At 46.3% G+C, this 57,671-nt stretch carries 37 protein-coding genes (1 of these 37 running past the window's edge); 20 read left to right on the top strand and 17 right to left on the bottom strand.

The features are described 5' to 3' along the window. The 5 genes from A4R26_RS20885 to A4R26_RS35680 all read left to right on the top strand — a co-directional run. A protein-coding gene (locus tag A4R26_RS20885) for a SusC/RagA family TonB-linked outer membrane protein (RefSeq protein WP_081167981.1) crosses the window boundary here: on the top strand, positions 1-1,622 show its 3' end. Its footprint begins 1,930 nt before the window's first position; the window shows 1,622 of its 3,552 coding nt (coding positions 1,931-3,552); its start codon lies beyond the left edge, outside the window; the stop codon is at positions 1,620-1,622. Between the two features lie 80 nt (positions 1,623-1,702). After that, entirely contained in the window at positions 1,703-3,109 is a 1,407-nt protein-coding gene (locus A4R26_RS20880; RefSeq protein WP_081167899.1) for a RagB/SusD family nutrient uptake outer membrane protein, read from the top strand. Positions 3,110-3,120: 11 nt separating this feature from the next. Beyond that, entirely contained in the window at positions 3,121-4,296 is a 1,176-nt protein-coding gene (locus tag A4R26_RS20875; RefSeq protein WP_081167893.1) for a TlpA disulfide reductase family protein, read from the top strand. Between the two features lie 108 nt (positions 4,297-4,404). Continuing rightward, positions 4,405-6,201, top strand: coding sequence for an ABC transporter ATP-binding protein (locus tag A4R26_RS20870; protein WP_242674973.1), 1,797 nt, complete (start codon positions 4,405-4,407; stop codon positions 6,199-6,201). Positions 6,202-6,287: 86 nt separating this feature from the next. After that, positions 6,288-6,530, top strand: coding sequence for an NAD(P)/FAD-dependent oxidoreductase (locus A4R26_RS35680; protein WP_242674972.1), 243 nt, complete (start codon positions 6,288-6,290; stop codon positions 6,528-6,530). 287 nt (positions 6,531-6,817) lie between these two features. Here A4R26_RS35680 and A4R26_RS20860 read toward each other — a convergent pair whose 3' ends face one another. The 6 genes from A4R26_RS20860 to A4R26_RS20835 all read right to left on the bottom strand — a co-directional run bounded on the left by A4R26_RS20860 (position 6,818) and on the right by A4R26_RS20835 (position 12,373). Continuing rightward, positions 6,818-7,123 carry a hypothetical protein gene (locus A4R26_RS20860; RefSeq protein WP_081167891.1) on the bottom strand — a complete coding sequence of 102 codons (306 nt, stop codon included), beginning with the start codon at positions 7,121-7,123 and terminating at the stop codon, positions 6,818-6,820. An 18-nt stretch (positions 7,124-7,141) separates the two neighbouring features. Continuing rightward, the gene (locus A4R26_RS20855; protein WP_081167890.1) at positions 7,142-8,185 is read right to left on the bottom strand and encodes an ABC transporter permease; all 1,044 of its coding nucleotides are present in this window, start codon (positions 8,183-8,185) and stop codon (positions 7,142-7,144) included. Beyond that, positions 8,130-9,146, bottom strand: a complete 1,017-nt coding sequence (locus A4R26_RS20850) for an ABC transporter ATP-binding protein (protein WP_081167887.1) — start codon at positions 9,144-9,146, stop codon at positions 8,130-8,132. Before A4R26_RS20850 ends, A4R26_RS20855 begins: the two co-directional genes overlap by 56 nt. Before the next feature lie 12 nt (positions 9,147-9,158). Next, positions 9,159-10,022: a COG1470 family protein gene (locus tag A4R26_RS20845; protein WP_081167884.1), complete on the bottom strand. Its 864-nt coding sequence runs from the start codon at positions 10,020-10,022 to the stop codon at positions 9,159-9,161. A gap of 155 nt (positions 10,023-10,177) precedes the next feature. Continuing rightward, the gene (locus A4R26_RS20840; RefSeq protein ID WP_081167881.1) at positions 10,178-11,791 is read right to left on the bottom strand and encodes a PAS domain-containing sensor histidine kinase; all 1,614 of its coding nucleotides are present in this window, start codon (positions 11,789-11,791) and stop codon (positions 10,178-10,180) included. A gap of 132 nt (positions 11,792-11,923) precedes the next feature. Then, positions 11,924-12,373 carry a response regulator gene (locus tag A4R26_RS20835; RefSeq protein WP_081167878.1) on the bottom strand — a complete coding sequence of 150 codons (450 nt, stop codon included), beginning with the start codon at positions 12,371-12,373 and terminating at the stop codon, positions 11,924-11,926. A gap of 125 nt (positions 12,374-12,498) precedes the next feature. On the opposite strand from A4R26_RS20835, the gene A4R26_RS20830 reads away from it, so the two are divergent. After that, positions 12,499-13,515 carry an aldo/keto reductase gene (locus tag A4R26_RS20830; RefSeq protein ID WP_081167874.1) on the top strand — a complete coding sequence of 339 codons (1,017 nt, stop codon included), beginning with the start codon at positions 12,499-12,501 and terminating at the stop codon, positions 13,513-13,515. Positions 13,516-13,635: 120 nt separating this feature from the next. Here A4R26_RS20830 and A4R26_RS20825 read toward each other — a convergent pair whose 3' ends face one another. Further along, positions 13,636-14,445 (bottom strand): helix-turn-helix domain-containing protein, encoded by an 810-nt coding sequence (locus A4R26_RS20825; protein WP_081167870.1) that lies wholly within the window; start codon positions 14,443-14,445, stop codon positions 13,636-13,638. Between the two features lie 105 nt (positions 14,446-14,550). Then, positions 14,551-15,573, bottom strand: a complete 1,023-nt coding sequence (locus tag A4R26_RS20820) for an SDR family NAD(P)-dependent oxidoreductase (protein ID WP_081167867.1) — start codon at positions 15,571-15,573, stop codon at positions 14,551-14,553. 384 nt (positions 15,574-15,957) lie between these two features. Here A4R26_RS20820 and A4R26_RS20810 point away from each other — a divergent pair, with 384 nt between their 5' ends. Then, complete coding sequence (locus tag A4R26_RS20810; protein ID WP_081167858.1) at positions 15,958-17,412, top strand: RICIN domain-containing protein; 1,455 nt, start codon at positions 15,958-15,960, stop codon at positions 17,410-17,412. A 144-nt stretch (positions 17,413-17,556) separates the two neighbouring features. Here the strand turns inward: A4R26_RS20810 and A4R26_RS20805 are convergent, their stop codons facing one another. Both A4R26_RS20805 and A4R26_RS20800 read right to left on the bottom strand, forming a co-directional pair. Further along, the gene (locus tag A4R26_RS20805) at positions 17,557-18,573 is read right to left on the bottom strand and encodes a pectate lyase family protein (RefSeq protein WP_081167854.1); all 1,017 of its coding nucleotides are present in this window, start codon (positions 18,571-18,573) and stop codon (positions 17,557-17,559) included. Positions 18,574-18,797: 224 nt separating this feature from the next. Continuing rightward, complete coding sequence (locus tag A4R26_RS20800; protein WP_081167852.1) at positions 18,798-19,790, bottom strand: GlxA family transcriptional regulator; 993 nt, start codon at positions 19,788-19,790, stop codon at positions 18,798-18,800. Positions 19,791-19,911: 121 nt separating this feature from the next. Between A4R26_RS20800 and A4R26_RS20795 the strand changes: the two genes are divergently transcribed. Beyond that, positions 19,912-20,400, top strand: a complete 489-nt coding sequence (locus A4R26_RS20795) for an SRPBCC family protein (RefSeq protein ID WP_081167848.1) — start codon at positions 19,912-19,914, stop codon at positions 20,398-20,400. Between the two features lie 225 nt (positions 20,401-20,625). Here A4R26_RS20795 and A4R26_RS35470 read toward each other — a convergent pair whose 3' ends face one another. Beyond that, positions 20,626-20,742, bottom strand: coding sequence for a DUF4982 domain-containing protein (locus A4R26_RS35470; protein WP_278248438.1), 117 nt, complete (start codon positions 20,740-20,742; stop codon positions 20,626-20,628). 692 nt (positions 20,743-21,434) lie between these two features. Here A4R26_RS35470 and A4R26_RS20785 point away from each other — a divergent pair. Together A4R26_RS20785 and A4R26_RS20780 are read left to right on the top strand one after the other, a co-directional pair. Continuing rightward, entirely contained in the window at positions 21,435-22,523 is a 1,089-nt protein-coding gene (locus A4R26_RS20785) for a glycoside hydrolase family 43 protein (protein WP_081167845.1), read from the top strand. Positions 22,524-22,820: 297 nt separating this feature from the next. After that, a complete protein-coding gene (locus tag A4R26_RS20780) occupies positions 22,821-23,912 on the top strand; it encodes an RICIN domain-containing protein (RefSeq protein WP_081167842.1) in 1,092 nt (363 codons plus the stop codon). Positions 23,913-24,082: 170 nt separating this feature from the next. Here A4R26_RS20780 and bla read toward each other — a convergent pair whose 3' ends face one another. The 5 genes from bla to A4R26_RS20755 all read right to left on the bottom strand — a co-directional run bounded on the left by bla (position 24,083) and on the right by A4R26_RS20755 (position 36,831). After that, on the bottom strand, positions 24,083-24,952 hold the full coding sequence (gene bla, locus A4R26_RS20775) for a subclass B3 metallo-beta-lactamase (RefSeq protein ID WP_081167839.1): 870 nt from the start codon (positions 24,950-24,952) through the stop codon (positions 24,083-24,085). 166 nt (positions 24,953-25,118) lie between these two features. Further along, on the bottom strand, positions 25,119-27,539 hold the full coding sequence (locus tag A4R26_RS20770) for a glycoside hydrolase family 2 TIM barrel-domain containing protein (protein WP_081167834.1): 2,421 nt from the start codon (positions 27,537-27,539) through the stop codon (positions 25,119-25,121). A gap of 109 nt (positions 27,540-27,648) precedes the next feature. Further along, positions 27,649-29,346 carry a RagB/SusD family nutrient uptake outer membrane protein gene (locus A4R26_RS20765; protein ID WP_081167828.1) on the bottom strand — a complete coding sequence of 566 codons (1,698 nt, stop codon included), beginning with the start codon at positions 29,344-29,346 and terminating at the stop codon, positions 27,649-27,651. An 18-nt stretch (positions 29,347-29,364) separates the two neighbouring features. Next, positions 29,365-32,475, bottom strand: a complete 3,111-nt coding sequence (locus A4R26_RS20760; protein WP_081167824.1) for a SusC/RagA family TonB-linked outer membrane protein — start codon at positions 32,473-32,475, stop codon at positions 29,365-29,367. 294 nt (positions 32,476-32,769) lie between these two features. Beyond that, positions 32,770-36,831, bottom strand: a complete 4,062-nt coding sequence (locus A4R26_RS20755; protein WP_081167820.1) for a two-component regulator propeller domain-containing protein — start codon at positions 36,829-36,831, stop codon at positions 32,770-32,772. A gap of 1,341 nt (positions 36,832-38,172) precedes the next feature. Here A4R26_RS20755 and A4R26_RS20750 point away from each other — a divergent pair. The 5 genes from A4R26_RS20750 (at position 38,173) to A4R26_RS20730 (ending at position 47,161) form a co-directional block, all read left to right on the top strand. After that, positions 38,173-38,865 carry a hypothetical protein gene (locus A4R26_RS20750; protein ID WP_081167817.1) on the top strand — a complete coding sequence of 231 codons (693 nt, stop codon included), beginning with the start codon at positions 38,173-38,175 and terminating at the stop codon, positions 38,863-38,865. A 371-nt stretch (positions 38,866-39,236) separates the two neighbouring features. Next, positions 39,237-39,797, top strand: a complete 561-nt coding sequence (locus A4R26_RS20745; RefSeq protein WP_081167814.1) for a hypothetical protein — start codon at positions 39,237-39,239, stop codon at positions 39,795-39,797. A gap of 432 nt (positions 39,798-40,229) precedes the next feature. Then, positions 40,230-43,355, top strand: coding sequence for a SusC/RagA family TonB-linked outer membrane protein (locus A4R26_RS20740; protein WP_081167810.1), 3,126 nt, complete (start codon positions 40,230-40,232; stop codon positions 43,353-43,355). Positions 43,356-43,475: 120 nt separating this feature from the next. Continuing rightward, positions 43,476-45,293 (top strand): RagB/SusD family nutrient uptake outer membrane protein, encoded by a 1,818-nt coding sequence (locus A4R26_RS20735; RefSeq protein ID WP_165760352.1) that lies wholly within the window; start codon positions 43,476-43,478, stop codon positions 45,291-45,293. A 194-nt stretch (positions 45,294-45,487) separates the two neighbouring features. After that, positions 45,488-47,161, top strand: coding sequence for a sialidase family protein (locus A4R26_RS20730; RefSeq protein ID WP_081167798.1), 1,674 nt, complete (start codon positions 45,488-45,490; stop codon positions 47,159-47,161). Positions 47,162-47,436: 275 nt separating this feature from the next. Here A4R26_RS20730 and A4R26_RS20725 read toward each other — a convergent pair whose 3' ends face one another. After that, positions 47,437-48,780: an alkaline phosphatase family protein gene (locus A4R26_RS20725; RefSeq protein WP_081167795.1), complete on the bottom strand. Its 1,344-nt coding sequence runs from the start codon at positions 48,778-48,780 to the stop codon at positions 47,437-47,439. A gap of 545 nt (positions 48,781-49,325) precedes the next feature. Between A4R26_RS20725 and A4R26_RS20720 the strand changes: the two genes are divergently transcribed. From A4R26_RS20720 to A4R26_RS20700, 5 genes are all read left to right on the top strand, one after another. Next, positions 49,326-51,035, top strand: coding sequence for a tetratricopeptide repeat protein (locus tag A4R26_RS20720; protein ID WP_081167791.1), 1,710 nt, complete (start codon positions 49,326-49,328; stop codon positions 51,033-51,035). A gap of 797 nt (positions 51,036-51,832) precedes the next feature. Further along, a complete protein-coding gene (locus A4R26_RS20715; protein ID WP_081167786.1) occupies positions 51,833-54,067 on the top strand; it encodes a peptide-N-glycosidase F-related protein in 2,235 nt (744 codons plus the stop codon). A gap of 87 nt (positions 54,068-54,154) precedes the next feature. Next, positions 54,155-54,718 carry an RNA polymerase sigma factor gene (locus A4R26_RS20710; protein WP_081167782.1) on the top strand — a complete coding sequence of 188 codons (564 nt, stop codon included), beginning with the start codon at positions 54,155-54,157 and terminating at the stop codon, positions 54,716-54,718. Between the two features lie 202 nt (positions 54,719-54,920). Next, positions 54,921-55,934 carry a FecR family protein gene (locus A4R26_RS20705; protein ID WP_081167779.1) on the top strand — a complete coding sequence of 338 codons (1,014 nt, stop codon included), beginning with the start codon at positions 54,921-54,923 and terminating at the stop codon, positions 55,932-55,934. A gap of 221 nt (positions 55,935-56,155) precedes the next feature. Then, positions 56,156-57,671 (top strand): carboxypeptidase-like regulatory domain-containing protein (locus A4R26_RS20700; RefSeq protein WP_165760351.1); only part of this gene is annotated, 1,516 nt, incomplete at its 3' end.

Raw genomic sequence — 57,671 nt, 5'->3', positions numbered from 1 at the left:
CTTACGGAAATATTTACAACCGGCAAACACAACAGGGCCACTCTTACAACTTCCGCCAGCAGTTGAACTTCGATAAGAACTTTGGCGGGCATCACAATATTACCGCCATCGTTGGTTCAGAAACGAAGAACATGAAGCTGGAGCTCAATAACCAAACGGATTATAACTACGATCCCAATGTGCTCTCGTATACAATGGTGAATGGCGCTGCGCTGGCCAGCGCTACCGGTTTATTACTGGGCGGCACATTCGCTGCCAGCGACCTCGGTTACGACCGCGAAGTGGTGAACCGTTTTGTTTCTTTCTATGGAAATGTTGGCTATTCTTTCGACGATAAATACCTGCTCACCGGCAGCCTTCGCTGGGACCGCAGTAACCTGTGGGGAACCGATTCAAAATACCAGAACAAACCCCTGTGGTCTGTTGGCGCGGGCTGGAATATTTATAAAGAAGGTTTCTTTACACCAGGTTTTGTAACGCTCCTGAAACTACGCAGCTCTTATGGTATTGGCGGTAATATTGCCAAGAACTCGGCGCCTTACATGACCGCTTATTACAGTGCCAACCTGTTGCTTGGTGGCATCCAGGGTTCCATTAGTTCAAGGCCCAATCCGCTGTTGTCGTGGGAACGCACGTTTACCGGCAATATCGGGGTTGATTTTGCGATGTACAATAACCGCATCACCGGATCGGTAGATTATTATAACAAACGCGGCAAGGACCTGCTGGCCAGTACGCAGGGAGTGCCAACCGAAGGGTGGGGGTACTCTACCTATACCATCAACAATGGCGAAATGACCAACCATGGCATCGAGACCACCATCAGCGCCGATATCGTTCGCTCAAAAGACTGGCGGTGGAACCTTACCGGGTTGATCGCATTCAATAAGAACAAAGTGACCTATGTGAACGTTGAGGCGCCTGTTTACTTTCTGCAGCTGGATTATCCGAATGCGTTCCCGCGGGTAGGCGAGGCGTTCAATTCCATTTATAGTTTTCAGTGGGCCGGTTTAAGCGACCAGGGACTGCCACAGGTGTTTAACGAAAAGGGCGACAAAACAACCGCTACGCCGTCTACACTGGCATCGGTGGTATTCAGCGGACAAAAAGCGCCCAAATACAGCGGTTCATTCAGCAGCACGCTCGATTATAAGAACTTCACGTTTGCTTTTCTTGTGACCTATGAGGGTGGACATGTAATTAGAAATACCGATCTGCCTATGCTGGGCAGCCAGTACAACGGCCTGGTGGGCGGTTATATGACGGCGTTCAAACCTGTTAACAAACGCATCACCGAACGCTGGCGCCAACCCGGCGATGAAGCCTTCACCGACGTGCCAAAAGTTGCATTTGCCGAATCGCCTGGCTTTAGCTCTAACCTGGCAACAATTTACTCATACGCATCTGTGAATGTGCTGAATGCCGGTAATATCCGTTTGCGGAACATTTCACTGGCATACAACCTGCCATCGCGGATCACCAAAAGAGCATTTGTTGAAAGCGCCCGCCTGCAGTTCAATGTGGAGAACGCATTGACCATTGCAGCCGATAAGAATGCAAAATATTTGCTGGGTGGTTATAACAGACCGAATTATGTATGGGGACTGTACCTCGGTTTTTAATCTGTCAATAATAGAGGTGTGCCACACACTCAAGGTGTGGCACACCTGAAAATCTGTCAATAATTTATAAAAGAACGGCTATGACTATCAAGATCACTATAAATTTTGTGCTGCTGCTGGTGGTGGTTGGATTGGGTTCCTGCAAAAAGTATCTCGACGTATTACCCAAAGGCTCAAAGATCCCCACCACGCTGGCCGATTTTGAAGCCCTGATGAGAGATGAATATGGCAACCACAGGGCGCCCGTAACGCAGGCGGTATTGCTGTTGAACGATCGCTGGGAAAGCCAGGGTAACCTGAACTATTACCCGCTGTGGAAAGCCAATTATTATTGGGATGAAAGCGTGAACCGGATCAATTTGAACCTCACCGATGAAAGCGCTTATTATACCGCGTATGCTGCTATTTCTACTTTCAACCTGATATTACAGTATGCGCCAACCGCAACTGAGGCAACCGAAGCAGATAAAAATATGCTGATAGCGCAGGCCAAACTGGCCCGCGCCATGCATTATTTCATTCTGGTGAATTATTATGCCGATACCTACGAGGCGTCGACCGCAGCATCAAAATTAGCGGTACCCCTCATCGAAAGCGCCGAAGTGGATGCGCCGCACCGGCAGGTGACCATTCAGGAAATGTACGATCATATCATCAGCAACGTAACGTCGGCCATTCCCGATCTGCCGGTACAGGGCGCTACCATAGTGCATGGCACCAAAGGCGCAGCTTATGCTTTCCTGGCCCGCGTATACCTGCAGATGAGCGATTATGATAAAGCCCTCTCATATGCCAACCAGGCACTGGCGCAGAACGACAAACTGTTTGATTATACCGCTTACTATCAGCAATACAAAACGCAGATAGAGCAGGCGGGTATGTATCCCAGTTTGCCCACACCCCGTGGATACGATTATATAGAGAACTATATCATGATGCATGGCGAGGTTATTTACAGTAAAAGGGAATGGTATTTACGGGTTGACAGGGCCAGCCGTTTTGAAACCGGTGATGCCATGCTGGCATCGCGCTGGAAGATCAGGACCGTAGGCGCAGATACCTATTACTACGCCATCACCACCGGCCGCTTCAATGAGGGCGGAATCACCACAACCGAAATGTACCTGATAAAAGCGGAATGCCTGGCGCGGAAGAATGACTATACCGGCGCTATGGATGCATTGAATGCGGTGCGGGTTAAACGCATTTTCGCGGCCGATTATACGGCATTGACTGCTGCCAGCACCAAAGAGGCACTGGATCATATCCGCCGCACCAAAGAAAATGAAACGCTGTTTGGCATAGTTGCCTTCGGCGATATGCGCAGGTTCAACAAAGACCCCCTGTATGCAACAACATTGACGAAAACAGAGAATGGCACAACGCTAAGCCTGAAACCCGGTTCGCACATGTGGACAATGCCCATTCCGCTCGGCGCTATCAAAAACCCCGGAAACGGAACTATTCAACAGAACGTAAACCAATAAAACAGGTATCGATGAGGCAAACCTTAATTAGGAAAACATTGTATGCCATCGCCGCACTGGCGATAACCGGATCGCTGTACGCGTTTCAGCGGGCGCCAAAGTATACGCTCACCGGTGAATTCGCAGCGCTGGCAGACGGTACCAAAATGGAACTGGTGCCAACAGGAACACATAAGAATGAAAAGCCCGTAGCTGAAGCAGTTGTGAAAAATGGTAAGTTCGTTTTCACCGGCAGCGTAAGCGGTCCGCGCATTTTTTTCGTAAAGCTGGCTGGTGAAACTTACAGCGGATTTCGGGTAATGGTAGAAAATGCAAAAATTCATGTAACCGGTAAAGTGGAAGAGAAGGAAGTGAGAGGCGAGAGCGCGCATCAGTTCACCGACCTGAAAGTTACCGGCAGCAAAGCGCATGATGAATTTTTGCGCAAGACCTCCCTGCGTGAACGGTTAGGCGTATTGTATGATGCTTACCATATTAATAATAAAGAGGTACTTGACCAATTGAAATCGGCAAATGAAAAGAAAGACTCGGTTTTGGCAAAGCAACTGATAGCATCTGATGCATATAAGAAATTTGCAAAGGAAGAAAAGGAGTTCTTTACAAGGGTTGAAGATTCTATAAAGGGATTGATCCTCGCCCACAAAGACAGCTGGTGGGGGCCCTTCCTGATGCTTGACCAGTTGAGCTATTTTACGCCAAAAGACAAAACACTGTTTGAACAGTTCTCCAGGGAAGCGAAGGAAAGTTATTATGGGAAAATAGTTCAGGCCGACCTGTACCCCAAAAGTTATGTGGGTATGAAAGCGCCCTCGCTGGCGTTTGTAGATTCATTGCAAAAGCCGGTATCATTTGCGAACCTGGCCAAAGGAAAGAAATACGTGGTGATCGATTTCTGGGCTTCCTGGTGCGGGCCCTGCCGTAAGGCCATACCTGCCCTGAAACAGTTTTACCAGGAAATGAGTGACAGGGGCGTGGAGATTATCAGCGTTTCCACCGACAAAAAAGAAGCCGACTGGATAAAAGCCAATACGCAGGAAGCATTTCCCTGGCATAGTTTCCTCGACCGTGCCGGTTTGGCAGATGCCTATAATGTAAAAGCGATCCCCGCCATGTTCCTGCTCACTGGGGAAGGGAAAGTAGTAGCCGAAAACGTTTCGCTGGAAGAGATCAAAGCGAAGATCAGGTAAGATCATTTATTCATGTTAAGAGGCCGTTCCGTTGTGGAGCGGCCTTTTTTGTTAAAGGCAGAAAGGCAAAAGGCAGCGAGGCGGGAAATGAGATATAAATAATTAGGAATGAGAACTACCTTTGCGTCTCATATGCCCAATCCATACATCTCATTATTACGAACCGCCTGGCATTATGCGCGCCAGGAAAGAAAGAAGTATGTACTGATCTATTCATTGTTTATTATCGCCAACGTGATCTATTCACTGAACCCCATTCTGTTTGGCTGGTTCATAGGTAAAATACAACAGGATACGAAACAGGTTTTCTATTATGCAATGATCTACGCCGTTCTGTATTTTACAATGAAACTCGTTGAATGGAGCTTTCACGGTCCGGCCCGCATTATGGAGCGCAACCTCGCCTTTAACCTAAGCCGCAACTTCCTGATGGAACGGTATCACCAGGCCCTGCATTTGCCTGTAAAATGGCACCAGGACCATCACAGCGGGTCTACCATTAACCGCATCAGGAAGGCGTATGAAGCGTTGAAAGAATTTTTCGACAAAGGGTTTATGTATATCCATGCCCTGGCCAAGCTGGTGTTCTCTGTGGCCGCCATGTTGTATTTTTCGCCGGTGTTTGGCGGCATTGGCATTCTGCTCGGTATCTGCACCATCTGGATCATCATGAAATTCGACAAACCCTTTATAAAAACGCTCGATGAAGTGAACGAACGCGAGCACGTTGTTTCTTCCACGCTTTTCGACAGCATCTCCAATATCATGACGGTCATTACGCTTAGGCTTGAGAAAAGTATGGAAAGCGGTTTGCTGAGCAAGATCCAGCTTATAGCCAGACCGTTCAGAAAGAACGCCGCCATCAATGAATGGAAATGGTTTGTGGCCGATATGATGGTGTCGCTTATTTATGTAGTGATTGCTGCTGGTTTTGTATGGCAGAACTGGGAAACAGGTGCCATGTTCCCCGTGGCCGGACTGGTGACCCTGCTTGGTTTTGTAAACCAGTTCACCACCGTGTTTCATGATGTGGCCTGGCAGTACACCGAAATAGTGCAATACAATACGCATGTGGAAACGGCCCGTAATATTGAGAAAACATATGATGAACAGCACCGGCCCGATCAAATGACCGATCTGCCCGATAGCTGGCAAACCATCGAGATCAAAAATCTGCACTTCTCACACCGTACCCAATACGATAGCCAACATGCGCCGCAGAGTTTACATAACCTTAATATTACTATTGGCAAAGGAAAGCGAATAGCGTTGATAGGCGAGAGCGGCAGTGGTAAAAGCACCCTGCTGGCGTTATTAAGAGGTTTATACAATCCTGAAGAAGGGATGCAGTTAACGGTTGATGGCAAGCCTTACCCATTGGCCACCATCAATGAAACCGTTACTTTATTTCCGCAGGAGCCGGAGATCTTCGAGAACACCATTGCTTATAATATTACACTTGGTCTTCCATTTGCCGACGACGACATTATGAGTGTTAGTGAAAGCGCGCACTTCACCGATGTGATACGGCAACTACCCAAAGGCCTTGAGTCGGATATCAGGGAAAAAGGGGTTAACCTCTCGGGCGGACAAAAACAACGGCTTGCCCTTGCCCGTGGCATTTTGGCGGCGCGGGAAAGCGAACTGGTATTGCTCGATGAACCAACAAGCAGTGTTGATCCCAAAACGGAAGCCATGATCTATCAGAAAATGTTCACGGCGTTTAAAAATAAAGCCATCATTTCATCGATGCACCGTTTGCATTTATTGTATCAGTTCGATTATGTGTATGTGCTGAAACAGGGCAGGGTTGCGGCAGAAGGAACGTTTGCGTTCCTGCGTGAGCATAGCGCTGTGTTCCAGGAGTTATGGAAGCACCAGGAGGAAACGGTAAGTAAGCATTAGTGGATTCCTTACTATTGTGAGTAAGGTAAATTTAAAATACTTATCTTTCGCGCCGGTCACGGCGAACGATCTCCGGCGAACGGTATATGCTTACAGGCGATGCGGCCTATTTAATAGATCCGTTTACCGGTGAAGGTATTGGCAATGCCCTGTATTCGGGCCGTATTGCGGCGCAACAGGCCGCTGCGAGTTTGAAGACAAATGATTTTTCTGCTGCCGCCATGAAAGCATATGACGATGAAGTATACCGCGTACTTGGCCCTGAACTGCGTTTAAGCACCGGCTGCAACGGCTGGCAAACAAAACATGGCTGTTCAATTTTCTTATGAAAACAGCCAACTGCGCGAACTGATGTCGTGCATGTTCTACGAAATTGATCTTCGCAAAAAGCTAGCGCAGCCTTCGTTTTATGTAAAGATGTTGCTGAACAGGTAAGGCAATAGGCAATAGGCAAGGGTTCGCGAATCGCGGAATACCCGCCTGCAGGCAGTTGCCGGGAATACCTTACCAAACTATTAAATAATGCTTGCTTAGCGAGATAGCATTTTATCAGAGATCATCAAGCGCGGCAGTAACAATAAACTATAAACCATAAACTATAAACCCCTGGATATTGCTAATTGCCAATTGAACTCTCCCCGCTCAGGTTGCGATGGTTAAATACTTCTTTAGTTATTATACGGCAGTTCTCCGTTAACTGGTCGAGCGTGCAGCTAAGCATATTGATATTTACCGGTAGCTCATTTTCAGTTTCCATCAACTCCATACATAACATATTCCGCTCATTCACTTCCTTATCGCCTTTCAGCCGCTCGAAAAGCTGATACGCGGCCACGCGGTCATTGCCTATTTCAAAACGGCCGTATGCCTCGGGGCCCGCCGGCGTTGTAAGGTGGCAAATAATATAGAATTTTGTTTGCATGGTGTTGTTCAGTTTTTGCTATGACCTGATCTCTCTTCTCATAAACCAGTAATACGAAAGGGCAAAACACACAGTGGTTGCTGCGAACAAACCCGATAATTGCGGCCATACGATCAACACGCTTTCCCTGAAAGACAACGGCGTTGGAATAGCGCCTGCCATTTGTTCCATCGTAAGCGGACCAAGGCTTCGTACTGCCGGCATCAGTAAAACGGTGGTGGCGTCTGCATACAACTGTCCCGGCGAAACCCTGAGCAGATCGAGGATCAGGTTGTTATAATACAGGATGTCTTCCTGCAAAAGAAATGCCGGGTCGGGCAGGAAAGCCTTTACGATCATATTGACCACGATCTTGTAGAAGATGGTAAAGAAAAGCCAGATACCAATGGCGGTAAGTGCCGAAGTGGTGGCCTGTTTGAATTTTACTGAAAGCATTATCGACAGGCTTAACCAGAACGCTACATACAACACTGTCAGCAGGATGAACGAAATAATGCGCAGGATCTCCACCAGTTCGATCATAACGCCGGTAATAAGTAAACCACCCCCGATCATTAGCAGGCCCAGGGAAAGAAATAAAGTGGTAATGACAATGAGCGGACTAATAAATTTCGCCAGCAGGAAATTGTCGCGGTAGATGGGCTGCGCCAGCAACCTGATCAATGTTCCGTTCTGTTGCTCGCTGTTTACCGCATCGAATCCCAGGCCGATCCCTAAAATGGCGCCCAGAAAGCTCATAAAGATATGGAACGAGGGGAGGGAGCCGTCTGTTGTCGTGAGTATTTTTAAATACAACAGGAAACGTTCGGGTTCTGCCCCTGGTTTTATGTTGGTCAGCGATACATAGATGGATGCCAGGAATGTGAGCGCTATCAACGCCAACAGCACAATAAAACGCCAGCTGCGTACCAGGTCGCCAATTTCTTTTTTTACAATTATGGCAAAGGGCGAAGCCGGTTTGCTGTAGTGAACTGTTTTTTCATGAACACCGGCAGCCACCGGTTCGCTAGTTCTTAATACCCTTGAAAAAAGACCTTTGAAATATATTGCCGGATTTTCCATTGGTTTCTTTTTCAGTTGAAATGTTTTCAAAATATCGTTGATATACATCTTCGAGGTTGTACTCTTTCTGATGTACGCCGGTTATATCGAACCCATGTGCAACAAAAAAGCGTACATAGGACGGAGTGAGGCCGGGAGCGCCGGTTATTTCGATACTGTTACCGGATAGCTCCACCGCTTTAACGCCTTCCGTATTCATCAATGCCTGTGTATGAACTTCTGAAAGCTGGGGGGCGCCGCCAAATGATACGGTCACTACCTGCGATTCACGGGATGCTACTTCGGTTGATAACCTGGAAATATGATCATTGGCAAGCAGCCTGCCTTCCACAAAAATGCCTACCCGGTCGCAAACCTGTTGTACCTGGTTCAGGTGGTGCGATGACAACAGAACGGTGATGTGCTGTTGCCGGCTCAGCTGCCTGATGAGTGTAAGGAACTCTTTTACGCCGCCGGGGTCGATGCCATTCGTAGGTTCATCAAGTATAATAACCTCGGGTTGTTTTATAAGCACTTCAGCAAGGCCCAGCCGTTGCTTCATACCACGGGAATAGGTGCCTGCTTTTTTGTGCATGGCATTTTCAAGGCCTACCATTTCCATCAATTCCCTGGCGCGGTCACGCACTTTTGATTCGGGAATGCCATTCAGTCGCGCAATGTACACAAGATTGTCGAGCGCATTCAGGCCGTCATAAAAACCCATGTTATCGGGCATGTAGCCGACCTTGCGTTTAACCGCTACGGGGTTGCTGGTTGCGTTGAAACCACAAACTGTAACAGAACCGGCAGATGGCTCTGTAAGCCCAAGCATCATCAGGATGGTGGTTGTTTTGCCGGCGCCGTTTGGTCCCAGCAGGCCATAGATCTCGCCCCTGCCAATCGAAAGATCGAGGTTGTCTACCGCCTTTAAAGAACCATACAATTTGGTCAACCCTATTAATTCAATGACAGGATTTTCCATACCGATATATTCTTATCTTCTACCATATTTTTTAATAAGGAAATAAACCATACCGATGGCGGCAAGGATAACGGTTACACCCAGCCATCCTGCCAGCCAGCCGGTTGTTACGGTTAACCGGTGCGATGATTCGGCGGTAGCATTGTTGTTTTTGACCGTGAAAGTGGTAAGGTAATCGCCGGCTATGGTTTTTTCGGGCACATTCAGGTTGGCAATCACGTTCACAGAGCTGCCCGGATCGAGCCTGTCGATTTTCGCAGGTTCAAATGTTACATTCCATTTGGTGGGGGTTTGTGCCGAAAGTTCGAGGTTGTCGAGCGGCAATGTACCGTCATTTTTCAGCGAGAGGTAAATAGGTTTGCGGCTGCCTTCGGTGACCTCCCCGCTAAGCAGGCCTGTTGGTGTCGTAAGCTCGATCCCATAAGAGCCTTTTACAACCGCTTCCAGGTTCAGTTCAATGGAGCCCTGTTCAGCTACGGCTGCCACCGGAATGGCATATTTGCCCGGTTTTACCGTAGGGGAAGGCGTTAATTCAATACTAATGTCCTGCGTTCTGTTCGAATCGAGCTTGAAGGACGTAACCAGCATACCGTCAACGCGAAAACTGCTGTTCCAGCCGGGTGGTACTTTGGCCTGTAATTCATAAATGACCGGCCGGTTGGCGCCATTGTGAAGGGAAGCATTGAAACGGAATGTTTCTTTTGCCGTAGCCTCGAGGTTCATGAGGCGGGTGGTGAAACTTGAGTTTTTGTCAGGGCCCGATTTTCCCGGTGCAGCATGGGATAGTAAGGAAAGGGCTGAAAGAAAAACTACAAACAGACTGGGGTAAAGGCCACGGCCTTTGTTCCGCCGTGGTTGACGATGTAGCGCTAGCATAAGATTAACAAACAGGTTTAGTTATTTATTAATAGAATAAAAGCGTCATGAAAAAAGGCAGGCTAAATTAATAAAGGCAAACTATTTCTTCCAAATGAAATTGAGAAAAAATTTCAGAAGAAATTCAATTGAATACTATCTGCCTGTATTTCAAATTAAATTGCCGGGAAAAATACATTGAAACTGGCGCCCTCCCCGGGTTGTGATTCGGCGGTGACATAGCCGTAGTGATTGATGGCCACTTTTTTTACGATGGATAAACCGATGCCGGTACCTGAAGTGTCTTTCTTTTGTTTCAGCCTTTTGAACACATCGAATATTTTTTCACGCTGGCTTTGCTCGAAACCTATGCCATTGTCGGTAACGGTGATGTGGTGATAAGCCTGATTTCTACCGGCAAGTTCTTTAGGCAGGCTGTTTGCCGCCGCCGGTTGGGAAGTGATCGAGATCTCCGGAATTATTCCGGGTTTTGAAAATTTGATGGCATTGGTGAGTAAGTTAAGGAAGAGCTGGTGTAGCTGGAACCGGATGCCTTTGATGGCGGGCAGCTCATTTGACGTAATGCGCGCCTGGTATTCCTGAATGGGAAATTCAAGATCGCTGATGACCGAACGGATGGTGTCGTTCAGATCGACCGTTTCCTGTTCAACATTTTCATTCGAGATGCGGGAAAATACCAGTACCGATTCCATCAGCGCCTGCATATGCGCCGCCGATGCCATGATCTTCTTTGAAAAATTTCTCATCTCTTCTATCGACAGGTCGGGTTCCATCTGGCGGTCGGCGAAAATGCGCATTTTTCTTACCGGTTCTTTCAGGTCGTGGCTAACCACGTACGCAAAGGAGGAAAGCTCTGCGTTCAGGTTTTCGAGTTCCTGATTTTTAAAGGCCAGTTCTACTGTGTTATTGAGAATCCGGTCTTCATATTTTTTTCGTTCGGTGAGGTCGCGGGTAACTTTTGAAAAACCTATCAGCGTTCCGTTTTCATCGTGTAAAGCCGTTATAACAACACTGGCCCAGAAAATGGTGCCGTCTTTTCTTTGTCGCCAGCCTTCATTGGAAGCTCTTCCGTGTTCTTCCGCAGCCTTCAATAACTTATCCGGCAGGCCATCGCGGATATCACCGGGTGTATAAAATGATTTAAAGCTTTTGCCGATGATCTCTTCTGCATTATATCCTTTGATGATCTCTGCACCGGCATTCCAGTTTTGTATATAGCCCTGGGGGTCCAGCAACAGGATCGCATAGTCCTGCACTTCCGCTATCATTTTGTGATAACGTTCTTCACTTCTGCGCAATTCTTCCAGTATCTTTTTGTAACGGTCTTCGGCAAGCTTCTTTTCTGTAAGGTCTTTCGTCATTTTCAGAAATCCGGTCACATTTCCCTGCTCATCGTGTATGGCCGTTATGGTGATGTTGCCCCAGAAGCGGTGGCCGTCTTTTTTAACGCGCCAGCCTTCATGTACAACCTTACCGTTCTTACGGGCTTCCTCGAGTAATGTGTGCGGAAGTTTGTTCTCGAGGTCTGTTGCGGGATAAAAAAGCTGATAACTTTTACCGATGATCTCCGACGCTTTGTACCCTTTTATTTTCTCGGCGCCTTTGTTCCAGGAGAGAATGGTGCCCTGGGGATCGAGAAGGAAAATGGCGTAGTCCTCCACTTCGGAGATCATTTTCTCGAACTTCTCTTCAGCGAGGCCATTATTATCGGGGCCAATCACACGGCTCCTGAACAGATCGGCACGCAATCTTTCATTATTAAAATCCATGGTTCGTCCTGGTTTGGTTCTAAATATAGCGCAGGAGGTAAATCAACTTCTGGAATGTAACGACCCATTTGGGCAAAATACTATTATGGAAAAACGTAATGATCATTAGTATAAAAAATCATGCCAGCCGGCTCAGGCAACAACAATGTTGTGTTTTTTCGAGGCTTCGATCAATTTAAGTGTTTCAATCAATTCGTCTTTGGAGGAATGGGTAAGCTCCTGCAGGAAATCTTTCAATTTAACAAAGCTGAATGGCTTTTCAAGATAACAAACGGCCCCTTCTTTAATGGCCCTGTTGCCATCGATGAAAGCGGCCGAGGTAGAATACATCACAACGGGAATTTCCCGCAAATTTTCATTTCTTTTTAATGTCTTCAGGCTTTCCCAACCGTCAAGTTCGGGCATGTTGATGTCAAGAAAAATGATCTCGGGCTTTTCTTTCGCAGTGTGTAGTTGTTCGATAAGCTCCTTGCCATTTGCAGCGGAACGGAAAACAATGCGATTGTCAATCTTTCTCAGCGCCTCACCGAAGAGGTCTGTGTCATCCCGGTCATCGTCTGCTAAAAAGAAGTTTTTGATCAAGCGGCTCTCGTGATTTTAATGACGCAATTTAGTTAAAATCTTACATAGTATAAGTATGTTGTCTGTTTGCCATTACAGGCAAAGATGATATCTTGTACGCCCATTGGGAAAATAAAATCTATCTGATGAGTGAAATTACATTGCCAAAAGTCGTATTTGGCACCAGCGGTTTGGGAAACCTGTATGTTGCCCTGCCCGAGGCCGATAAATGTGCTATCGTTAGTGAATGTATAAAACATAGCGCCAAACCCGCCGTATTCGACAGCGCCGGAAAATATGGCGCCGGCCAGTCGCTCGAGTCATTGGGTAATTGTTTACGCCAGCTGCAGGTAAAGCCCGGCGATGTGCTGATCAGCAACAAACTGGGCTGGTATCGTATTCCGCTCACCGGCGCTGAGCCAACGTTTGAGCCCGGCGTATGGAAAGATATTAAATACGACGCGGAGCAGCGCATCAGCTATGAAGGTATTTTGCAATGTTATGAGCAGGGCAACGAATTGTTGAACGGGTACCATGCACACCTGGTATCGGTGCACGACCCCGATGAATACCTGGCAGCTGCAGGGGATCGTTCCGACCGCGCAAAACGGTTTGAAAATATTAAAGATGCATATCGCGCTTTGTTCGAACTGAAAGCAAATGGGAAAGTAAAGGCGGTTGGTGTTGGCGCCAAAAGCTGGACCGTAATAAAAGAGATCACCGATGTAGTTCCGCTCGACTGGGTAATGATCGCCAATAGCATGACGCTGCATTCGCACCCGGCCGATCTGTTACAATACATGCAGCAGTTAAAGGAAAAGGGCACGCTTATCATCAACTCCGCGGTGTTCAACGGCGGCTTTTTAACCGGCGGCGATTTTTACAATTATAAACCGGTACAGGCCGGTAATCCCCAGCACGACGCCCTGCTGCAATGGCGGAAAGATTTTAATGCCATTTGCGCGCAGTTTGGTGTAGAACCGGCTCATGCATGTATTCAATTTGGAATTAATGCACCCGGTGTTACCAGTATCGCATTGAGCACCAGCCGACCGCAAAAAGTAAAAGGAAATGTTGATATGGCTACCATTCCCATGCCTGCCGGTTTTTGGGCGGAACTCCAAAAGCGCGGAATGATCACTGCTATGGTAACTACTGTATAATATGGCAGCATAATGCCAAAAGCAGAAGGCAAATACACCTGAAGCGAAGCCGCAAATATTTATGAGTTTCGATCGAAGGAACTATAAACAGTGAACTATGAACTTTGAACTGAAAAACGATCATTTACCCAACAACGCATTGGGCGGATACCCGAAAAAACTTTTAAAGGCGTACGAAAAGTGCGAAAGGTTCTCGAAACCTGTTTCTATATAAACATCATTTGGTTTTCGTTGCTTTTCCTTGATCTGGTAATGCGCCAGATTCAGCCTTTTTTCGGTAAGCCATTTCTGAGGGGTGGTATTATAGATCTTTTTAAAATCCCTTCTGAAAGTGGCCAGACTGCGGCCGGTGAGATAACTGAACCTGTCGAGCGTCATATTGAACATAAAGTGACGTTCCATAAAATCGGAGAGGTCCAGTTTACCCGGCTCTTCAAAATTGGCCAGTAATCCGTCCATAGTGTTATCGATGGCGCGTAAGATACTGATGGCTTCATCTATTTTGATACCGGCCAGATCGGATGGCAGGTCATGCCCGAGATCGAAATAAGGGATCAGCGAGGCCATACAACTTTCCAGTAATGGATGGTTGCTGAAAATGCGGATCGTTTCCAGTGGTTTCGTTCTGCCAATGGCTTTGTGCCGTGAATAGAAATCCTTTAATTTCTCCGTAGTAAGATGCATTGCCACGGCCTTATGCGGCAATCCGTTTGACGGCTGACTGATAACGGTTGTGATCTTATTGCGGGGAATAAGAAAGATATCGCCTGCCGTAAAGATATGAGAGTCGTCGGCCTGAACGATCTTTGTTTCGCCGGAAATAAACCAGATAAGCATGTGATGTTCAAACACCACTTCTGTTTTGAAGCTTTTTCCTTTGAATTCACTCAGTTTAATATGCGCACTGATATATTTGGTTTCGAATTCCATTTGTGATGGGTAAATGTACAAAATAAGATAAAGCCGAAAAGGTTTCGGCTTGTTCCGGCATCGAACGCTTAACGCAGGACGCTGAAAGCTTTGTATTCCCCGGTTTTAATTGACCGGGAATGATACGCCTGTCATTTCTTCGCTTAAAGTCCACAACCGCGCTGCATTTGCAGCATCGATAGAGTAGGGCTGTACGCCGTGCAGCGTTGAAGGGTCGTCGTAGTTGTGCGCTATATTCCCTGCATCCACATCGGCTATGTCGGCATTTTCGCAATAAACGCCGCCGATATTTTGTAATTGCACACTGGTTGCACACCATACGGTTGTTGCTGCGCCCTGTTCTACATTTTTAAGTGTAGCGGCTACCTCTGGTTTAAGATTCCCGTTTTCATCATGGGTGCCCATTTGCTGAAATAAAGCGATAGGCGCTACACGGCCAAGATCGGTACCGATCACTGAACCCGGATGAACGGCATAAGCACGAACCCCGAATGCTTTTCCTCGTTTGTCGAGCTCAACCGTGAACAGGTTATTGGCTGTTTTCGATTGTCCGTATCCTTGCAGGGTTTCATATGGGCGGTTAACGAAATTTGGATCTTCGAAATTGAATGGCGCCATCTGGTGCCCGAAGGACGATACATTGATGACCCTGGCGCTGCCGGCTTTCTTTAATGCCGGCCAAAGCTGGGCGGTTAACTGAAAATGCCCGAGGTGATTGGTAGCAAGCTGCGATTCATAACCCCGTTTATCGCGCTGCAGGGGCACCCACATGATACCGGCGTTATTTACCAGTATATGTAATTCGTCATGTAACGCAAGGAATTTTTGTGCAAACTGATCGATGGAGACCGGGTCCATCAGGTCCATTTTTTCAATAGTTACATGGGGCAGGCCCTGTAAATTGGCTGCCGCCTTTTTCGTATCACGGGCAGGCACAATCACTATAGCGCCTGCGGCAACGAAAGTCTTTACTGTTTCCAAACCGATACCGGCATAACCGCCGGTAACGATGGCCGTTTTACCGCTGAGGTCGGTTCCTTTTATAACATCATGAACTGTTGAAGTTGCATTAAATCCTGATGGAAGGGGATGCTGCAGGGTGCCGTTGTTGTTGTTTGTATTTTTCATTGTTTAAAATTTACAATACAAAGCTACCCGCTATGGCAAAACGGTATTTTGTTTAAAACGTCAAATTGCTTTGTTCAGAACGTCAATATAACTGGCAATGTGCAATTGGCAGGGATTGCCGATATTTCGGCATTCCTGTAATTCGCTAACTTATTGCCTATTGCCCATTGAATTCCTCCCCCTTATTTTAAGAATTTATCCCCCTCGTCAGCTACTGTAGTGTATTTAATTTTAACTGCGGAATCATTTAACATTTTCGATGCACTGGCCATGAAGCAGGGAACCTGAAACCTGTTGCCTGTTGCCTGTAATTCGAAAGTCCCGGGTACGGACCGGTAACCGGCAACCGGTGCCTGGTTAACCTTCATCTAAAAAACGATTGCAATGAAAAAACTGTTTATTTGTCTGCTCCCTGTAATGGTAGCAGCCTGTTCAAAAACGCCTGTACGGGAAGAAACGCCTGCGCCTGACAACCGGTTGCCCGTAACCGTAAACGCTACCAATAATTTCAAAGGAGTGAACTGGGCCGACCCGGCCGATAACTTTAAAGACGATCTGGTGATCGTGAGCGGACTTTCCGCTTCCGACAGCTATGCCGGCGTTCAAACGAAATCGGGGCCTGTTCTTACCGCGTTTCAGAACCGTGGCGCCAATACGGTGCGGCTGCCGGTGAACCCGGCTACAGTTTCCCAATCGTACTGGAATGCCTATACGGGCGCTATCGATTTGGCTGCCAGCAGGGGAATGAATGTGATCCTCGCATATTGGGAGAGCGCCAGTTCGCGTAACGGACTGATAGATAATACCACGCAGTTCTGGAATATGTGGCAGGCCATTATCAGTAAATATGGCACCAACAGCCGCATTTATTTTGAACCCTTCAACGAACCGCATGGGTATAGTGCCAACGATCTCAATAATTTGTATGCAACCTTTCTGAGTAATTATCCTTCTGTTCCGCGCGGCCGCATTATTCTCGACGGACAGGGATACGCGCAGAACGTAAATGTAGTAGGGGCCGATAGCCGGTTGAGCGGTTGTTTGCTTTCTTACCACAACTATACCTGGTTCGATAACAACAAAACAACCGTCGGCGACTGGGTGGCAGCCATACAATCCATCAACTATCCCGACCGCACCATTGTAACCGAATTCGGAATTCCCATGACTACGGGTAAGAACTACCTCGGCGCCCCGGGGAGCGACCGCGAGATCGCTTATTTTCAGGGAATGACGCAGGGCATACTGGCCCGCTCAATGGGTTGCGTTTACTGGCCCGGTTTGCGCAATGGCGACACCTATAGCTTGCTTACCCTGAATGGTTCTACATTAACGACCAACAATACCTCCGGATTGACCCGGCTGCAATATGGATGGGGTAATACTCCGGTTAGTTTTCCGCAGGGAAGTTTTAACAGTTCGGCCTGGTATCGCATTGTATGCCGGCAAAGCAATAAAGCGCTCGATGTGAATGGCTCTTCCACTGCCAATGGCGGCGCTATAGTGCAATGGGATTACTGGGGCGGCAATAACCAGCAATGGAAAATAACCAGTTTGGGCAATGGCTATTACAGCATCATAAACCGCAATAGCAATAAGGCGCTGGATGTGAACGGCGGTTCCACTACTGCCGGCACCGGTATCATTCAATGGGATTATAGCGGCGGCAACAACCAGCAGTGGCGTATTGTGGATATGGGTTTTGGCTATTTTGAAATAACCAACCGCAACAGCGGGCAATCGCTCGATATCAATGGCGGTTCTACCACCAACGGCGCCTCAGCGATCCAGTGGCCCTACAATGGCGGCCGCAACCAGCAATGGCAGATCGTGCAGTAGACGCAGAACGCGGAACGCAAATGCAAAACGCCTAACGCAAAAATGGCAGAACAGGGAGCATTGACCTGTGTTTCGCGTTAAACAAAGCAGTAGCATAACCGAAATGTGCCACACCTGGAAAGTGTGGCACATTATAACTTTTGATTACTTGTTTCCGGCATTACCGGTTACAGCGCTGGGTACGCCGCTGCCAGCGGTCATTGAATAAGAATAAGGAACCGCGAAAACTGATGAATTGGGCGCCCATGTTGGAATGGTGGTACCGCTAAATACGTTACCGCTGTTCCAGTTGATTCTTCCCTGCGCACCTGAACTGCTATAGTTCTTCCAGGCATTGCTCTGGTTCAGAAAATAACAGTTCTCCACCCTGATCTGGCTTTCATTACCAACGCCAACACAATAGTTACTGCCCGATGCTGCATAATAATTATTGTAGCAGTGTACCTGGCCAAAACGCACGCGTGGCATTCTTTCCTGGCAGCCCGCATCGTACCAGTTATGGTGCATGGTTACACGCAGTTTACCACGGTCGCCGGTTGCGTTGTCGCCATTGCCAATGAGGTTCACATATTTGTGCGAAGATTGCGAAGCATACCGGAACCGGCACCACGAAACCGTAACCAGATCAGAGGCCCGCACAATATCGAGTTCTCCATCTGAACAGTCGGTAAACTGGCATTTGGTAATAAATACCCTTGTACTTCCCGATACTTCAATGCCATCTCCGGTACCCGCACCCGAAGGATTGGTGATATTAAGGTTTTGAATAATTACATTGCTTACGCCCGAAAGCCGCAGGCAACCAATAATACCTGAGCCTGAATTGGCGCCAATAATGGTTTTATTCGACTTTACATTTACCTGGCTCGATCCCAGGTTGAGATTACCGGAAACTGTAATGAGTTGACTGCTGCTCGATTCAGCTGCTGTTCTGAAAGCTGCCGCTGTGGTAACTGTTATCGGACTGGAACCACCCGTGGTGCCGGCCGCAAAACCATTGGCAGTTGCAACTGTAAATTCAGTGTTTACGTCTTCGTTCGAAGAAACACCGGGATCCTGTTGGTTTGATCCTGTATTTTTCTGGCAGCCCGTAGTTAATACACTGGTGGAAATAGTGGCGCATACGAGTAGTGCACCGATTGGCAGAATCGTTTTTTTCATGATGGCAATAGTTTAAAAAATAAATGATAAATGGTTATGTCAGAGCGCTCTGAACATCAATAAATAGCTCAGTAGTCGATAGGGTAGAACTATCGCAGAAATAGATGATGAACGTACTTTTAGGAGAGGGTATAAAATGTACAGGTTCCGGGTAATTATCTTCTTTCAGGCTTATTAAAGTTAGTTTCGTTTTTTCGTTTGCATGATAGCGGGAGAGAATTTATTTACGCAATCGTTCCCGGAGCGTGGGTCATATTATATTTGGCGCGGTACTCGAGTGGCGACAGGCCTGTAAGTTTTTTAAACACTTCGCGGAATGCTTTGTCGTCGGTGTAACCAACATCGTTCATTACTTCAAATACAGTTTTCTTACCGCTTTCCAGTGACCTTTTTGCCACTTCCACTTTTACACGTTGCAGGTATTCCACGGGGGTATTACCGGTAGCCTTTATAAAACGGCGGTCGAAATTACGTCTGCTGACGGCCAGTTTGGCGGCCAGTTCTTCAAACGATATTTTTTCACCAAGGTTTTCTTCTATAAAGTTTTGCGCTTCACGAATCACATCATCATCGTGGTTCTTCTGGATCTGGAAGATCAGGAAGGGCGATTGTGATGACCTTTCAATGTCTATCTGGAAGATCTTTGAACAGAAGATGGCCGTTTGCCGGTCGAAGTATTTTTCAACCAGGAACAATACCAGGTTAAGAAACGAGAATGCACCACCATTGGTATAAATGCCCGGTTCACTGGCTATCAGTTTATCGATGTGCAGGTTGATATTGGGGAACATTCTTTTGAAATCACCGGCCACATTCCAGTGGGTAGAACAGGTTTTGCCTTCAAGCAAACCCGTTGCCGCCAGTAAAAAGGCGCCAGAACAAATGCTGGCTATTTCTGCACCTTTGTTATACTGTTCTTTGATCCAGCTGACCATTTCCAGGTTCTGTTCTATCATACTTTCAAAACCGTTATTGGCAATGGAAGGAATGATCACCAGGTCGGCTTTATCGATGTTTTTTATATGTACGGGATGGATGGTGAACAAACCCGCATCGAGTTGCAATTCCGGCGTGAACCCAGCCACAATGACTTCCATCTTTGATTCATTGCCTGTCCGTTGCCAGTAGTCATTGGCGCGGGTTAGTATTTCATATGAGCCTGCTACGCTGCTGAGGTTTACATATTCGTTCGGTACCAGTATTACCACTTTTTGCATGATGGATCGTTTGTATAAAGATACGGATTGCTTTGTCCAATTCAACCCTATGGATTGTCTATTTTACACCCGATTAAAGTTGGTGTAAGCCGGTAGCTTTGATGATCAAAAAAATATAACTATGTCGTCAAAAGATTTTACCACAACCATCGTAGTGGATCAAACGCCTATGGACGTGTTTAATGCCATCAATAATGTTCGTGGCTGGTGGTCAGAGGAAATAGCAGGTAGTACTGATCAGCCCGGCGCCGAATTCGATTATCATTACCAGGATGTGCATCGTTGTAAAATGAGGATCATAGAGTTTGTTCCCGGCAAAAAGGTCGTATGGGAGGTGCTTGATAATTATTTCAAATTTACCAACGACAAAACAGAATGGACAGGCAATACGATCGTTTTTGAGATCACCGGGAAAAACAATCAAACCCAGCTTCAGTTTACACAGGTTGGACTGGTTCCTGAATATGAATGTTTTGATGTTTGCAGGAAAGCATGGGGGAATTATGTTACCAATAGTTTATATAACCTCATCACTACCGGTAAGGGCGCGCCTAATCCTAAAGAAGGTGGTTTTAATGAGCAGTTGGTTAAAGAACATCAACTGGGTTAAGTTGAGTTATTCAGTTATTCAGTTATTCAGTTATTGAGTTATTCAGTTGTTTAGTTTTTGCCTTAAACTGAACAACTGAATAACTGACCAACTATTTGCTTTGAAAGAGAGGTCTTCGCCATTGGTGTTTATGACGTTTCTGTCGGCCTGCAACTGCAGTCTGGCTGCTGCACCTGCGGTGCGTACGGTATCTGCCGCCCAGGGTTTTCCATGCTTGTATGCAACCTACCGCAAGGTACCGGGTTCATATAGTACACTGTCCCACCGCAGACGGTATTCGTACGCTCCTTTCTTTTTTCTGCCCAATGATCTGTTATTGAGAAAAAGTTCTGCTTCATGAATTTCCAGCCGGCGTTCAGGTTGATGCGTTCCCGAACGGGCGCGGCCGCCTGATCAGGAGCAGCTGTTTTTGTAGCTGCCTGGCTTTTACAATCCGCAGGCAAAAAGTCGTTCAACACTACACCTATAAAAAGCATTCGAAGTGACTGGCAAACATGCTTTCGTACTGTGCTCAACTGTATGACGGGGTAATTTCTCTTGAATCGTTAATGAATGGAGATGATTTTATAATACGATGTAACCGATTACAATATATTTTTGTTTATTTTACTCTGTGCCTCCTTATCGGCAGCCCGGGGCCCTGATTGTAAAGCTGGCCGAAGGCCGGTAATGGCGAAGAGAGAAAAGTGACTATGTGTATTTACCTGGTTTACCGCAAACCCTGATCCTGAAATTTAATGAGGTGAAGGGCTGGTTAAAATAGGATCATAATTGGTTATAATAGTATTGAATGTCAGTTTTTTATTTATTTTCGTGAATACCCGGTCGCCTGAAATTGTAAATTCACGATTTGTTGGGTAATCCGGTGCATTATAAGCTGAAGGATTTAGGAGTTAATGATTCGAAAAGAAGACCTGGATCATTCATCAGGGAAATTACAACTGGCAGAATCTTATGTAAACGATTTCAGTATTTTTAGGTAAAATGCACCTTAAACGACGATTGCGACAAAAAAACAACACACTATATAACATATGAAAAGAAAGATCTTTTTAATGGCATCGGCCATAGCGGTAATTACCGCCTGCAATGATGCCGGTAACAGCACAGCCCCCACAACAGATTCAACCGAGATAAACACCAATGCTGCGGATGATAAATACCTGCAGCAACCGTTGGTATCGCATATTTATACCGCCGATCCTTCGGCCCATGTTTTCAACGGCAGAATATACATTTATCCATCGCACGATACGGCAACCGGTACGCCTGAGAATGATAATGGCGATCATTTCAATATGATGGACTATCACATTCTTTCTATGGACGCCGTAGGGGGTAAAGTAACCGATCATGGTGTGGCATTGCATGTAAAGGATATTCCCTGGGCGGGCCGGCAGTTATGGGCGCCCGACGCAGCCTTTGCCAACGGTACATATTATTTATACTTTCCTGTAAAAGACAAACAGGATGTATTCAGGATAGGCGTAGCTACGTCAAAAACGCCGGAAGGACCATTTACCGCAGAAAAGGAACCTATAAAGGGAAGCTATAGTATCGATCCCTGTGTATTCAAAGACGACGATGGCTCGTATTATATGTATTTCGGGGGTATCTGGGGCGGACAATTACAACGCTGGAACAATAACAAATACGACAGCGCCGGCAAACTGCGTCAGCCCGATGAACAGGCCATTTTACCCCGCGTAGCCAAATTAAGCGCCGATATGAAAAGTTTTGCCGGGCCTGTTAAGGAAGTAAAGGTTGTAGACAGCGCCGGTAAATTGTACAAAGAGAAAGATAACGACCGCCGGTTCTTTGAAGCTGCCTGGATGCATAAATACAATGGAAAGTATTATTTCTCTTATTCAACCGGCGATACGCATAATATCGTATATGCCATTGGCGATAATCCGAACGGACCGTTCACCTACAAAGGCGTATTGCTTTCACCCGTTGAAGGCTGGACCAATCACCACTCGATAATTGAAAAAGATGGCAAATGGTATTTGTTCTATCATGATATACAATTGTCGGGTAAAACACATTTGCGCAATGTAAAGGTTACCGAATTGAAACATAACGCTGATGGAACTATAACAACAATACATTCACAGCGGTAAAGTAAGAAAGGGGCGCCCGGCGAACACCCCCCATTTACCGAAAGCGCTGTTTGCTCATATTTGTTCTAATTAAGCCCCGGTATTGGCCGGGGTTTTTTGTTTGTGAGCGAAAACGCGAAGATCACATAACGCTGGAATATAGTGATAAGCCATTACCGCCACAATTTATGTCATTGAATATAGAGAAGGGAAAGGGTATCAAAATGCCCCCCATTTTAAATTAGTTAGCCCCCTGTGCGTCATCAGGCATCAAGGTAAATTCATGATCAATTCAATTACCTTAAAATTAAACCTTGTATGGGAAACAGATTGCTTGTACAACGCTGCCTGGCGTTGTTTATTCTTGTGCCATTAATTATTGTAAGCTGTAAAAAAGATGGCGTCCCCGAAAATGCCGGCACAGACGCTCCTGCAGTGAATACCACCAAACAGGAGGACCTTTCCGCGGCAAGAGTACCCGCTTCAGAAACGTTACAAACCCTGGCCAATGGTACGTTCCTCATCGTAAACCGCAAAAGCGGTATGGTACTCGATGTGGCTTCAGCCTCAACGGCGAATGGCGCCAATGTATTACAGTGGGGCGCTGCCGGCGCAACCAATCAACGGTGGACACTGACGCAACTGTCGGGCGGATATTATTCGATCATTGGTGTACAAAGCGGTAAATCGCTGGAGGTATACCAGAGTGGCACAGCCGATGGTAACAATGTGAGCATCCAGGATTATTCCGGCGCCAATAACCAGCAATGGCAATTCATCAGTGTTGGAAACGGTTATTACCGTATCGTAAACCGCAACAGCGGTAAGGATCTGGATGTGGCCGGGCAATCGGAATCACCGGGTGCGAATGTTGCACAATGGGGCTACTGGGGCGGTGAAAACCAGCAATGGGGCTTGTTACGGGTAACGCATAGCGGACAACTTACCTGGACGCTCACCAGTACCAATGTGCCGGCCGATGTGCAAACCCGTATAACCAATGCCATGAATGCAGCCTGTGCCCGGTACAATGCCGGCGCCAACTGGCCTGCCCGCACATTGACGGTTGAGTATAACACCGGCGTTCCTACCGCAGATGGCAGCACCAACGGTAACATCAGGTTTGGTGCAAATACCAGCTACCAGGCTGTTCGAACAGCTATGCATGAAATTGCGCATACGTATGGCGTTGGCCTGTCGTCGGGATGGAATTCGAATATTTCCGGTGGATTATTTGTCGGCACGATTGCGGTTGATTGTATCCGCTCGTTCGACGGGCCTGGTGCGGTGATCAATACCGGTGGCGGGCATTTCTGGCCGTATGGACTTAATTATGATAGTGAATGGTCGGAAGCCGGCGCTTACCGGCATGTGAAAATAGTGTGGGCCATGCGGGCAAGCGGAATGTAAATAAATTTAAAAAGAGTTGGGCCCCTCTTTCCAGGGGTGGGCCAACTTTTTTTATAGATATGCAATATTGAACTCAATACCCCGCAGCTCATCGATGGATATTGAAGTTCAACTTCAACTTATTTAAAGTCTATAGAATAGTGAGCATTGTCATCGCATATGAATGTTACCTATTTCGCTTCCTGTAGTTTTTTATAATCGGTTTCGCGTTCCCCCATTACCGCATCGTAATCGCTACGGCCGGCAAAGGCTTCAGGATTATAGGCGTCGCCTTTCTTTCTTTTTTTGTGCATATCGAACTGGCTGGTATGCGATGCTACCCAAAGATCAAATTGTATCTTCTTCATCGTGTCGATAGTATAGCCAAAATCCTTACCGATATCCGCATAACCGGGCATACCGCTCAAATTTGTTCCGCCTAAAATGGTAGGTATGTTTGCGATCAGCACAGTATAATTTTTCTTTTCATCTTTTACGGTTACAAGGTAACTGCAGGAACCCTTTGTATGGCCGGGATGGTGCAGCAGCTCCAGTTTTGTGCCGCCCAAACTAATGGTATCGTGATCTTTCAAAAGTTTATCAGCCTTTACCGGTAGGAACAAAGGACCTTTTCCTCCCATATAATAATCTGAGTTGCCGCCATCTGCCAGCGCCTGGGCGTCTTTTTCATCGACCCACATTTTGGCGCCGGTGCGTTTTTTTATATCAGCCATACCGGCCACATGATCATAATGCGCCTGGGTTGTTAGCAGGATCTTTATATCGCTCATTTTAAAACCCAGTTGCTCCATGTTCTTTTTTATCATGGGAACCGATTCGGCCAAACCGGTATTGATAAGAATATGGCCTTTGGGCGTAGCCAGCAAATAGGAGCTAAGATCATACGTGCCTACATAATACAGGTTGCCGGCAATCCGGAACGGTTCGCAGGGATCGCTCCATTCTTTATTGTTATTGGGTAACGGCGCCAGTTGTTGCGCAACAGGGGAAATACGGGCGATCAGCAGGAATAGAACAGATATTAAAATTATTTTCTTCATTTGTGTGATGTTTAGCCAGCCTGAAACAGCAAATTTAGAACCATTATTACATTAAAACATAAAGGGTGCATCTCTTAATTCAGGAGGCGCACCCTTTTGCGTAATTTTAGTAAGACGAGTACTTTATAGGGGATAACCGAACCCTAAAAGGCGGGTCATCCGATAATCAGTTAAACAGCAATACTACCGGCTCCATACCCGCGGCCTGCAGCTTAACTTCATATGCTCCGCCTTTGGATGCAGGCTGCACATATACGATCAGCTTACCATGTCTTGCCTTCCTTGTATCTGCTTTATAATCGCTCACATCATTGGCGTCACTGTTCTCGAGGCCCAGTAAAGTGGCGGCGCCTTTTATACTTACAGTAACGGCATCTTCTGCATCATATACTTTTTGTCCTTTGTCATCGGTAAGTGCCACTTCAATTTGCTGCACACCGGTACGTGCATCGATGAGGGGATCTTTATAAATACCGGCCGCAATTTTAGTAGCCTTACCTGTAGTGGCCAGCGAATACCGGGCTGCTTCTTTGCCATCTTTGTATCCTTTTGCGATCAGTTCACCGGGGTGATACACCGTGTTCCAGTACATCAACCTGTTCTTCGAATCAGCCATCGTTCTTTTACCCAATGATTCTCCATTGAGGAACAATTCTGTTTCATCGCAATTGGTAAAACAGTTTACCCTGATGGAATCCCCATCGGTTCCATTCCATTTAGGCGCAGCCTGCCGGTGGCTCCAGATCCCATTGTCTTCCGATTTGGGAATATGGGCTGTACCGATATACACCATCGGTTTTTGTGTCCAGAGGCTTTGCCGGAAATAATACTCCGGTTTGGCAAAACCGCCAAGGTCTAACAGTCCCGCCTGGTTGCTGCGGTTCGGCCATTCACCGGCTTCACCGAGGTAATCGATACCCGTCCACAGGTACATGCCGGCCACATACGGTTTGCTGGCAGCATTCCACGCTGAAAGCCGCATACCGTTTTCACTATCATAGATTACCCGGTTGGGATATTTTTTATGGTCTTCTTCATAGCGGTAATCCTGGTAATTATAACCCACAATATCGAGGTTGGCGGGATAGCTGGTGGTGTTCGACATAACAACACCGGCAAGTGCGGCTGTAACAGGGCGGGTGGTATCATATTTTTTTGCCACCTGTACCAGGTGTTTCGAGATCTCACCCAATCGTGAGGCTGGCGGATGCGTGGAATCGTACCCCCTGCCATAGATCTGCGGATTATTACCGCTGTTCAGGATCTCATGCGTATAGGGATCATTTGGATAATCGATCTCATTGCCAATACTCCACATGATAATAGAGGGGCGGTTCCTGTTACGCAGGATCATGTCGCGCAGGTCGCGGTCGGCCCATTCTTTAAAATAAGTATTATAACCATCCCTGCCCGGCGTGCCTTTGTTCCAGCCTTTGATCCATTTGTTCTTGCCTGCTTCCCATTCGTCAAACGCCTCGTCCATTACCACAAAACCCATTTCATCGCATAAGCGGTATAGATAATCGGCATGGGGGTTATGGCTAAACCGTATGGAGTTTACGCCGGCTGCTTTCAGGGTGCGGAACCTTCTGATCCATACTTCTTCGGGAACGGCCACCCCCAGTACGCCCGCATCGTCATGTATACAAACGCCCAGCAGTTTGGTATATACTTCGTTCAGGAAAAAACCGTTGTTGGCGTCATACCTGATCGAGCGAATGCCGACCTTGTCTGTCCATTCGTCGGTTTTCTTTCCGCCAGCCAAAAGCGACACCCGTAGAGTGTACAGGTAAGGGTTATCAACCGACCATAATACAGGATTTGAAACATTGAAAGTACAACCGGCCTCGGATGTGGTTTTTGTATTGGCGGTTATATTCTTTTGTGCCGTTGCTATCTGTTTGCCATCTTTATCGAGTAATGTGCATTGTACGGTTACCGGCTGGTTTGCCTTGCTGCTATTGGCTACTGTTACCGCTATGTTTGCGGTTGCGCTGGCTGCCGATACAACGGGGGTGCTGAATGCCACGCCCCATTTATCGATGTGCACCGGGTTGGTGGCAATGAGATATACATTGCGATAAATGCCTGAACCGGTATACCATCGTGAATCGGCAAAGGCGGAATGATCTACTTTTACCGCAAGGGTATTGTTGCCGCCGGCTTTCAGGTATTGCGTTAGTTCGTATTGAAACGGAATAAACCCGTTCGGCCGTTTACCAATGGAGTGGCCATTGATAAACACTTCGCTGTTCTTGTAAACGCCATCAAAATAAATGAATACGTTCCTGCCGCTCCATTTTGCCGGAAGGGTAAATGTTTTACGGTACCAGCCGATGCCGCCCGGCAGGTAACCGGTTCCACTGGCCCATTCCTTACTGAAGGGGCCTTCAACGCTCCAGTCGTGCGGCAGGTTCAGCGTGCGCCAGGAGGCATCGTTGAATGCCGTCTTTTCCGCTTCTTTTACCTCGCCTTTGTAGAACTTCCAGTTGTCGTTGAACAAAAGCTGCTGTCTGGTTTCCTGGGCAAATGCAATCGCCGGCAACAGGAACAATAACAGCACACAATAATTACGATTCCAGTTCATATTCCCGAATTGTTATGATTTTACAGACTTCGTTCCCGTTCGTTCATTAAACAAAAAGGCGGCATGGCCGCAGCTCTTTGGTATTAAGATATTGATTTTAATTGAAAGATTAGTAGCCGCTGTTTTGCGCTATTTTGTTATTGCTGGCCTGAATTTCAGCCCGTGGTATGGGCAGCCAGTAATGTTTGCTTTCGAATTTACGGCCATCCAGCGCTACTTTGGTGGCATAGGAATAAGTGCTTCCTGTTTTGGTAACGGTTATACCGCCGGCCGGTTTGTTTTCCGTTACTTCGGCTATCTTCCATCTTCTTACATCATAAAAGCGATGCTCTTCGAAAGCCAGTTCAACCCGGCGTTCGTAACGGATGGCATCACGCATTTGCGTTTGTGACAAACCGGAAGCAAGTGCCGGCATGTTAACACCTGCTCTTTGCCGAACCAGGTTTACCGCGGTACGGGCCGACAGGGTAGAACCGGGTGGCACTACATCTGCTCCGTAGGCTTCATTGGCAGCTTCTGCAAAGTTCAACAGTATTTCCGCATAGCGGATATAGTACCAGGGCTGAAAACCGGCATTGCCCCAGGGATTTTGCAAAGGATAGGCGTCGTTCATGAATTTTTTAAGGTAATAACCGGTTTTGGAAGTATTCCAGTTATCAGGACCATCCTTGCTGTCTTTACCACCAGGCAAAAATGTTTCTATGGTACTGCCGCGGTAGGCGGCGCCGTTATACAGGATGGTTTCGTAAAAGCGTTTGTCGCGGTTAACATATGGGTTCTGTGCATCGTAACCCGATGTGCCGTCGGTGATGAATTTCCCATTGTTCATCTGGTAATCATCTACCAGGTTTTGTAAGGGCAGGTTACCGCCCCAGCCGCCATAACTGTTGGGGCCGTTGGCAATTTCAAGATGGGTATGGCCTGCATTCTTCGTATACAACCGTTCAAAGATGGCTTCGCTGTTGTCGCCATTCAGGAACAGGTTGCCATAACCACCGGTATACAGGCTGTATTTATTCAGGCCTATAACCGCCTGTGCAGCGGTTACTGCTGCCTGCCAGGTACCGGTTGCATAAAGCGGGCTGGCCGCATATAACAATAGTCTTGATTTAAGCGCCAGTGCCGCGCCTTTTGTAGCGCGCCCTAGCAGCCATTTGTCGTCATTGTTCAATGGCAAAAGGGCTGCGGCTTCATCGAGTTGCGCTACTGCATAATCGATCGATTCTTTTAAGGATGCTCTTTTGAACAATGCTTCATCCTGCAGATTGTCGTTGAGGTTATAGACAGAGTCGCCCATTAAGATAGCCGCACCGTAATTTCTTATAATATCGTGATAACGGAATGCCCTGATGAATTTCAGTTCTCCCGTCAGGCGATCTCTTTTCGCGGCACTCATAGGGACTTTACCGATATTGGAGATAGCGAAATTGCAATCGCGGATGCCGCGATAACTGCGCCCCCAGATGGTACCGGCAATACCGGTGTTCTCAGGCGCCAGTAAACCTCTTTGCACCAGCCAGGTGTTATCATCGTTGTTGTAGATACTTTCGTCTGTTAACGAACTCCACATGGCATATTCAAATCCACGGCCGAAACCGGGATTGGTGCCATCGCCTTCTTTATCCTGTAACCGGATGCCTACATACCGGCCATATACATAATCTTCAAATAACAGCGAGTCTGAGAGGATAGCGCCTTCAGAAACCCGGTCAGTTGGCTGAATGGTAAGAAAATCTTTTCTGCAGGCGGTAAGCGCCGATGCGATACAAGCTGTATAAAATATATTTCGAAAGATGGTTGTTTTCATTGTCTGCCTATTTACAGTTTAAAATCTTAATCCTACACCCAGGTTTACAATTCGTTGCTGCGGATAGAACTGCCCGCTGTAATTATCGCCTTCCGGATCGTAGTCTTTCACTTTTGTAACGGTGAACAGGTTGAAGGCGCTCAGGTATACCCGCAGTGATTGCATTTTTAATTTTGTCAATGCCGCGCCGGTGATATTATAACCAAGCTCTATATTCTTCAATCGCAGGAAGGAGGCATTGTTCAGCCAGAATGTACTGGGGTACAAGCCGCCATTGACAGAAGCCGATGTACGGGTGTCGACCCGGGGATATGAACCGTTGGCATTCGATGGGCTCAAGCGATTATCGGCCCAACTGCTGTAAAAGTTACCAACCGTGCCCGACTCGGGCAATACGAACTGGCTTACGCGGGTTTGTCCGGCAAAGACGACAGATACGTCAAACGATTTGTAATCTGCATTCATCAATATGCCATACGTGATTTGAGGAATGTTGCCATATTTTGTTCTTACCTGGTCGTCGGCGGTGATCCTGCCATCGTTGTTATAATCCTGCAAAATAAGATCGCCGGGCTGCGCACCGCTCAGGTGCGGGTATTTGTTGATCTCATCTGCACTGCGGAAGATGCCGAGCGAATTATACAGGAGGTAATTGTTCAATGGGCCGCCGGTTTGTTTTTGCCAGGTAAGTACAGCCGGCGCTTCATCGATAAAGATGATCTTGTTTTTGGCATAGGTAATGTTGGCGGAAGCGCCATAATGGAATTTTCCTTTACGGTTGTTGTAACCCAATGTTGCTTCGATCCCATTGCTATTTACTTCACCGATGTTTTCAGAGGGAACCAAAGGATCGGAGCCAAATGGATTTACAATGCCGGTGACGGCAGGTATGGATGCGTTACGGTTGGCAAGGATATTGGTGCGTTGTTGTCTGAACCAGATGAATTCAAACGAGATATCCCTGAGCACAACCCCTTCTATACCGATATCTGTTTTACGCGCCTCCTCCCAATGTATTTGTGAATTGGCCAGTTTGGTAAGGTCAATGGCGGGCACTATACCCGGTCCCAATACCACCTGGCTGTTGAATGAATAATTGTTCAGGTACTGGAACATGGCCACGTTGTCATTACCCAATACGCCATAGGATGCACGGATCTTCAATTCATTTATAAACGTAAGGTCGCGGAACCATTTTTCATTGGAAATGCGCCAGCCTGCCGATACTGATGGGAAATAGCCATACCGTTTGCCGCTGGGGAAAGTAGATGAGCCGTCGATACGCATTTGTGCTTCGAACAGATAGCGTTCGTCATAGTTGTAGGCTATTCTTCCCAGATAGCTTTTGCGGGTGTAGTTATTGCTTTTGCCGCCATTGTCGCGGTCGGTAGCAGCGGTGCCGCCCTGCGATAATTCAGGTGTTTGAACCGAAGGGAAATTTATACGGGCAGCGCCGAAGGTGTCGCGTTTCATTTCACTTTGTTCGTATCCAATGAAGGCATTGATATTATGATCACCGAAATTATTTATATAGTTCAGCCTGATGTTGGTAGTGATCTGTGTTCTGTTCTCCTGGCTTTCATTGAGGGTAGCGGCGTTATTACTGCCGCCAACGACCCTCGGGTTATAATTATCAGTGGCCTTGTCGTATGAATACAGGACGTAAGGCGTATTGAATGTTTTTGTGAAGAACCACGATTTGTCTACCGCCGCAAATCCTTCTGCCGATAAGCCTTTTACGCCGGGAATATTATAACTGCTTTTCAATATGCCATTAAATACCTGGCCGGGATTTTTCGAAAGGCCGCCTATACTTGTTGCCATCAGCGCCGGATTATTTCCTTCAATACCAGTTGAAGGCAGGCCATTGGGGTAGAAGGCCGGGATGGTTGAGTAGGCGCGATAGATAGAGCGGAAGATGCTGCCTGCGGATGAGGTGGGGAATTGCCGGTCTTCTTCGCGGCCCGATAAGTACAGGCTCACCTTGAAGTCTTTGGTGATATTGGCGTCGATGTTCGAGCGGAAGCTGTATTGATTGTATTTGGCAGCGCCGTTTTTGTACAGGCCATCCTGGTAAAGGAAACCGGCGCTTAAATAATAACGCACATTATCTGAGCCGCCGGAAATCGAAACATTGGCATTGTCCTGCCCCGTGGAGTTTTTAAGGGTCGTTTTTGCCCAATCGGTATTGGGAAAGTTTAGCGGATCAGTGCCATCGGCAAACTTTTGAATGTCGGCAGCAGCGTATTGCTGGTTCATGCCGCCGGCCGGGTTATTATAATATGCAATTTCATTGCTGATGGCTGCGTAAGTGGCGGCATCGGCCATTTTGGGTAAACGGGTAGGGGAAGAAAAGCCATGGTCGTAACTGACCGAAATGGATGGTTTGCCCGTTTTGCCGCGTTTGGTGGTAATGAGAATTACGCCATTTGCGGCACGGCTGCCGTAGATGGCGGCAGAAGCGTCTTTTAATATAGACATGCTTTCAATATCGTTCGGGTTCAATCTTTCAAGCCCGCCTATCTGTCCCGGTACGCCATCAACTACGATCAGTACGTCATTATTATTGGTTGTACCTTTTCCGCGGATGGAAATACTGGAGCCGTCGTAACCCGGTTCACCGCTGCGGTTGTTAAGGATGATACCCGATACGCGGCCGGCCAGGGAGTTGGAAACGTTTACCTGCGGGCTCTTTACCAGGTCGGCGCCTTTTACGACAGAAACGGATCCTGTGAGCGTGGCTTTCTTTTGCGTGTTGTACCCGATCACGATCACTTCGTTGAGGTTGCTGTTCGCCGCGTTCAGGGTTACATTGATCTCTTCCGTACCATTTACGGTGATCTCCCGAACTGCATAATTAATATGTGTGAATACCAGCACCGACTTATCGGCGGCGGAAATGGAAAACTTACCAGCCGTATCGGTAACGGTGGATGTTTGAGTGCCTTTAATTGTGACGGTAACCCCAGCCAATGGACCTTCATTGCCGGTAACCCTGCCCTGAACCGGGGACTGGGCAAACAGCGGTAAACTGATCACGTGAAAAAAGGCAATGAGAAGCATTTGTTTGACGGCCCGGGTAAACAGAAAACCGGCCGCCCTGTGTTGCAGGTGCAGAAATTGTCTCATACGAACAAGCTCGTTTGGGTTAAGAAATCAATTACGCTGAAGGCTTAAGGCTGAACGCTGAACGCTGGTTTCGAAATGCCATTCCCCCGAATATTTTCAGTAAGCCCGAAATCCGGGGATTAGGCCTTATGCCTTCTGCCTTGCGCCTTCAGCCTTCTGCAAAGTAGGTTGGTAAAAGGGGGAGAAGAGGGGGTAAATCACTAAAATGAGGGGGGTGAATTTAATGGGATAATGTGATAATTTGACAATGAAATACAGGGAATACAAAATGGGATAATGAATACTGTCACATCCTCATAGGTCGCTTTTTATCACATTGTGATCCCTGTTGAATGCGCCGCGGTATTTCTTTATATATTCCGATGGCGTCATATGGAATACTTTTACAAACTGTTCGCGGAAGTAGCGAACGTCATTGATGCCTACCTGGAAGGCGGCCTGCCTGATGTTCATGTTCTCCGTCAACATCAGCACCGCAGCCCGCCGGAGCCGGATAGAACGGATAAAAGCATTTAATGACTGGCCCGAGATCGATTTCACCTTATTATATAAGGCCGGATGGCTCATACCCATTGCCTGGGAGAATTTTTTGATGGTAAAGTCTTCGGTATCGATGTTCTGCTCTATCACCGAAATGCATTTACGCAGGAACTCCTGGTATTCGGCCGGCACTTTTGTGGATGTTTCTTTCAGGGTGATGCTGTCGAAAAAGAAACGCTGCAGCAGGTTGCGGTTCCGCAAAATAGTCTCCACTTTTGCCTGAAGCAGTGTTTTATCGAAAGGTTTGGTAATATAATCGTCGGCGCCGCCTTCAATACCTTTTAATTTCATATCGGTGGCGGCAGAGGCGGTGAGCAGGATCACGGGAATATGACCAAGGATATCGGACTGTTTCAATTTTGAACAGAGCTCCAGTCCATCCATACCCTGCATATTGATGTCGCTGATAACCAGGTCGGGCGTGTGCCGCAGGGCCAGTTTGTACCCATCGTCGCCATTATCTGCTGCATACACCAGGTAATTGTTTTCGAACATTTGTTGCAGGTACTGGGTGATGTCCCGGTTATCGTCTATCAACAGGATCGATTTCTTCTGTGTCACCACTTCTTCCGCCCGTTTGCCTTCCTGTTTAACGGGCGCCGGCTCATTTTCTTCCTCAGGTTGCTGGTCAGCTTCCACGGCCAATTCCTTCAGCAGATTGTGCTCTTCATTCACCTTGCCGGATACGAAATCGTAATGGGCGGGCAGGTGGCTGTAACCTTTATATAATGTAATGGAAAATGTGGTGCCCTGGTTCAACGCACTGGTACAGGTTACCGTGCCGTTATGGTTTTCTATATATTGTTTTACCAGGAACAGCCCGATACCGAAACCCGATTGCCGTTTGCCATGCCCTGCCTGTTGAAACTTTTCAAATATGCGCTGGCTGTCGGCCGCCTCGATGCCGCAACCGGTATCGCGAATGTCGAGGATCACCGTATTGTTTGTTTCCAGCACACTAAAAATAATAGAACCATGGTCAGGCGTGAATTTAAATGCGTTGGACAACAGGTTGAAAAGGGCAATTTCTATCTTTTCATAATCTGCATAAATGGTCAGGGAAGGCGTTACCGTTGTGAAGCGGTAATCGATGTTTTTCGTTTTGGCCTGGTGCACAAAGCACTGGTGAACCTCTTCGCAAAGGTGAATAATGTCGATGGCGGCAATTGTACAGGTATCGGATCCATTGTCTGCTTTTCTGAAAAGCAGTAACTGATCAACCAGGCTTAACAAACGACGCGCATTGCGCCATGCGGTTCTCAGATCGTTGCGGGGTTCTGTATGCAGCGCTTCCTTTAGCGGGTTGATGATCAGTGAAAGCGGTGTTCTGAATTCATGCGACACATTGGTGAAGAAGGTCATCTTCCGCTCCATCAATTCCTTCTCTTTTTCATTCTCTACATGTGCCAGTTTGATCTCGTAGCGTAACCGTTCCTGCGTGCGGGTATAGCGAATGTAGATATATATAATGCCGGCAAAGGACACCGCATATAATAAATAGGCCCACCACGTTCTGTACCAGGGCGGCAGCACTATAATGTTCAGCAGACGGGTTTCGTTGCCCCAGGTGCCGTCGGGGTTCATGATCTTCACCCTGAACTGGTATTTTCCTTCCTGCAATCGCGAGTAGTTGGCGGTTCTGATGCGGTTCACATAATTCCAGTCTTTATCCCAGCCCTGTAAGAAATAAGCGTAATTGATCTTGTCGGCGCCATTGTATTCCAGTGCCAGGAAATCGAGCGATACCACCGCGCGGTCGAAAGGAATGGTGACCTCGTCAATACGGTCGAGCGTTCTGGCTGTAATGTATTGATCATTCCCTTCGGCGGGCGCATTGTTTATTTTTAGTCCCGTCAAAAAAATGGCTGGTTGTTCAGCTTCATCCTGTACGCTGTCGGGATAAAAAACATTGAACCCTTTTATACCCCCGAAAAGGAATTCGCCGGTACTCAAAGCAAGACCTGCGTTGAAACTGAACTGGTTGCTTTGCAATCCGTCGGATTGAGAAAAGTTCCGGCAGGTTTTTGTCTGGGGGTTGAACCGGCACAACCCATTATAGGTGCTTAACCATAAATTACCGGCAGCATCTTCCAGCATCCGCAGAATGGAATTGCCGGGCAAACCGTCGGCTGTAGTAAAACGTTTGTATTTGCCTGTTGTACGATCGAATAATAATAAACCGCCCTCCTGGGTGCCGATCCAGAAATTGTGTTTCGCATCCTCATGAATACAGCGCAGGGTATAATCTATATTGTAGCGCTGATGTTTTTTGTTGTTGCGATCAATGCGGAAGAGGGTAGAATAATTGCCGCCCCAGAAACCGCCCTGCCGGTCTTCGGCAATACATTGCAGGTTGGTAATGTTATTGTCGAACAGCTCAAACTGGTTGCTTTGATAATTGAACAGGTACAGGCTGCCTTCGTTGGTGGCGCCGGCCCACAACCTGTTCTGAGCGTCGCGGTACAACAGCCACACATTATTCTCTTTTTCACGCGTTACCGGGTTGTAGCAATCGTAGCGGGTAAAGGTACCGGTGCTTTTATTAAAACGGTTGATGCCGCCCAGCCAGGTAGATACCCATATTTCATTATGCTTATCTTTAACAATACCTGTAATGAAATTACTGCTGATGGAATTACCGGTGGTGCTGTTGTTGACGTATTGAGTGAAGGTATTTTGTTTCCGGTTCCAGTACCGGAGCCCTGCACCATCGGTTCCAACCCAAAGATTGTTCTTTTCGTCTTCGCAGAACGACAGTATGAAGTTGTTGACGAGGTTGTCGTTCCCCGGCGGATTATACGTAATGTTCGTAAATGAGCTTGTGCGCGGCGCTAACATATTGATGCCGCCACGCAATGTGCCGATCCAGTTGCGGCCGTCTGCATCTTCATAAATAGCATACACGGCATTGCTGTTCACCAGCGGTTTACCTGTGGCTGAAACAAACGGCGATGCTTTTGTGTCGCCGGGCCGCAGTTGCAGCAGGCCATTGCCGTCTGAACCGATCCATAGCACATTCTGTTTATCGAAATTCAGGTTAACGATCTTGCTGCGCCAGGGAAGATAGTTGTTTGAATACTGCCAGGTGGAAACGTCGAAGTGATAAAGACCATTTTCGTTTCCCAGCCAGAGATTACCCTGTTTATCGGCTTTTAAGCTATTGGCCTGTTTAAAAGCATTGCTTACAAGCTGCAGGCTTTTTTTTGAATGATCGTACCGGCAGAGACCAACCTGTTGAATAAAGACCCAGATGGCATTGTGTCGTTTATCGGGTTCAACGGCAGTTACATCGTAGGAACTATGTTGCTGAAAAGGGACCTGTATACCGATTGAACGTTTGTTTTCAAACAGGAGTAATCCGTTTTGCTGGGTGCCTATAAGCATATAACCGGCAGCCGAGGCTTTAATGGTATGGATATTATCCTGCAGGTATTGCAGGGCCCCCCCGTTGAATGTGCTGTATTGTAACCGCGAAAAATTCGATCTTACCGGGTCATACACGCAGGCGCCTTTCAGTCCGCCCACCCAAATATTGTTTTCTTTATCCCCCTCGATCGTATAAATGGTATTGTTATTCAGGGAGGTGCTGTCGCCAATGACGTTCCTGAATATTTTAAAACCGTAGCCGTCATAGCGGTTGAGGCCATCGTAGGTGCCAAACCACATAAAGCCTTTATAGTCCTGGTAAATTGTAATAACCACATTATTCGATAAACCCTGGTCGATGCCGAGGTATTTTACCGGGTAATTCCAGGCAACTGAGCATGTTGCCAGCAATAGCAATATAGAAAGTGTGCCTATGGCTTTACAACGCATGTGATCCCCCCTTTCTGTAATCGTTAGCGGGTTAAAAGTAGGGAAAAATTAATTTTCCGGCAGCATAAGTGTATTTGTGACTATTTACGCTTCCCAATACCGGTTTTTATACCGCTATGAATAAAAATCAAACCATAAAGATCAAAATCCGTACCTCTAATTCACTGGTTAATAATAGGTTTGTAAAGATCTTCCAGCAGAAGATATTCATATTAAAAAGCTGCCGGGGTTATTAAGGGCTGCACCCTGGAAAAAGCGCCAACGCGCCATTGCCATAACCTTAACGATTGTCATATGAAACTATCATCCGCCTTCCTGCTTCATTTTATATTTTCCGAAACAAAGCTGGTCATTCCGGTTTACCGGCACCCGGGGGAGATCCGTTGCTGTAGTCAGCCGGTTTGCTGATAAAACCTGTACCCATTTTACAACCTGTAGCTGACGGGGTAACAGGGGCTGAGTGAACTAAACTGGCGGGTCAGGCAGTATGATTTGTGTTTACTGTTTTTTTACAGGAGGGGGCAGGATGGTTTGGCGTTTGAACCTTTACGGGAATGTATAGTATCAATTGGTAGTTTTTTATCCCAAATCGTTGATCTTTTTGAACACGTTTTAAGATATGGCGAATGGGTAAAAAAGATAAAGAGTGTATTTTTTAAAGTGAGTATAATAATCAATAATAGCAAAGAACCCGGCCATTGGGCCAACGCCCGGCGGTACAGGGAACAATTTGCATTTTATTTCGTACAGCGATAATCGTTCAGCTTTGAATGTCTATTCCAGGTGCAAATGATTATCCTGAACTCCTGTATTTCAATACAGGAGTTTTTTATTTATGGAGTATTATAAACGGCACACGTAATTGATTTACGCATTTAAAGCGATTACATTTTTTTTCTAAAAATAATTTACAGGAAGATGCAACTTCCCGGTGATGAATCTGCTCTTAGTAGAGAACTTTTTTTACGAGGCTGTTGTTTATGTGAACTGATATGTGTAATTTTGACAATTATAAATACTTGCCATCCCTGATAATCAAATCCCACCGATTGCAGGAAACGAAAGATTCAGATTGCCACAAGAGTTTTAACTACATCTGCAAACCGCTTGTCTAATCTATTGCAGAAACGAAAATTGCCTGTTGTTTTGCCTACATTGAACAATTGTTAGCCCCTAACTGCCAAAAGAATAAGGTGTAAAGCCTTACTGTATTACTATTAGCGAAGCTTTAGCCGGGAAGAAAAAGTAAATAGACGCATCGTTGCGGCTGTAATGGCCGAAGTGTGTGTGCTAACCAGCCATAGCATTGTGTATTCAATATAAACTATAATAATAAACGCGATGAAGTACAAAATCCTGCTCCCTTTGTTAGTGTCTGTAGCATTTTTAAATGCATGTAAGAAAGACAAATCTGAAGTTACTGTTCCGGGAGACACCATTCTTGAGTCTTATTATCCCGGTGAATCTATGGAAATTAAAGAGCTTGCCATATATACACAAAACACCGTTATCACTGATCAGGCTTCCATTCAGAATTTCCTTAACCGGAATGCCAATGATGAAGTAAAAAAGCATTTTTTTCCTGGTATAAGCACGGTTCCTGTTCCGGCATCAAATACCATGTTGAATATGTTGAACGATAATCGTGTAAATGTAAACGGTGTAAACATGCAGATCGTGGGTTACAGAGATTCCATTATGTTGGTTAGAGAGTATACATCAACTCCAATACCTTCAACGGGAGTTCCCTGCCAGTCATTGTCTAATTACGTAGCTGAGTACAATCCCTTTACCGATTGTCCCGATGCCAACTGCAGTACCTATCGTAAAGTATCGCCATTGATCGTAAACGGTCTCAACTACTATGCTCCCCTGTTGACTTATATCGTTAAATCAGACAACTGTGTTGCCATACCTAACGAAATGCCGGCGATCAATGTGTTAAATCACAACTTGCAGAGCCTGCTGGGTCTTTACGATTCAGTACTGGTTCAATATGCAAAATTGCCTATGATCAAAAAAGCGAAAGATTAATGTATATTTCAAGAAAGGGCTGCCGCAATCATATGTTTGCCGGCAGCCTTTTTATTAGTGATCTCCGATAGTTTTCATTCCCGCAGTAGATCAACTACCTGCATGCCCACTTCAGCAGCGTATTATTACAGGTAAATTTACCTGCACTGATATAACCTATACCTGCATACTCATTTATAAGAAAAGTTGACACTTCCAAATTATCAGTAGTAAATTATTCATGCATACTGATCCTTTTTTTTCATTTGCATACAATAAAGGTTTTTCTGCATACAAAAATTAAACATTCGCACCATTTTACTATAAGGAGGGATACAAAAATTATATATTTGTTCGTTTATTAGAACCTAATTTAACCCAAAATCAGTATCATGAAAATTTTGTACAGATCTCTTGGATTTGTTACCGTATTGGCTCTTAGTACCCTTTTTACTTCTTGCGACAAGGTTAAAGACCTGGTTACGATCAACGTTCCTCTTCAAACAGCGGATGTTAAGTTTACCATTGATCCGGTTGCTGCCGGTAATATACAGGAAACCGCTTTTCAATGGGGAATTAATATTGACAGTGTTTTAAAAAAAGAAAATGCTGACCTCGGTATCGGCAACATTAAGAAAGTAAAAGTGAAAAGCATCACTTTGAATCTTACAAAATCAACACAGGATGATAACTGGTCTTCGTTCAGTGCTGCAGAAGCAGGCTTCGCTTCAAACGCGATCACGCCTGTCAACTACATCACATTCGCCAGCAAGTCAAGCATTCCTGACACGTACGCTACTTCTTTAGATCTTACCGTAAGCGATGTAGACCTGAAAGATCATTTCGGTGCAACTGTATTCTATTACAAAGTTAAAGCAACTGCACGCCGCGCTACTACAACAACACTTGAAGGTACAGCTACCATCAAGTTTGATATTGAAGCCGGTTTGTAATATGGTAAATTGCTGATTGGGTATTGTAGATCTGACAATATTCAATTGCAGAAAATTATAGGCCCTGTTATTTCGAAAGAAATAACAGGGTTTTTTGTCTGTTTGAACCAGTACCTACCAATTTTGAAACCGCGGCCCCAATTAATAAGACCTACATAATATTCTTCGACAGTCAAATTTCAAAACATTCCTTCCACTTAAAAATGAGCATTTTACGTTAGATGAAATAAAGAACGCACATAATTTTTTTGGAATACCGAATCTTTTTTCCATTTTTGTTATGTAGAACATAAAACAACTAACGCTTTAAAAATGCTTGTCATGAAAAAAAACTGCTATTTGTGGTGGCTGTCTGTTCACCCGCATAATTCCCTGTACCGTCCATTCATTTCAACATCCAGATAACAACCCTGCACAAAAAAACTAACGCTAATGACCTTGAAGAAATCGCCATTGCTAGCTGGCAAATGGTATTTGCTGTTGCCATTTGTAGCGCTTGTACTCCTGGCGGCCATCGCCAATGCCCAGGACCGTATTTTGACCGTTACCGGAAAAGTCACTGATGAACTGGATAAACCCCTGACAGGGGTAACTATCCGGATATACAATACAACAATAGCTACGGCCACCAATAGGGAAGGCTTTTATTCAATCAACGTAAACCCTGCCGACTCCATCGAATTTTCCTACACCGGTTATCGTTTCGAACGTTTTCCGGTAAAGAACCGGGTTGACCTCAACGTAAAACTTTCACCAGTAGCCGGTAGTATGGATGAGGTGACTGTTATCGGTTATGGTCAGCAAAAGAAAGTAAGCGTTGTAGGCTCGCAGGCAACCGTTACGCCTGAAGATCTGAAATTACCCGCACGCGATATTGCCGGTATGCTGGCCGGACGGATCTCCGGCGTTATTACCACATCGAGGGGTGGGGGACCCGGGGCTGATAATGCCAGTGTACTTGTACGCGGCGTTTCAACTTTTGGAACCAGCACAAGAACACCGCTGATCATTATTGATGGTGTACCCGACAGAAGTTTCAATGATGTTGACCCTGAAGATATTCAAACTTTTACGGTACTGAAAGATGCGACGTCAACGGCGGTGTATGGCACAAGAGGCGCGAATGGCGTAATCCTTATCAACACCAAACGTGGCGTTGCCGGTAAACCGCAGATCAATGTAGAGGTGAACCAGGGCGTTACGCAGTTTGTTCAGCTGCCCGAATTGCTCGATGCGCCTGCCTGGATGGAATTGTATAATGAAGCGCTTCAAACACGGGGGCGCGATGCTTTTTATACTGACGAAAGAATTGCCCTGCATCGCGACGGCACCGATCGCGACCTTTATCCCAACACCAACTGGTATAAAGAACTGTTCCGCGATTTCGGTTTAACGCAACGTGCCAATTTCAATGTAAGCGGCGGCGCCGAAAAAGCCAATTATTATATTTCTGCCGGTTATTACAATGAAACCGGTTTAATAAAACCTTATAAAGACGAAAGCTACGATACCAAATCCTATTATCGCCGGTACAATTTCACAGCCAATATTGGCGTGAACATAACGGGTTCTACCAAACTCGATCTGGGCATTGCTGCCATAGTGGATAAAAGGAACGGTCCGTATGATGGCGCCGTTGCCAATGTATCGAACAATTTATTTGAACAGGCATTGCGGGTTCCGCAGCACATCATACCGGCAAAATATTCAAACGGCCAGTGGGCCGGTACGCCCGATGGACGAAGCAGCCCCGCCCGGTTTGCTTTTGGTTTTGGCTCGGGGTACGATTACTCTGCAACCATCCGTCCGAACATCAGGGTTAAACAGGATCTTGGCATGATCGTAAAAGGTTTGTCTGCTTCCGGTTTATTCTCATTCGACGTGTATACCGATGCTACGGTAGCCACCACGCGCGCTGCCCGCATGTATTATGCAGAAGGCCGCGATGCGAATGGTACTCTCATTACACGGCAGTTAAATACCAGCAACGATCTGCTTTCATTTGCTTCCGCACGGTCAACCAACCGCAGAATGTATTCTGAAGCCTCGTTGAACTACCAGGCGAACTTCGGACGTAAACATGAAGTGGGTGGTTTGTTGTTATTCAACCAGTCGGAGTATATCGATGGCAATGCCACCAATTTTTCAACAGCTACACCGGTACGAAATCGCGGTTTAACCGGCCGTGCTACTTATGGCTTCAATAACCGGTATTTTGTGGAAGGCAATTTCGGTTATACCGGTTCTGAAAATTTCAGTCCCGCCAAACGTTATGGTTTCTTCCCTTCATTTGGTGTAGGCTGGGTGGTATCGGGCGAGCATTTCTTCAAACCGGTTACTGAGGTATTATCTTACTTCAAGCTACGTTATAGCTATGGCCTTACCGGCAATGGCGGTTATTCAGGGAACAGGTTCCTGTACCTGAATATGCTGACGAAAACGTCTTCAGGTGTTTACCAGTTCGGAACGCCATCTTCATTGTCACCAAACTACGGTGGTTATACGCAATCGCAAATTGCAACCGACGCTACCTGGGAAACATCTTACCGTCATAACCTCGGTATAGAAATGAATTTCCTGCATAATGATCTCAAAATGATCGTGGAGCTATTCCGCGAAAGAAGAGAGGATGTGCTTCGCGCCGACCAAACCATTCCAACCATTTCGGGTTTCGGCAGCATCAACCCCATCCGCAATATCGGTATTGTGTTGAACAAAGGTATTGACGTGTCGCTTTCATATAACAGGTCGTTTGCAAAGAACACCTGGTTAACTTTCACCGGCACCTTTACCTATAATAAAAACAAGAACCTGGAAGATGGATTGGCGCCGCAACCATATCCGTGGATGGAATGGAAGGGCCATGAAGTGGATGCAAAGGAATTATATACAGCGGTTGGTTTGTTTGAAAGCCAGGAGGAGATCGATAAATGGGCAAAACAAACAGGTAACCCACAGGTGGGTGATATTAAATATGCCGACCTGAATGGTGATGGACAGATCAACAACTTTGATGTGTCGCGTGTGGATGCCAATGGTACGCCGAAGATGATGTATGGTTTGAACATTGCCTTTGGTTACAAAGGTTTTGATATCGGCGCTTTTGTACAGGGCACTGGTAAGGTATGGTTGCTTTATGGCTCAGGTGATGGAACTTTACCTTTTAATAACGGCGCAAACAGTCCGAACCTGTATGCTGCCATAAAAGATCGCTGGACACCCGATAATACCAATGCCCGTCCATTCTATCCGCGGTTGAGCAGCAGTCTCGATCCTACCTCAAATTTTCTCGTGAGCAGCTGGTGGTTGCATCCTGCAGATTTCATCAGGTTGAAAAGTGCCGAGCTGGGGTATACATTACCTGCAGGGATATTACGCCGGAACAGGGTCAAAAACCTGCGGATATTTATCAACGGTACCAACCTGTTCACTATTTCGAAATGGAAGTATTGGGACCCTGAACTGAATGATACCGGAACCAGTTCCACAACCGTTACAAGAGGCGGGTTCTATCCCAATATCAGGGCGTATAATTTTGGCGCGAGAGTGACATTCTAATGTGATATTCGATACCTGTATAATCACGGCAGGGCGCGGCAGGTTGTGATAATGAAAGGCTGCCGGCACGGATTTCACCATTCTCCATTGACCATTTACCACTTACAAATGCATTTAAGAATGAAGAAGATACTTATAATAATAGTGTTTCTTGGGGTGGCAACAGGCTGCAGGAAAGGCTACTTCGATAACATCCCTAAGGACCTTGTTTCAACCGATGTTATTTTTAAAGACAAGACAGAGACCGAGAACTGGCTGGCGTCAGTTTACAGTTATATAATCGATCCCTGGTCAACCACAACCGGGTCGGCCCGTTACTGGGCCAATTTTACCGAAGAACTGGAGTTGAACTCCGCTTCCCTGCAGGCCAGTGGAATATTAAGTCCGGTGACCACCGTCAATATCTGGACGAGTAATTACCAGGGCATCCGGATGGCCAATATATTTATGGCCAATATCGAAAACAGTGAAACCAATCTGCTGAAAGAACCGAATGGTGAGGAACTGATTGGTCAATACAAAGGCGAGGCACGCTTTTTACGTGCATATTATTACTGGACGTTGATGAAATTATATGGTCCGGTAATTCTTGTCGGTGATAAAGTTGCCAGGTATGACGACGATTTTCAGTTGCCGCGCAACAGCTGGAGTGAGTGTATTGATTATATTCTGGCTGAATTAGATGCTGCGCAGGAAATGGTGCCTGATAAACATTTGACTGCCGGCGGAACGGAAGACGCAACGCAAACCGGCCGCATCAACAAACTGGTGATCGATGCGGTGAAAGCACAGGTGTTGCTTTTTGATGCAAGTCCACTGTATAATGGCAATCCCGATTATGCGGATTATAAGAATCCCGATGGTAAACAATTGATGAATACCATTTATGACGCAGGCAAATGGGCCAAAGCGGCGGCAGCCATTAAAACAGCTATAGACCATGCCAAAGCCAATGGAAAGAATATTTTTAAACAATCGAATGCCGATCCGTTTGTAGCTGCCTTTATGTCTTACCGCGATCTGTTTACTACCGGTTGGAGCACAGAAGGGATCTGGACCCGCGCCAATACCGCCTATTCCGCCTGGGAAAATGATGCGGCCCCACGGGCTGCGAACGGTAACTCATTCAATGCCTCGCTGGTAATGCCGCAGGAATTCGTAGATAAATTCAGAATGATCAATGGAAAGGCGATCAATGAGGCGGGCAGCAACTATACCGAAACCGGTTTTACTGCCACCGCAAAAGCGGGTTATTATGTGGCCGGTACTTCCAATATGTACGTAAATCGGGAACCGCGTTTTTATAACATCGTTACATTCAATGGCGCTACGGTACCATTTGTAGCAAAATCAGGACAAACGCATGTGCAATTCTGGCCGGCAGGCAATTCAGGCAATGCCAATGGCAGTGAACCGAAATTTCCAAAGACCGGTTACCTGGTGCGCAAGCATACCAATCCATCGAGAAATTTGTCGAACAACTCAGGCAATATCGTGCGGCCGGCTATGTATATAAGGTTAGGGGAATTGTATTTGAGCTATGCCGAAGCATTGAATGAATCGGATCCTTCGAACCCGGCTATTCTCGAGCATTTGAATGCGATCCGTACCCGTGGCGGTATTCCGGAGCTGGCCGGCAGTTTTACCCAGGATGAAATGCGTAAATTCATTCAAATGGAGCGATGCATTGAAATGGCCTACGAAGGTTGCCGTTTCTTCGACGTGCGCAGGTGGAAAATTGCCAATACGCCCGAAGGCCGGCAAGGCGGTGATTTTACCGGTGTGAATGTATATGCCGGCACAGGTTTGACCGATCCTGATTTTTATGCAAAGACTAGAACCTCCACACGCAACTGGGATAATAAATATTACATCTTCCCCGTGCCGCAGAGTGAATTGAACAAGAACTTTGCCATGGTGCAGGCACCAGGGTATTAGTTAGTTCACAGTTCACAGTTCATAGTTCATGGTTCATAGTGCATAGTTTGTGGAGATGGGAGCTGGTTACCAGTTACCAGTTACCGGGGAATTCAGAATACGGTTGCATGCTACAGGTTTACTATTGCAGATTTCTTTATAACCCGTTGCAGTTTGAACGGGCATCAGTATGTACAATAAAATTGACAGTAGAAATGCTTATCTCAAAACTCATTTTGTATTGCCTCCCTGTTTGTTTGTTGCCGGTGTTGGTTTGTGCAGAACCGCACGGGGAACCGGAGATCGTCATTACCCAACAACGTTACCAGGTGCCTGTATTGAAATTAAAAAAGGATAACCCGGTAGCACGTATCCGTATGCGTGTTGCAGCTGCCGTGGCCAATGCGCATTTGTCGGAATTGACGTTCGATACAAAAGGAACATCCGAGCTGAAAGATATAAAGCAACTCAGGTTATATTATACCGGCGCCGACTCGGGTTATCGCAATCTGGGGAATGTCGACAAATTACAATTGACAGGAAGCGCAGATAAACCGGCAGCAAAACTGACAATCAGATGCGATCTGTCATTGTTACCCGGCGATCATTACTTCTGGGTTTCCGTAGAATTGAATAATGAGGCGTCCCTGCTGCATTTTATTTCTGTCAACACTATCAATGCCGTACTGAATGGTAAGTTGCACCAGATTGGCGGCCAGTCAAAAATTCTTCAACGTACCGGCATTGCACTGCGACAGCATAACCAGGATAGTGTACATACGTATCGCATACCCGGATTGGCCACCGCAAAAGACGGTTCATTATTGGCTGTTTATGATGTGCGCCGTGAAAGCGGTCGCGACCTCCAGGGAAATATCGATATAGGTGTAAGCCGCAGTACCGATGGCGGCAAAACCTGGCTTCCGATGCAGATCGCAATCGATATGGGAGCCTGGGGAGGATTACCAGAGAAATTCAACGGCGTTTCCGACGCAAATATCCTGGTTGATAAAAACACCGGTTCCATCTTTGTCGCCGGGCTTTGGATGCATGGTGTATTGAACGAACAGGGCAAATGGATAGAAGGGTTGAACGAAGAAAGCAAAGACTGGAATCACCAATGGAAAAACAGCGGTTCACAACCCGGTTTTGATGTAAAACAAACCGCCCAGTTCATGATCGTGAAAAGCGAAGACCATGGCAAAACCTGGAGCAAACCGGTGAACATTACCCGCCAGTGTAAACAGGAAGACTGGTGGTTGTGGGCGCCGGCGCCGGGCCAGGGCATAACGCTGCGCGATGGAACCATTGTTTTTCCGACCCAGGGCCGCGATAAAACGGGTAAAGCATTTTCTACCATCACTTATAGCAAAGACGGCGGCAATACATGGCATACCGGTAAACGCGCCTTCAAACAGTCTACGACAGAAAATATGGCCGTTGAATTGAGCGACGGCGCCGTTATGCTTAACATGCGATATAATAAAAACAAAACAGATACTGGTGACACCAACGGCCGGGTAATTGCCGTAACCCGTAATTTGGGTGAGGACTGGACTGAACATCCAGCCAGCCGTGGTGCTTTGCATGAACCTGTTTGTATGGCCAGTATCATCAGGCACGATTATACACTGAAGGGGAAAAAGAGATCGATGCTGGTATTCAGTAATCCTGATTCAAAAACCACCAGGCATCATATGACCATCAAAGTGAGTTATGACGATGGACTTACCTGGCCGGTAAACAAAAAAATATTGCTCGATGAATGGAAAAGCCGCGGGTATTCCTGTTTAACCAGTATCGATAATGATACCATTGGTATTTTGTATGAAGGCAGCCAGAGCGATATGGTTTTTCAGCAGATAAAATTGAAAGAGCTGTTGCCTTAGTGAAAGCTTTCAGTTGTTGATAGATAAACGGGCAGAAAAAATTTATTGAACGATGGTTAAATGTATTTGCCATCGTTCAATTATTTTAGGTAAATGAGGCCGGTAAGCTTATTGAATTATTGGAGGGGGATTGTTTTCTATTATGGTGCGTTTTTAATTAGTAAGGGACGGTTTAAAATATAAAAACGAGTCTTATGATAATCAATTGTTCCTGCAGTTAAAAAGCCTTCCGGATAACCGGAAGGCCCTGTCAATTATCAATAGAGCGAAAAAACTTATTTTAACAAACCTTCCAGCAACACCCCATCACCGGCCGGCATATCGAGTTGTAATAATTTACTGATCAGCGGGGCAATGTCAACCAGGCCCATTTGCGGTATTACCACGCCTTTTTTAATACCATACCCAAACGCTACAAAACCGGTTTGTATTTCTTTAAAATCGGGGAAAAATCCATGCGTGCCGCCTTTTGCTGCGCGCATAAACCCGCCGGTTGCTGCATTATTAAATGTATAGCCCTGTTTTCCGGCCAATGCAAATGCGGCATTGCCATCGGCGCCTACAGCATCCAGTTCCTCGCGGGTTTTGATAAAAAAGGTATTTTGCTGCGCCTGGGGCAGGCTTTTGAGCAGTTGCATTACTTTCTCTTTGATTTGTTTGTCGTTTTTGTCTTTTAAATGCAGAAATGCCGCACCGCCGCTTTGGTGAAAGTATGCTTTCCAGTTCTCAGGTTTTTGCGGATCGTACAAACCGGCATTTGCCAGCAGTGTGTTAGGGGCAATGCTGGAATGAATATCCACAAAGCCATGATCGCCGGTAATTATAAATGTGGTTTTATCGGCAATACCTGCTTTTTGTACCGCCTCGCGAATGCTTTTGATGGCGCGGTCAACGCCGGCAATGGCGGCTCTTACCTTATCGCCATCGCGCCCCTGTTCGTGCTCAAAATGATCTACCGTTACCAGGTGCACTGCCAGCAGGGAAGGTTTATATTGACGGATGAGGTAACCGCTCATGCGGGCGAGGTTCTCATCAAGGCCAATGTAATCACCGTTCCAATCCTGTTCGGTGAGTTTACCGGTTGCATGTTGTTCAACCTCTTCATACAATCCGGCGGGAATGGCGTTTTCCTGCAATGCTTTTCCCATAGTACGCGGTTTTCCTTTTTCTGCCGGCAGGTACCAGTATTCCGGAATGTTGTAAGTGGCTGGTCCGCCTACCGAAACAGGCCAGAAAACGGAGGCTGTTTTCAAACCCTTTTCTTTGGCCACACTGAACAAGGTAGGCACTTTTATATTTTCATATTTCCACATCCAGTTACCGGTTACGCCAAGCGGTTCTGAAGGCGTATTATAATATACACCGTGTTTCAGTGGTTTTACACCCGAGATCATGGTGGTGTGGGAAGGGTAGGTCACCGTTGGAAAAACACCATCTACCCCTTCGGCATAAGCGCCGCTTTCCATCGCCTGGCGCAGATGCACCATGTTCCAGGAAGGGTCTTTATAAAATTCGGGGCGTAACCCATCTATGCTGATGAGAATAACGTGCTTATCCTGTGCGGTAATGCTTGAGCTGCACAAAATAAGCGTACAGGCTGCGAAAAATATTTTTTTCATTTTTAGATAGTAGTGTTTCAATGACGCGCGAATATAATTTGATGTAATAAAATTTAATATGAATTAATTGTTAGGCCCTGGTTTGGGTTTATGGTTTTCTATTCGAAGAAATTATAATGTATTCGAATTTCAGCCAGGGCCAGGCTGGGTGAATGATCTGAATCGGTGGATCAAACTGTTACCTATAAACCATAAACTATGAACTGCTTTTCGTTTAGCAAACAAATCAATAAACAATAGACTGTGAAAGCAGTTGGTTAGTACTATTTTAAAAAATAGTTTTTTATATTGGGAATAATTTTTTATTATCGCATAGTTCTAATGACTGTTTTTCAATCCTGTTATCTCCGCACAAATTGATTGTTGTTGAAGTAAGATTTCTTGCCTGCATTAACCATTTAACGTAATGATTGCTGCAGCCTCCTTGCCTGCATTGCACCCGAAGCTATGTGCAAAATAGTTTTCCTGCTTTTTTGCCGGGTAATTATTTCTTTATTGCAGGTCAGGTAAATTAACCAGAACCTCTGAACTAACTGAACTGAAACATGAGAACCACTGTTGCACTATTGTGCTTACTGCTACCTGTTATGGCCGTGGCATGGCCCGGTCAAACCGATTATTTAGCCGTGCTGCAGAAGGCAGCTCCAAAAGAACGGCTAGCTGTTGCCCGCAGGATCTATAACGATCAGCTCATTCAACTCGACTCAGCCCAGGCAATGATTGCGCTTAACCGCATCAACAAATGGGCTTCCGCCAATCACGACATACCAATAAAATTGTTCTCGGTTATTGCCATGGGCGATTACCATAAAGAACATGACATGGAGCACTCCGGTGATAAGGCTATTCAATTCTTCACTACTGCACTTGAAATGGCTTTGGCTGCCGGCTTAAAAGAAACCGAAGCTGAAGTATATAATAATATGGGGTGGTTGTATTATAAGAACGACAAATTTCCCCAGGCCTTCGAATACATGATAAAGGCCAATAATATTATCCAGAAAATAGGTTATGCAAATTATCAGCATGCCAGCCGCTATTTATATGACCTGGGTTATATTTATTGCGATTTCGGGAATTATGAAAAAGCGAAACATTACCTCACAGAAGCAATCAGGTACCCGTACACTAATTCTTTGTACGCCATTAGAACGCTGAACACCATTGGCCTCGCATACCGGGAGTTGAAACAATTCGACAGCGCCGTTATATATTTTAATATGGGGCTCGATACCGCCAAAGCGGTGCAAAACGTACCCTGGATCGGTATCATTTCAGGTAACCTCGGCTCGGTGCATTATTTTCTGCAACAATATGAGGAAGCCATTCCGTTATTGAAGATCGATTACGCATTGAGTATGGAAAGCGGGGAATGGGCGAGTGCGGCCAATACCATTTGTATGCTCGCCGACCTCGATCTCGATAAACGGCAATTGAACGATGCCGCAATGAAACTGGATGAAGCCCGGGATGTGATCAACCGGCAGCCGGATGTTCGACCGTTCGTTTATTATGCCTTGCTGCGGGCGCGGTTGTTCAAATACCTGAATAGGTACGACAGCGCTTTTTCCTATCTCGATACGGCCCGGCGGGTTACCTACAAATTGAATCAGCGCCGCGATGCACTGGTGTTTAGCCAGGCCGAACAAAAGGTAGCGGTAGAACTGCATTTGTCGGAAATGAAACTGCTCGAAAGTGAAAAGAGCAAAAGCCTGTTATTACGAAATTTTATCATCGTGGTGATCCTGCTGGTGCTGGTGATCGCCGCGCAGCTTATTTTCAGGCAACAGCTGAAACAAAAGAAGGATAAGGAATTGCTAAAGAATGCGGTGACGCAGTTGAACTATTATATCGACAGCGTACGCGAGAAGAACCAGCTGATAGATCAGTTCAAACAGGAGATAGATCATCTGAACTCGTTACCCGAGCAGTTTACCATGCTTCAGGAAAAGGAAGAGATCGCCGGTAAGTTGCGGAAGTATTCTATTTTAACGGAGGACGACTGGAATGAGTTCAGGAATTTATTTGAAAAGGTACAAATAGGATTTTTCGATAAATTAAAACAGCGATTTCCCGATCTAACGCCTTCGGAACAACGTTTACTCGCCTTAATGAAACTAAAGCTGTCGAAGCGGGAAATGGCCGGAATGTTGGGGATTGCTCCCGACTCCATCAAAAAAACACGACAGCGTATCAGGAAAAAGATCAATGTGCTGGATGATGCCGCGCTGGAGGAACTGGTAGCTGGATTGTAGGGAAGCTAAAGTTGAAAGTTGTAAGTTTTAAGTGGTAAGTTATAAGTTGAAAGCAGCAAGCTTAAAGCCTAAAGCCGAAGGCAAATACAGCAGCAAGCTTCAGGCTGTAAGCTGAAAACAAATACAGAATATAGCTGTGCGCCTAAAGCCGAAGGCAAATACAGCAGCAAGCTTCAAGCTGTAAGCTGAAAGCAAATACAGAATATAGCTGTGCGCCTAAAGCCTAAAGGAGAAGGAAAATACAGAATCCTGAGATAAGATGAAAGGCAAAGGCCAGTACGAAATGCACGCTTCGTGTGCGGCGCTGTGCCGCATGGGTATGCGCTATCCCGTAAGGCCGGCTATTTAAGTTTCCATAAACATAAGGTATAAGCGGACCCCCGCCAGGGTCTGACTGGGTTCACGATATATGAACCTGCCGCAATTGCTTTGCAGCTACCCGCGAAATTTGAAAGCACGTTCCGGAACAGGCGCTTACAGGCTGATCATTATTTTGCCACGCGTTCAGCAGGCGGGGAGCATATATTTCGGAAAAATTAATGCGAATATTCTTTCGCGCTAATCATTGATTTTAAGGGGTGAAAATGGAAAAATTGTGGATAATCCCGATTGTCCCGCTGTTGTCCCGGTGTTGCGGCCACCCTGTATCCCCCTTTTTTCTGTCTATTAACGTAATAATAATATAAAGCGAAACGCTCAGGGCTCAACGCGCAACGCAAGAGTGTAAAGGGACGATTCGCATTAATTGTTCGGCGTTAAGCGGGTCATAGTTCGGCAACCAAAATCAACTGCAGCAAATGAGATATTTTGAACGGGCATTTGTTTTAATTTTTGTTTTAGGTTTTATTTTTTCTGCAAAAAGTTTAGCCAGCCCCGGCGACACTACCTGGGTTCAGGCACAAAATGATGTACAGCTCGACTGGTACAATGACTTCGACGCCTCTGTAACTTTTCCCTCCGGTTCCCTTTCCTATCGAAAGATCATAATGATATTTACGCTGGGTAAATACCAGTGTCCTGCGGGTACCCAGTATTGTGGCGACTGGGATTATACCGTTCAGAATTTTTTGATGACGCCTACCGATACGTTCGAGTTATCGCGGCTTATTACCCCATACGCCAATGCCTCTTATCCCAGAACACCCTGGGGCTGGAAGCAACGGTATTATTTCGATGTCACCGATTTCTATCCCGTGTTAAAAAATGCTGCCACGATCAGGTTGAGCTATCATAATTACTCCGGCGGTTTTACAGGTAACATAAAATTTGCATTTATAGAAGGAACCCCGCCTCGGAACGTGACCGGGATCAAAAGATTATGGCACGGCGCATTGCCTTTTGGCAATGCCGCTGACCCAATAGAAAACTACCTGCCCGCAACAAATGTTACCGCGCCGGCCAATACCCAACAGGCTGAAATGAATTTCACCGTTACAGGGCATGGCAGCGACAATACCGGCTGTTCGGAATTCTGCAGCAAATACTACCAGGTATATGCCAACAGCAGTTTGAAAGAAACAAAAACGGTGTGGAAAGACAATTGTGGCAGCAACAACCTGTACCCGCAATCAGGCACCTGGGTTTACAACAGGGCAGGGTGGTGCCCCGGTGAACTCGTAACCACCAACGTACATAAGCTGGGTGCAACAACCGCAGGCAGCAACCTGAACGTAGATGTGAATTTTCAACCGTACACCGGCAATGGCGGCGCTTCATATATCGTAGAATCAGCGCTTTTCTTTTATGGCGGTTATAATCAGGCGCTGGATGCCTCGGTAGAGAACATTATTGCGCCAAATGATTATGAAGGCTATTTCAGGGCAAATCCTATCTGCGGCAACCCGGTCGTTGTTATTAAAAACACAGGTGCCACAACCATCAGTTCGGTTTCATTGCAATATGGCGTGGTGGGGCAAACATTGCAAACCTATACGGCATCGGGCATGTCGCTGGTTTCAGGTAAAGACACTGCTATTACGCTGCCCGATCTGTCGGCCCTCGCTACTTTGAAAACCGGCACAGTAAACAGGTTCGTGGTAATCATCGATAAACTGAATGGCAATGCAGATGGATATGCTTTGAACAATAACATGGAATCATCGTTTGTGGCGGCGCCCGAGTGGCCCGGTGAGTTTGCGATGATCATAAAGAGTAATAATTATGCATCACAAACGAAATGGCGAATTGAAAACCTGGGCGGTACCGTTTTAAAACAACGCAGTCCAACCAGCGCACTTACCGTTTATACCGATTCGGTAGCGCTGCCTGATGGGTGTTACCGGCTGGTGGTTACAGATGCCAGTTGCGACGGGTTGTACTGGTGGGCCAATTCATCTGCGGGCAGGGGATACCTTTATGCCAGGAAAAGGGATGGCGGCATTATCCCTTTTACGAATGGACTGCCCGCCTATCCGGCAACGCTGGCGCCCGATTTCGGTTGCGGTTTTACACAATATTTCCGCGTGTCGAATACGCTGGCGGCAGATCAGTTGTTGTTGAGCGGCGAAGCAAAAGATACCGCCAACCTGCTTGTGTGGGAAACCAATAAGGAAGTGAATACCGACCGTTTTATCGTAAAATATTCCATCAATGATACAACATGGTCGGCCATTGCAGAAATAAAAGCGAATGGCAACACCACCTCCAGAATATCCTATAGTACAAAACATAAACCCTCAGTACATTCCGCATTTCACTATTACCGGCTGAAGCTGTATTACGCAGACGGCTCCTGGAAATACAGTAATAAGGTAACGCTTTCGCCGGTTGCCAATAGTGAATATGCCGTGGATGTGCGACCTAATCCCTTCGATGAAGAAATAAAAGTGCGTATCACCTCACCGCATCCGCAAACAGCAAACATTTCGGTTGTTGATGTACAGGGAAGGCTGTTGTTCAGAATGAATAACAACCTGAATACAGGATTGAATGTGATCACTGTAGGCGGGCACCGTTTTGCGGCAGGCATCTATACGATAATTATCAGTTCAGCGGAGGGACAAAAGGTTTCCAGGAAAATTGTAAAACTGTAAAGCTGTTATACATCATTCTGGTTGCCTCTATATGAAAGCGTTTTTGTTCAACCTTATTCCGATAGTTAACACAAAAAAGTACATTTTATGAAGAGCCCTGATTCTAAATTAGTAGTGAAAATGCGGGCAGGCGATGTGTCGGCATTTGATAGTTTGTATTGGCGGTATTACCAGGTGGTGTACCGCAATATCCTGAAGCTTACAAAAGATCCGCTGGTATCGGAAGATATTTTGCAGGAAGTATTTATCAGACTTTGGGAGAAAAGGCAGGACATCAATTATGAACAGCCGGTCGTTAACTGGATCTTTGTCATCAGTTTCAATTTATCAATCGATTATACCCGCAAAAAACTAAGAGAACAGGAGCTGCACCGGAAGCTGCTCGCCGATAGCGACGCCATTCCCCAGAACCCTTCCGTATACGAGGATTATTACCAGTTGCTGAAACGCGCTATAGATCAACTTTCTCCCCAAAAACAACGGATCGTAAAGCTGTGCAAGCTGGAAGGGAAAACCTACGAAGAAGCTGCGGCTGAAATGCAGATCTCACGGCATACTGTAAAGGAATATTTGTCGGCGGCCATGGCTAATTTGAGTGAATATGTACGGCAGCATGCGAGTAAGGTGTCGGGGATTGGGTGTGTTGTTTGAGGGACGGCAATCGGCAATCGGCTTGAGTTTTGGCGCCGCAGGGTCGTAATAAAATCTGAATAATCGCGAGTCCATTCACGATTCACGAAAAATGACACTTGAACCCAAAGGAATAACGTTAAGAAAAATATAAACAATATCACCTCTCCATCCCCCCCGAAATCTTTAGTAAACCGTGTTTATAATATATAAAATCTAACTGGTGAAAGACAAACAGGATTATTTAAAATACTTGTTAGCTCAAAAGAAATTGACCAGTGAAGAAGAAGAATGGTTGCTGAAATATTTGAACGATCATGATATTTCGGATATTAAAAAAATAGCGGCTGAAGATTTTGAGACCGACATAACGTACATGAAGAAGAGCCTTGACAGAAAACAGTCGGAAGAGATCCTTGAAAAAATTCATAGCCGTATTTATGTTCCGGCCCCGACCTTTTATCAGACAATCCGGTTGCATCGCTTAAAGATAGCAGTTGCAGCGCTGATCATAATAATTGCAGGCGCAGGATATTGGTTTATGGAAACGGGCGTGTTGTTTACGCCGGCGAATAAGGAGATAGTAACTACAGGTAAAAGAAAAACAGTCAAATTGCCTGATGGTTCGTTGATAACGCTGGAACCGAACAGCAGGCTCGTATATCCGCAACGCTTCACCGGCAATACACGTGAAGTGAATTTAACCGGCGAGGCGTACTTTGAAGTAAAACCCAACCATGAAAAGCCGTTTATCGTTCAAACGCCTTACGTGATCGCTACAGTGCTGGGTACGTCGTTCAATGTGGAAGCTTATCCGAATGGAATAGCGAAGGTAGTGGTAACGACGGGGCGTGTGAAGGTACAAACCGTAAATGCTTCCAACGAGTTGCAGGCGGTGATCATCAATGCCAATCAAAGCGTGGCATACAACATCATCATCAATGAAATTGAGAAGCGGAACGCACCTGAGGAAGCCGTATACTACAAACAACGGCGTAGCGGTAAGTTCAGTTATACGGGCGTACCTGTTGCAAAAGTGGTACGGGAAATGGAGCGGTATTACCACACTTCGGTTACCCTGGAAGGAGATATGAACGGCTGTGTTTTCTATGGTTATTTCCAGGCGAATGACAATGTGGAAAGAGCGTTGAGCCTGGTAGCCCTGTCACTGAATGCAACGGTTAAAAAGAAAAGTAACAATAAAGGATACTTTATTACCGGCGGCACCTGCCGGTAACCCTGAAAAACCAATTCTGACGCTTCGGGAACCATGCCTTCACCGGTAGTGACCGGCTGGCGCAACATTTCTGTGCTTATCTGAAACAGCTGTTGATCTCCCCCGGCGTATGTAATTCATTGTAAAGCATCTTGCCATTTAATGTTTATGGCGGCATTTGGTTGTACGGCTAAAAACCGGCGACAAATCTGCCTATTACCTAAAATCAACCCAGAAACGGTATGTACAAAACATTACCACATGCATCTTTTTGCCCTTCCGGGAAAAGTGTTAGAACCTTACTGCTGTTACTTCTGCTTTTGTGTGGCGTTGCAGGCCAGTTGCTGGCGGGCGGCGACAATGCAAAGAAACGCCAGAACGTACTGGATAAGATCATTTCCATCGAGTTAAAGAATGTGGTGTTGAAAGATGCCCTTGACAAGATCGGCAGCACTGCAAAAGTATTTTTTGTTCATACCAATAACGAAATACTGCTTAAGAACAAAGTAAGCGTATCGGCACATAAACAAACGGTAGGCGAAGTGCTTAAAAAGATCCTTTCGCCCTATGCACTTTCCTATATCGTGGTTGACGATCGCATTATTGTTCGGCCGGAAAATAATTCCCCGGTGCGGCAGGTGTCTGCCACACCCGGCGAACCCGCACATTCAACAAACGACATAAACATAAAAGGAGTGGTTACCTCCGAAAAGGGGGCGCCCCTGGCAGGTGTTTCGATCATAGTGCGGGGTACTTCCCGCGGGGTAGCTACCAATGAAAAAGGCGAGTTCGAACTTAAAAATATCAGCAGCGACGCGGTGCTGGTATTCTCCGTTACGGGATACGCTACAGAGGAAATAAAAGTAAGCGATCATAAAAACGGGTTCATTCAGGTGAAACTGAAAGAAGAAGCTACCAATATGGACCAGGTGGTGGTAACCGGTTACCAGAATATCGATAAGAAAAAGTTTGCCGGTTCTTCCGTTCACCTGAAAATGGACGATATAAAGATGGACGGTACCACCGATGTGAGCAGGATGCTGGAAGGCCGTGCCGCCGGCGTATCGGTACAAAACGTGTCGGGCACGTTCGGCGCTGCACCAAAAGTGCGCATCCGTGGCGCTACTTCTATCAATGGTGATAACAAACCTCTATGGGTAGTTGACGGCGTGGTACTGGAAGATATCGTGAACATCTCGAACGACCAGTTGTCGAGCGGCGACCCTACCACGCTTTTAGGTTCTGCTGTGGCCGGTTTGAATGCCAATGACATTGAAAGCTTCAACATCCTGAAAGATGCAGCTGCAACCGCTTTATACGGCGCCCGCGCCATGAACGGGGTAGTGGTGATCACTACCAAAAGAGGTCGCGCAGGCAGAACTTCGGTGAACTATACCGGTAACTACAGCACCCAGTTCAAACCAACATACAACGATTACAATATCATGAACTCTGCGCAGCAGATGTCGGTTTTGGCGGAACTGTGGCGCAAAGGGATCCTTAATTCCGACCTGCTCGACAGAAGCGACATCGGTGTGTATGGAAAAATGTATGAGCAATTGAGCACACTCGATTCAAACGGCAATTTCGTGCTGAAGAATAACAACGCTTCTCAGCGCGCCTTCCTGTTGCGGTATGCAAAAGCCAATACCGATTGGTTCGACCTGCTTTTCCGTAACAACTTTATGCAGGAACATTCCATATCCATATCGTCTGGTACCGATAAAAGCCAGTCTTATTTTTCTACCAGTTATTATG

Source organism: Niastella populi (genome assembly GCF_002078015.1).
GTDB lineage: Bacteria > Bacteroidota > Bacteroidia > Chitinophagales > Chitinophagaceae > Niastella > Niastella populi.
The sequence above is the reverse complement of the archived record's forward strand: the minus strand, read 5'-3'. Positions and strand labels throughout refer to the sequence as shown.

Coding starts and splice junctions, on each gene's coding strand:
- A4R26_RS20810 (WP_081167858.1), top strand. CDS start 15,958: ATGAAAAAACTGTTTATTTGTCTGCTCCCTGTAATGGTAGCAGCCTGT.
- A4R26_RS20765 (WP_081167828.1), bottom strand. CDS start 29,346: ATGAAAACAACCATCTTTCGAAATATATTTTATACAGCTTGTATCGCA.
- bla (WP_081167839.1), bottom strand. CDS start 24,952: ATGAAGAAAATAATTTTAATATCTGTTCTATTCCTGCTGATCGCCCGT.
- A4R26_RS20840 (WP_081167881.1), bottom strand. CDS start 11,791: ATGGATTTTAATAATGAAAGATTGCGTGCCGATCTGTTCAGGAGCCGT.
- A4R26_RS20760 (WP_081167824.1), bottom strand. CDS start 32,475: ATGAGACAATTTCTGCACCTGCAACACAGGGCGGCCGGTTTTCTGTTT.
- A4R26_RS20850 (WP_081167887.1), bottom strand. CDS start 9,146: ATGGAAAATCCTGTCATTGAATTAATAGGGTTGACCAAATTGTATGGT.
- A4R26_RS35680 (WP_242674972.1), top strand. CDS start 6,288: ATGCTTACAGGCGATGCGGCCTATTTAATAGATCCGTTTACCGGTGAA.
- A4R26_RS20735 (WP_165760352.1), top strand. CDS start 43,476: ATGAAGAAGATACTTATAATAATAGTGTTTCTTGGGGTGGCAACAGGC.
- A4R26_RS20830 (WP_081167874.1), top strand. CDS start 12,499: ATGAGTGAAATTACATTGCCAAAAGTCGTATTTGGCACCAGCGGTTTG.
- A4R26_RS20750 (WP_081167817.1), top strand. CDS start 38,173: ATGAAGTACAAAATCCTGCTCCCTTTGTTAGTGTCTGTAGCATTTTTA.
- A4R26_RS20855 (WP_081167890.1), bottom strand. CDS start 8,185: ATGGAAAATCCGGCAATATATTTCAAAGGTCTTTTTTCAAGGGTATTA.
- A4R26_RS20820 (WP_081167867.1), bottom strand. CDS start 15,573: ATGAAAAATACAAACAACAACAACGGCACCCTGCAGCATCCCCTTCCA.
- A4R26_RS20880 (WP_081167899.1), top strand. CDS start 1,703: ATGACTATCAAGATCACTATAAATTTTGTGCTGCTGCTGGTGGTGGTT.
- A4R26_RS20845 (WP_081167884.1), bottom strand. CDS start 10,022: ATGCTAGCGCTACATCGTCAACCACGGCGGAACAAAGGCCGTGGCCTT.
- A4R26_RS20770 (WP_081167834.1), bottom strand. CDS start 27,539: ATGAACTGGAATCGTAATTATTGTGTGCTGTTATTGTTCCTGTTGCCG.
- A4R26_RS20730 (WP_081167798.1), top strand. CDS start 45,488: ATGCTTATCTCAAAACTCATTTTGTATTGCCTCCCTGTTTGTTTGTTG.
- A4R26_RS20745 (WP_081167814.1), top strand. CDS start 39,237: ATGAAAATTTTGTACAGATCTCTTGGATTTGTTACCGTATTGGCTCTT.
- A4R26_RS20715 (WP_081167786.1), top strand. CDS start 51,833: ATGAGATATTTTGAACGGGCATTTGTTTTAATTTTTGTTTTAGGTTTT.
- A4R26_RS20710 (WP_081167782.1), top strand. CDS start 54,155: ATGAAGAGCCCTGATTCTAAATTAGTAGTGAAAATGCGGGCAGGCGAT.
- A4R26_RS20870 (WP_242674973.1), top strand. CDS start 4,405: ATGAGAACTACCTTTGCGTCTCATATGCCCAATCCATACATCTCATTA.
- A4R26_RS20740 (WP_081167810.1), top strand. CDS start 40,230: ATGACCTTGAAGAAATCGCCATTGCTAGCTGGCAAATGGTATTTGCTG.
- A4R26_RS20800 (WP_081167852.1), bottom strand. CDS start 19,790: ATGCAAAAAGTGGTAATACTGGTACCGAACGAATATGTAAACCTCAGC.
- A4R26_RS20795 (WP_081167848.1), top strand. CDS start 19,912: ATGTCGTCAAAAGATTTTACCACAACCATCGTAGTGGATCAAACGCCT.
- A4R26_RS20720 (WP_081167791.1), top strand. CDS start 49,326: ATGAGAACCACTGTTGCACTATTGTGCTTACTGCTACCTGTTATGGCC.
- A4R26_RS20860 (WP_081167891.1), bottom strand. CDS start 7,123: ATGCAAACAAAATTCTATATTATTTGCCACCTTACAACGCCGGCGGGC.
- A4R26_RS20725 (WP_081167795.1), bottom strand. CDS start 48,780: ATGAAAAAAATATTTTTCGCAGCCTGTACGCTTATTTTGTGCAGCTCA.
- A4R26_RS20785 (WP_081167845.1), top strand. CDS start 21,435: ATGAAAAGAAAGATCTTTTTAATGGCATCGGCCATAGCGGTAATTACC.
- A4R26_RS20875 (WP_081167893.1), top strand. CDS start 3,121: ATGAGGCAAACCTTAATTAGGAAAACATTGTATGCCATCGCCGCACTG.
- A4R26_RS20780 (WP_081167842.1), top strand. CDS start 22,821: ATGGGAAACAGATTGCTTGTACAACGCTGCCTGGCGTTGTTTATTCTT.
- A4R26_RS20825 (WP_081167870.1), bottom strand. CDS start 14,445: ATGGAATTCGAAACCAAATATATCAGTGCGCATATTAAACTGAGTGAA.
- A4R26_RS20805 (WP_081167854.1), bottom strand. CDS start 18,573: ATGAAAAAAACGATTCTGCCAATCGGTGCACTACTCGTATGCGCCACT.
- A4R26_RS20755 (WP_081167820.1), bottom strand. CDS start 36,831: ATGCGTTGTAAAGCCATAGGCACACTTTCTATATTGCTATTGCTGGCA.